Annotated in this window: 56 protein-coding genes and 1 tRNA gene (2 of these 57 cut by a window edge); 38 read left to right on the top strand and 19 right to left on the bottom strand. The window is 72.6% G+C overall.

The window, feature by feature from the left end; translation table 11 throughout:
• Nucleotides 1-2,016: the 3' portion of a phosphate acetyltransferase gene (gene pta, locus HGB54_RS10715; protein ID WP_168916413.1), read on the top strand. The gene continues 144 nt to the left of window position 1, outside the view; the window shows 2,016 of its 2,160 coding nt (coding positions 145-2,160); its start codon lies beyond the left edge, outside the window; its stop codon occupies nt 2,014-2,016.
• A complete protein-coding gene (locus HGB54_RS10710; RefSeq protein ID WP_168916412.1) occupies nt 2,013-3,155 on the top strand; it encodes an acetate/propionate family kinase in 1,143 nt (380 codons plus the stop codon). Before pta ends, HGB54_RS10710 begins: the two co-directional genes overlap by 4 nt.
• A 32-nt stretch (nt 3,156-3,187) precedes the next feature.
• Here the strand turns inward: HGB54_RS10710 and HGB54_RS10705 are convergent, their stop codons facing one another.
• Nucleotides 3,188-3,835: an SDR family oxidoreductase gene (locus HGB54_RS10705; protein WP_168916411.1), complete on the bottom strand. Its 648-nt coding sequence runs from the start codon at nt 3,833-3,835 to the stop codon at nt 3,188-3,190.
• Nucleotides 3,836-3,959: 124 nt separating this feature from the next.
• On the opposite strand from HGB54_RS10705, the gene HGB54_RS10700 reads away from it, so the two are divergent.
• From HGB54_RS10700 to HGB54_RS10675, 6 genes are all read left to right on the top strand, one after another.
• Nucleotides 3,960-6,053: a DNA polymerase III subunit gamma and tau gene (locus HGB54_RS10700; protein WP_168916410.1), complete on the top strand. Its 2,094-nt coding sequence runs from the start codon at nt 3,960-3,962 to the stop codon at nt 6,051-6,053.
• 3 nt (nt 6,054-6,056) lie between these two features.
• Complete coding sequence (gene recR, locus HGB54_RS10695; protein ID WP_168916409.1) at nt 6,057-6,656, top strand: recombination mediator RecR; 600 nt, start codon at nt 6,057-6,059, stop codon at nt 6,654-6,656.
• 197 nt (nt 6,657-6,853) lie between these two features.
• Complete coding sequence (locus HGB54_RS10690) at nt 6,854-8,119, top strand: aspartate kinase (protein WP_168916408.1); 1,266 nt, start codon at nt 6,854-6,856, stop codon at nt 8,117-8,119.
• Between the two features lie 2 nt (nt 8,120-8,121).
• Entirely contained in the window at nt 8,122-9,192 is a 1,071-nt protein-coding gene (locus HGB54_RS10685) for an aspartate-semialdehyde dehydrogenase (protein ID WP_168916407.1), read from the top strand.
• 35 nt (nt 9,193-9,227) lie between these two features.
• Nucleotides 9,228-9,929 carry an SGNH/GDSL hydrolase family protein gene (locus HGB54_RS10680; RefSeq protein WP_168916406.1) on the top strand — a complete coding sequence of 234 codons (702 nt, stop codon included), beginning with the start codon at nt 9,228-9,230 and terminating at the stop codon, nt 9,927-9,929.
• On the top strand, nt 9,926-10,735 hold the full coding sequence (locus tag HGB54_RS10675) for an SGNH/GDSL hydrolase family protein (protein WP_228545800.1): 810 nt from the start codon (nt 9,926-9,928) through the stop codon (nt 10,733-10,735). Before HGB54_RS10680 ends, HGB54_RS10675 begins: the two co-directional genes overlap by 4 nt.
• Here the strand turns inward: HGB54_RS10675 and HGB54_RS10670 are convergent.
• A complete protein-coding gene (locus tag HGB54_RS10670) occupies nt 10,719-11,540 on the bottom strand; it encodes a sulfite exporter TauE/SafE family protein (RefSeq protein ID WP_323740688.1) in 822 nt (273 codons plus the stop codon). The two genes, HGB54_RS10675 and HGB54_RS10670, sit on opposite strands and share 17 nt — an antisense overlap.
• 40 nt (nt 11,541-11,580) lie before the next feature.
• Here HGB54_RS10670 and HGB54_RS10665 point away from each other — a divergent pair, with 40 nt between their 5' ends.
• Together HGB54_RS10665 and HGB54_RS10660 are read left to right on the top strand one after the other, a co-directional pair.
• Nucleotides 11,581-13,056 carry a malate:quinone oxidoreductase gene (locus tag HGB54_RS10665; RefSeq protein ID WP_168916404.1) on the top strand — a complete coding sequence of 492 codons (1,476 nt, stop codon included), beginning with the start codon at nt 11,581-11,583 and terminating at the stop codon, nt 13,054-13,056.
• Nucleotides 13,057-13,088: 32 nt separating this feature from the next.
• Nucleotides 13,089-14,090, top strand: coding sequence for a hypothetical protein (locus HGB54_RS10660; RefSeq protein WP_168916403.1), 1,002 nt, complete (start codon nt 13,089-13,091; stop codon nt 14,088-14,090).
• Nucleotides 14,091-14,430: 340 nt separating this feature from the next.
• On the opposite strand, the gene HGB54_RS10655 is transcribed toward HGB54_RS10660, so the two are convergent.
• The 4 genes from HGB54_RS10655 to galT all read right to left on the bottom strand — a co-directional run bounded on the left by HGB54_RS10655 (nt 14,431) and on the right by galT (nt 18,133).
• Nucleotides 14,431-14,694, bottom strand: a complete 264-nt coding sequence (locus tag HGB54_RS10655; protein WP_168916402.1) for a hypothetical protein — start codon at nt 14,692-14,694, stop codon at nt 14,431-14,433.
• 143 nt (nt 14,695-14,837) lie between these two features.
• On the bottom strand, nt 14,838-15,803 hold the full coding sequence (galE, locus tag HGB54_RS10650; RefSeq protein WP_168916401.1) for a UDP-glucose 4-epimerase GalE: 966 nt from the start codon (nt 15,801-15,803) through the stop codon (nt 14,838-14,840).
• Nucleotides 15,804-15,848: 45 nt separating this feature from the next.
• Nucleotides 15,849-17,006: a galactokinase gene (galK, locus tag HGB54_RS10645; protein WP_168916953.1), complete on the bottom strand. Its 1,158-nt coding sequence runs from the start codon at nt 17,004-17,006 to the stop codon at nt 15,849-15,851.
• Entirely contained in the window at nt 17,006-18,133 is a 1,128-nt protein-coding gene (galT, locus tag HGB54_RS10640; protein ID WP_168916400.1) for a galactose-1-phosphate uridylyltransferase, read from the bottom strand. Before galT ends, galK begins: the two co-directional genes overlap by 1 nt.
• A gap of 143 nt (nt 18,134-18,276) precedes the next feature.
• Between galT and HGB54_RS10635 the strand changes: the two genes are divergently transcribed.
• Complete coding sequence (locus HGB54_RS10635) at nt 18,277-19,074, top strand: DeoR/GlpR family DNA-binding transcription regulator (RefSeq protein ID WP_168916399.1); 798 nt, start codon at nt 18,277-18,279, stop codon at nt 19,072-19,074.
• A 58-nt stretch (nt 19,075-19,132) separates the two neighbouring features.
• Nucleotides 19,133-20,065 (top strand): aldose 1-epimerase family protein, encoded by a 933-nt coding sequence (locus HGB54_RS10630; RefSeq protein WP_228545799.1) that lies wholly within the window; start codon nt 19,133-19,135, stop codon nt 20,063-20,065.
• Between the two features lie 659 nt (nt 20,066-20,724).
• Here the strand turns inward: HGB54_RS10630 and HGB54_RS10625 are convergent.
• Nucleotides 20,725-21,948, bottom strand: a complete 1,224-nt coding sequence (locus HGB54_RS10625; protein WP_166194845.1) for an IS256 family transposase — start codon at nt 21,946-21,948, stop codon at nt 20,725-20,727.
• Between the two features lie 381 nt (nt 21,949-22,329).
• Here HGB54_RS10625 and HGB54_RS10620 point away from each other — a divergent pair, with 381 nt between their 5' ends.
• From HGB54_RS10620 to HGB54_RS10600, 5 genes are all read left to right on the top strand, one after another.
• Nucleotides 22,330-23,163 (top strand): DeoR/GlpR family DNA-binding transcription regulator, encoded by an 834-nt coding sequence (locus tag HGB54_RS10620; RefSeq protein ID WP_168916951.1) that lies wholly within the window; start codon nt 22,330-22,332, stop codon nt 23,161-23,163.
• The gene (locus tag HGB54_RS10615; protein ID WP_168916398.1) at nt 23,160-24,140 is read left to right on the top strand and encodes a 1-phosphofructokinase family hexose kinase; all 981 of its coding nucleotides are present in this window, start codon (nt 23,160-23,162) and stop codon (nt 24,138-24,140) included. The genes HGB54_RS10620 and HGB54_RS10615 overlap by 4 nt, the downstream gene beginning before the upstream one ends.
• Before the next feature lie 120 nt (nt 24,141-24,260).
• Entirely contained in the window at nt 24,261-26,375 is a 2,115-nt protein-coding gene (locus tag HGB54_RS10610) for a PTS fructose transporter subunit IIABC (protein ID WP_168916397.1), read from the top strand.
• A 71-nt stretch (nt 26,376-26,446) separates the two neighbouring features.
• A complete protein-coding gene (locus tag HGB54_RS10605) occupies nt 26,447-26,716 on the top strand; it encodes an HPr family phosphocarrier protein (protein ID WP_168916396.1) in 270 nt (89 codons plus the stop codon).
• A gap of 200 nt (nt 26,717-26,916) precedes the next feature.
• On the top strand, nt 26,917-27,321 hold the full coding sequence (locus tag HGB54_RS10600; RefSeq protein WP_168916395.1) for a hypothetical protein: 405 nt from the start codon (nt 26,917-26,919) through the stop codon (nt 27,319-27,321).
• 44 nt (nt 27,322-27,365) lie between these two features.
• Here the strand turns inward: HGB54_RS10600 and HGB54_RS10595 are convergent.
• Nucleotides 27,366-27,438, bottom strand: a tRNA-Lys gene (locus HGB54_RS10595).
• A gap of 28 nt (nt 27,439-27,466) precedes the next feature.
• Between HGB54_RS10595 and HGB54_RS10590 the strand changes: the two genes are divergently transcribed.
• The 6 genes from HGB54_RS10590 (at nt 27,467) to HGB54_RS10565 (ending at nt 31,700) form a co-directional block, all read left to right on the top strand.
• Nucleotides 27,467-28,096: a DNA-directed RNA polymerase subunit beta gene (locus HGB54_RS10590; protein ID WP_168916394.1), complete on the top strand. Its 630-nt coding sequence runs from the start codon at nt 27,467-27,469 to the stop codon at nt 28,094-28,096.
• Nucleotides 28,097-28,377: 281 nt separating this feature from the next.
• Nucleotides 28,378-28,860 carry a cupredoxin domain-containing protein gene (locus tag HGB54_RS10585; RefSeq protein ID WP_168916393.1) on the top strand — a complete coding sequence of 161 codons (483 nt, stop codon included), beginning with the start codon at nt 28,378-28,380 and terminating at the stop codon, nt 28,858-28,860.
• 93 nt (nt 28,861-28,953) lie between these two features.
• Entirely contained in the window at nt 28,954-29,643 is a 690-nt protein-coding gene (locus HGB54_RS10580; RefSeq protein WP_168916392.1) for a hypothetical protein, read from the top strand.
• A 174-nt stretch (nt 29,644-29,817) separates the two neighbouring features.
• Nucleotides 29,818-30,243 (top strand): hypothetical protein, encoded by a 426-nt coding sequence (locus HGB54_RS10575; RefSeq protein WP_168916391.1) that lies wholly within the window; start codon nt 29,818-29,820, stop codon nt 30,241-30,243.
• 24 nt (nt 30,244-30,267) lie between these two features.
• Nucleotides 30,268-30,900: an ECF RNA polymerase sigma factor SigK gene (gene sigK / locus HGB54_RS10570; RefSeq protein ID WP_168916950.1), complete on the top strand. Its 633-nt coding sequence runs from the start codon at nt 30,268-30,270 to the stop codon at nt 30,898-30,900.
• Nucleotides 30,897-31,700 (top strand): anti-sigma factor, encoded by an 804-nt coding sequence (locus HGB54_RS10565; RefSeq protein WP_168916390.1) that lies wholly within the window; start codon nt 30,897-30,899, stop codon nt 31,698-31,700. Before sigK ends, HGB54_RS10565 begins: the two co-directional genes overlap by 4 nt.
• Nucleotides 31,701-31,806: 106 nt before the next feature.
• Here the strand turns inward: HGB54_RS10565 and pstB are convergent, their stop codons facing one another.
• The 7 genes from pstB to HGB54_RS10530 form a co-directional block, all read right to left on the bottom strand.
• On the bottom strand, nt 31,807-32,586 hold the full coding sequence (gene pstB, locus HGB54_RS10560; protein ID WP_168916389.1) for a phosphate ABC transporter ATP-binding protein PstB: 780 nt from the start codon (nt 32,584-32,586) through the stop codon (nt 31,807-31,809).
• 31 nt (nt 32,587-32,617) lie between these two features.
• On the bottom strand, nt 32,618-33,712 hold the full coding sequence (gene pstA, locus HGB54_RS10555) for a phosphate ABC transporter permease PstA (protein ID WP_168916388.1): 1,095 nt from the start codon (nt 33,710-33,712) through the stop codon (nt 32,618-32,620).
• Nucleotides 33,712-34,659, bottom strand: coding sequence for a phosphate ABC transporter permease subunit PstC (gene pstC / locus HGB54_RS10550; protein WP_168916387.1), 948 nt, complete (start codon nt 34,657-34,659; stop codon nt 33,712-33,714). The genes pstA and pstC overlap by 1 nt, the downstream gene beginning before the upstream one ends.
• Before the next feature lie 140 nt (nt 34,660-34,799).
• On the bottom strand, nt 34,800-35,900 hold the full coding sequence (locus tag HGB54_RS10545) for a phosphate ABC transporter substrate-binding protein PstS (RefSeq protein ID WP_407663481.1): 1,101 nt from the start codon (nt 35,898-35,900) through the stop codon (nt 34,800-34,802).
• A 164-nt stretch (nt 35,901-36,064) separates the two neighbouring features.
• The gene (locus HGB54_RS10540) at nt 36,065-37,003 is read right to left on the bottom strand and encodes an NUDIX hydrolase (protein ID WP_168916386.1); all 939 of its coding nucleotides are present in this window, start codon (nt 37,001-37,003) and stop codon (nt 36,065-36,067) included.
• The gene (locus HGB54_RS10535) at nt 37,000-39,195 is read right to left on the bottom strand and encodes an RNA degradosome polyphosphate kinase (protein WP_168916385.1); all 2,196 of its coding nucleotides are present in this window, start codon (nt 39,193-39,195) and stop codon (nt 37,000-37,002) included. Before HGB54_RS10535 ends, HGB54_RS10540 begins: the two co-directional genes overlap by 4 nt.
• A gap of 45 nt (nt 39,196-39,240) precedes the next feature.
• Nucleotides 39,241-39,990 carry an aquaporin gene (locus tag HGB54_RS10530; RefSeq protein WP_228545798.1) on the bottom strand — a complete coding sequence of 250 codons (750 nt, stop codon included), beginning with the start codon at nt 39,988-39,990 and terminating at the stop codon, nt 39,241-39,243.
• 36 nt (nt 39,991-40,026) lie between these two features.
• Here HGB54_RS10530 and HGB54_RS10525 point away from each other — a divergent pair, with 36 nt between their 5' ends.
• From HGB54_RS10525 to HGB54_RS10515, 3 genes are read left to right on the top strand one after another with little or no spacing between them, the layout of a single operon-like run.
• Entirely contained in the window at nt 40,027-40,935 is a 909-nt protein-coding gene (locus HGB54_RS10525) for a metalloregulator ArsR/SmtB family transcription factor (protein WP_168916384.1), read from the top strand.
• 28 nt (nt 40,936-40,963) lie between these two features.
• Nucleotides 40,964-41,377 carry an arsenate reductase ArsC gene (locus HGB54_RS10520; RefSeq protein WP_168916383.1) on the top strand — a complete coding sequence of 138 codons (414 nt, stop codon included), beginning with the start codon at nt 40,964-40,966 and terminating at the stop codon, nt 41,375-41,377.
• Nucleotides 41,374-42,021: an arsenate-mycothiol transferase ArsC gene (locus HGB54_RS10515; RefSeq protein WP_168916382.1), complete on the top strand. Its 648-nt coding sequence runs from the start codon at nt 41,374-41,376 to the stop codon at nt 42,019-42,021. Before HGB54_RS10520 ends, HGB54_RS10515 begins: the two co-directional genes overlap by 4 nt.
• 30 nt (nt 42,022-42,051) lie before the next feature.
• Here the strand turns inward: HGB54_RS10515 and HGB54_RS10510 are convergent, their stop codons facing one another.
• The gene (locus HGB54_RS10510; protein WP_168916381.1) at nt 42,052-42,741 is read right to left on the bottom strand and encodes a winged helix-turn-helix transcriptional regulator; all 690 of its coding nucleotides are present in this window, start codon (nt 42,739-42,741) and stop codon (nt 42,052-42,054) included.
• 50 nt (nt 42,742-42,791) lie between these two features.
• Between HGB54_RS10510 and HGB54_RS10505 the strand changes: the two genes are divergently transcribed.
• The 4 genes from HGB54_RS10505 (at nt 42,792) to HGB54_RS10490 (ending at nt 46,051) form a co-directional block, all read left to right on the top strand.
• Nucleotides 42,792-43,058: a hypothetical protein gene (locus tag HGB54_RS10505; protein WP_168916380.1), complete on the top strand. Its 267-nt coding sequence runs from the start codon at nt 42,792-42,794 to the stop codon at nt 43,056-43,058.
• Nucleotides 43,059-43,190: 132 nt separating this feature from the next.
• The gene (locus HGB54_RS10500) at nt 43,191-43,787 is read left to right on the top strand and encodes an FABP family protein (RefSeq protein ID WP_168916379.1); all 597 of its coding nucleotides are present in this window, start codon (nt 43,191-43,193) and stop codon (nt 43,785-43,787) included.
• Nucleotides 43,777-44,937, top strand: a complete 1,161-nt coding sequence (gene ygfZ, locus HGB54_RS10495) for a CAF17-like 4Fe-4S cluster assembly/insertion protein YgfZ (protein WP_228545797.1) — start codon at nt 43,777-43,779, stop codon at nt 44,935-44,937. The genes HGB54_RS10500 and ygfZ overlap by 11 nt, the downstream gene beginning before the upstream one ends.
• A gap of 13 nt (nt 44,938-44,950) precedes the next feature.
• The gene (locus HGB54_RS10490; protein WP_168916378.1) at nt 44,951-46,051 is read left to right on the top strand and encodes an FUSC family protein; all 1,101 of its coding nucleotides are present in this window, start codon (nt 44,951-44,953) and stop codon (nt 46,049-46,051) included.
• A 33-nt stretch (nt 46,052-46,084) separates the two neighbouring features.
• Here HGB54_RS10490 and HGB54_RS10485 read toward each other — a convergent pair whose 3' ends face one another.
• Nucleotides 46,085-46,924, bottom strand: coding sequence for a class I SAM-dependent methyltransferase (locus tag HGB54_RS10485; RefSeq protein WP_168916377.1), 840 nt, complete (start codon nt 46,922-46,924; stop codon nt 46,085-46,087).
• Nucleotides 46,925-47,007: 83 nt separating this feature from the next.
• Here HGB54_RS10485 and HGB54_RS10480 point away from each other — a divergent pair, with 83 nt between their 5' ends.
• Nucleotides 47,008-47,751 carry a phosphoglyceromutase gene (locus HGB54_RS10480; RefSeq protein ID WP_168916376.1) on the top strand — a complete coding sequence of 248 codons (744 nt, stop codon included), beginning with the start codon at nt 47,008-47,010 and terminating at the stop codon, nt 47,749-47,751.
• Between the two features lies 1 nt (nt 47,752).
• Nucleotides 47,753-48,223, top strand: a complete 471-nt coding sequence (locus HGB54_RS10475; RefSeq protein ID WP_168916375.1) for a hypothetical protein — start codon at nt 47,753-47,755, stop codon at nt 48,221-48,223.
• A gap of 30 nt (nt 48,224-48,253) precedes the next feature.
• Here HGB54_RS10475 and phoU read toward each other — a convergent pair whose 3' ends face one another.
• On the bottom strand, nt 48,254-48,907 hold the full coding sequence (gene phoU, locus HGB54_RS10470) for a phosphate signaling complex protein PhoU (RefSeq protein ID WP_168916374.1): 654 nt from the start codon (nt 48,905-48,907) through the stop codon (nt 48,254-48,256).
• Between the two features lie 162 nt (nt 48,908-49,069).
• Here phoU and HGB54_RS10465 point away from each other — a divergent pair, with 162 nt between their 5' ends.
• On the top strand, nt 49,070-50,233 hold the full coding sequence (locus HGB54_RS10465) for a sensor histidine kinase (RefSeq protein WP_168916373.1): 1,164 nt from the start codon (nt 49,070-49,072) through the stop codon (nt 50,231-50,233).
• Nucleotides 50,230-50,910: a response regulator transcription factor gene (locus tag HGB54_RS10460; protein WP_168916372.1), complete on the top strand. Its 681-nt coding sequence runs from the start codon at nt 50,230-50,232 to the stop codon at nt 50,908-50,910. Before HGB54_RS10465 ends, HGB54_RS10460 begins: the two co-directional genes overlap by 4 nt.
• A gap of 53 nt (nt 50,911-50,963) precedes the next feature.
• On the opposite strand, the gene HGB54_RS10455 is transcribed toward HGB54_RS10460, so the two are convergent.
• Nucleotides 50,964-51,437, bottom strand: a complete 474-nt coding sequence (locus HGB54_RS10455) for a hypothetical protein (protein ID WP_168916371.1) — start codon at nt 51,435-51,437, stop codon at nt 50,964-50,966.
• Nucleotides 51,438-51,658: 221 nt separating this feature from the next.
• Between HGB54_RS10455 and HGB54_RS10450 the strand changes: the two genes are divergently transcribed.
• The 4 genes in view from HGB54_RS10450 to rlmB are tightly spaced (at most 54 nt apart) and all read left to right on the top strand, a layout consistent with a single transcriptional unit that may run on beyond the window.
• On the top strand, nt 51,659-52,141 hold the full coding sequence (locus tag HGB54_RS10450; RefSeq protein WP_168916370.1) for a CarD family transcriptional regulator: 483 nt from the start codon (nt 51,659-51,661) through the stop codon (nt 52,139-52,141).
• Nucleotides 52,142-52,195: 54 nt separating this feature from the next.
• The gene (ispD, locus tag HGB54_RS10445; protein WP_168916369.1) at nt 52,196-53,362 is read left to right on the top strand and encodes a 2-C-methyl-D-erythritol 4-phosphate cytidylyltransferase; all 1,167 of its coding nucleotides are present in this window, start codon (nt 52,196-52,198) and stop codon (nt 53,360-53,362) included.
• Between the two features lie 22 nt (nt 53,363-53,384).
• Entirely contained in the window at nt 53,385-54,788 is a 1,404-nt protein-coding gene (cysS, locus tag HGB54_RS10440) for a cysteine--tRNA ligase (RefSeq protein ID WP_168916368.1), read from the top strand.
• Nucleotides 54,781-55,304, top strand: partial view of a 23S rRNA (guanosine(2251)-2'-O)-methyltransferase RlmB gene (gene rlmB, locus HGB54_RS10435; protein ID WP_168916367.1) — the 5' portion only. 484 nt of this gene lie beyond the right edge of the window; only the first 524 of its 1,008 coding nucleotides appear in the window; the start codon lies at nt 54,781-54,783; its stop codon lies off the right edge, out of view. Before cysS ends, rlmB begins: the two co-directional genes overlap by 8 nt.

The raw sequence follows: 55,304 nt of genomic DNA, 5'->3' as shown, positions 1-55,304 counted from the left end.
CGCGACTACGTGCTCGAGCTCATGCTCGCCCACGACGGCGTCGACCTCGCCTACGACGAGTGCATCGGCGTCGGCTACGACGAGGTGCACGCCGACCCCGAGGCCGCGCTCGCCACCATCGTCGAGCGTTTCAAGAACGTCGAGCGCCAGTGCGACGCCGTCGTCATCGTCGGCAGCGACTACACCGACGTCTCCGGCCCCACCGAGCTCAGCTTCAACGCGCGCATCGCCGCCAACCTCGGCGCCCCCGTGGTGCTCGTCCTCGGCGGGCGCCTCTCCGGCGGCGCCGGCGGCCGCGGACTCGCCGAGTCCGGCGCCCGCAGCCCCGACGACATGCGCCGCGTCGCCGAGGTCGCCGTCGCCGAGCTCGAGCACGCCCACGCGCAGCTGCTGGGCGTCATCGTCAACCGCGCCGACGCCGAGCGCCTCGACGAGATCACCGCCGCCGTGCAGAGCGTGGCTCCGGATGCTCTCGCGGCGAGCATCCCGGAAGACCGCTACCTCATCGCCCCCACCGTCACCAGCGTCATGCAGGCCTGCGACGCCCGCTTCGTGCGCGGCGACCAGCAGCTCATGGGCCGCGAGGTGCTCGGGGTCGTCGTCGCCGGCATGAGCATGGAAAACGTGCTGCCCCGGCTCACCGAGGGCGCCGTCGTGCTCATCCCCGGAGACCGCTCCGAGGTGCTGCTCGCCGTGCTGATGGCCCACGCGAGCGAGACCTTCCCGAGCGTGGCGGCGATCATCCTCTACGGCGGGTTCGAGACCCCCGAATCGGTGCAGTCGCTCGTCGAGGGCCTCGACCCGGCGCTGCCCATCCTGCGCACCGAGTACGGCACCTACGACACGGTGCTGCGCATCACCGAGACCCGCGCGCGCCTCGCCGCCGACTCGCAGCGCAAGTACGACACCGCGCTCGCCCTCTTCGAACGCCACGTCGACGCCCCCGCCCTGCTGCAGCGGCTCGACGTCACCCGCTCCGAGGCGATCACGCCCCTCATGTTCGAGTACGGGCTGCTCGAGCGGGCCCGCAGCGACCGCAAGCGCATCGTGCTGCCCGAGGGCGGCGACGACCGCATCCTGCGCGCCGCGAGCACGCTTCTGCAGCGCGGCGTCTGCGACCTCACCATCCTCGGCGACGAGGCCGAGGTGCGCGCCCGCGCCGCTGAGCTCGGGCTCGACCTCACGGATGCGCAGATCCTCAGCACGCGCGATGAAGAGCTGCGGCAGCGCTTCGCCGAGGAGTACGCCCGCCTGCGCGCCCACAAGGGCGCCACCGTCGAGATCGCGCGCGACGTCGTCACCGACGTCAGCTACTTCGGCACGATGATGGTGCACCTCGGTCTCGCCGACGGCATGGTCTCCGGCGCCGCCCACACCACGGCGCACACCATCCGGCCCAGCTTCGAGATCATCAAGACCGACCCGGGCGTCGGTGTCGTCTCCAGCGTGTTCCTCATGGCGCTCGCCGACCGCGTGCTCGTCTACGGCGACTGCGCCGTCATCCCCGACCCGACCAGCGAGCAGCTCGCCGACATCGCCATCAGCTCGGCGGCGACGGCGCAGCAGTTCGCCATCGAGCCGCGCATCGCGATGCTGTCGTACTCGACGGGGGAGTCGGGCTCGGGCGACGACGTCGAGAAGGTGCGCGCCGCGACCCACCTCGTGCGCGAGCGCCGCCCCGACCTGCTCGTCGAGGGCCCGATCCAGTACGACGCGGCCGCCGACCCCGGCGTCGCGAAGACGAAGATGCCCGACTCGCCGGTCGCGGGCCGGGCGACGGTCTTCGTGTTCCCCGACCTCAACACGGGCAACAACACCTACAAGGCGGTGCAGCGCTCCGCCGGCGCCGTCGCGATCGGCCCGGTGCTGCAGGGTCTGCGCAAGCCGGTCAACGACCTCAGCCGCGGAGCCCTCGTCAGCGACATCGTCAACACGGTCGCCATCACGGCCATCCAGGCGCAGCGCACCCCGCCCCCGCCGACGACCCCGATCTCGACGATCGGCGGCACGGCATGAGCGCCCCCGGCACGCGGGTCTTCGTCGTCAACTCCGGGTCGAGCTCGATCAAGTACCAGCTCGTCGACGTCGCGACGGAGGAGGCGATCCTCTCCGGCCTGGTCGAGCGCATCGGCGAGCCGGGCGGCGACGCGGCCGATCACGTCGACGGGATGCGCCGGGTGCTCGCCGAGCTGGGCGACGCGGCGACCGGCCTCGTCGCGGTCGGCCACCGCGTGGTGCACGGCGGCGAGGCCTTCACCGCCCCGACCGTGGTGACCGACGCGGTGATCGAGCAGATCGAGCAGGTGTCGATGCTCGCCCCGCTGCACAACCCGGCGAACCTGGCGGGAATCCGCGCGGCGATGGCCGTGCTGCCCGACGTGCCGCACGTCGCCGTCTTCGACACGGCCTTCCACCAGACGATGGCGCCCGCCGCCTACACCTACGCGATCGACCGCGAGGTCGCCCGCGAGCACGGGGTGCGCCGCTACGGGTTCCACGGCACGAGCCACGCCTTCGTCGCCGGGCGCGCCGCGGAGCACCTGGGGGTGCCGCTGGAGCAGCTCAAGCTGATCGTGCTGCACCTCGGCAACGGAGCATCCATCACCGCCATCGACGGCGGCCGCTCGATCGACACGTCGATGGGCCTCACCCCGCTGCAGGGCCTCGTCATGGGCACGCGCTCGGGCGACCTCGACCCGGCGGTGCTGCTGCACCTGCACCGGCAGGCGGGCATGAGCGTCGACGAGCTCGACGCCCTGCTCAACAAGCGCAGCGGCCTGCTGGGCCTCAGCGGCAGCGCCGACATGCGCGACGTCACGAAGGCCGCCGATGAGGGCGATCGGGATGCTGCGCTCGCGCTCGACGTCTGGGCCCACCGCATCCGCCACTACGTCGGGGCGTACCTCGCGCAGCTGGGCGGCCTCGACGCGGTGGTGTTCACGGCCGGCGTCGGAGAGAACAGTCCCCAGTTGCGCGCGCTCGCCCTTGCGGGGCTCGAGTTCCTCGGCCTCGAGGTCGACCCCGAGGTCAATGCAGCACGAAGCCGCGCGGCGCGCACCATCTCGCCCGAGGGTGCGGGCGTCGCCGTGCTCGTGGTGCCCACGAACGAGGAGCTCTCGATCGCGCGTCAGGCGGCGGCGCTCGCCGGGGCCTGACGCCCGCTAACGGTTAGCGGGCCCGCGCTCGGCTAGAGCGCCGAGACCGCGTCGCTCACCGGCGTCGACCCGCCGACGACTTCGATCGTGCGGCGCACACCGGCGCCGGTCTCGAGCAGCGCGTGCAGCACATGGGCGATGTCGGCGCGCGGCACCGACCCGGCCTCGACCGACTCGGCGATCTCGACCGCGTCGGCGGCCTCGTCGTCGGTGAGCGATCCGGGGCGCACGATGGTCCAGTCGAGGTCGCGCTCGCGCACGGCGGAGTCGCCCTCGCTCTTGGCGCGCAGATAGACCTGGAAGGTGTCGGAGCTGTCGGCGTCGAAGTCGTCGGCGCCCATGGAGGAGACGACCAGCAGGCGGCGCACGCCCGCGGCGACCATGCCGTCGGCGACGAGGATGAGCCCGTCGCGGTCGAGGCTCTTCTTGCGCTCTGGCCCGCTGTCGGGGCCGGCTCCGGCGGCGAAGACGACGGCGTCGGCGCCGTGCACGATCTCCTCGACGCGGTGCACGTCGCCGCGCTCGAGGTCGAGCACGACGGGCTCGGCGCCGTCGGCGCGCACGTCGCCGCAGTGGTCGGGATTGCGCAGCAGCGCGATCGGCTCGTGTCCGGCGGCAGAGAGGCGGCGGCTGAGCTGACGGGCGATCTGGCCGTGGCCTCCGACGATGACGATACGCATCCGACCAGTTGAGCAGACGAAGCTCCGCGCCCCGTGTGCGCGGCGCGTGCGGCGGCGCTCGGAACCCGGTATACGCCGCACCGGGCCGGGGACGGGCGTCGGGGGTGACGACTACGCTGAGCGGGTGGTCACCGCTCTGTATCGTCGCTATCGCCCGGAGACCTTCGCCGAGCTGATCGGCCAGTCGCACGTGACCGATCCGCTGCGCGCGGCTCTGCGCAGCGACCGGGTGAATCACGCCTATCTCTTCAGCGGTCCTCGCGGCTGCGGCAAGACCACCTCGGCCCGCATCCTGGCTCGCTGCCTCAACTGCGCCGAGGGTCCCACCGACACCCCGTGCGGCGTCTGCCCGAGCTGCGTCGAGCTCTCGCGCGAGGGCGGCGGCTCGCTCGACGTCGTCGAGATCGACGCGGCGAGTCACGGTGGCGTCGACGACGCCCGCGACCTGCGCGAGCGGGCGATCTTCGCCCCCGCCCGCGATCGCTACAAGATCTTCATCATCGACGAGGCCCACATGGTCACCTCGGGCGGCTTCAACGCCCTGCTGAAGATCGTGGAGGAGCCGCCGGAGCACGTGAAGTTCATCTTCGCGACGACCGAGCCCGAGAAGGTCATCGGCACGATCCGCTCGCGCACGCATCACTACCCCTTCCGGCTCGTGCCGCCGGCGCAACTGCTGCAGTACGTGCACGAGCTCGCCGACAGCGAGGGCGTGCAGATCGCTCAGGGCGTGCTGCCGCTCGTCGTCCGCGCCGGCGGCGGCTCGGTGCGCGACAGCCTCTCCCTGCTCGACCAGCTCATCGCCGGCAGCGACGCCGACACCGTCACCTACGAGCGGGCCGTCGCGCTGCTGGGCTACACGCACGCCGCCCTGCTCGACGACGTCGTCGATGCGATCGCGGCCGCCGATCCGGCCGCCGCCTTCGGCGCGATCGACCGGGTGGTGCAGACGGGGCAGGATCCCCGCCGCTTCGTCGACGACCTGCTGGAGCGCCTGCGCGACCTCATCGTCGTGCAGGCCACCGGAGCGCAGGCGGCGAGCGTCCTGCGCGGCGTGCCGGACGACGACCTCGCCCGCATGCGCGACCAGTCCTCCCGATTCGCCCCGGCCGACCTCTCCACCGCGGCCGACGTCGTGAACCGCGCGCTCACCGAGATGACGGGCGCCACCTCGCCGCGACTGCACCTCGAGCTCATGATGGCGCGCGTCCTGGTCACCGCTGCTCCGGGTGTCGCCGCGGCCCGACCCGCCGGCGCGGCGACGGCTCGCAGCGCCGCACCGGGCGGGAGCGCTCCGTCGTCCGCCTCCCCGGCTTCCGGCGGCCCCCCGAGCGATCCCCCGCCCTCGGCCTCGACGGATGCCCCCGCCACAGCCGAGTCCGCCGTCGACGTCGCGCCCCCCGCCGCCGAGGCGCAGGCCGTGCCGAGCGGGCCGCTCACCCTCGAGTCGCTCCGCGCCCACTGGCCCGAGGTCCTCGAGCGCATCCAGTCCGTGAAGATGAGCGCCTGGACGGTCATGTACCTGGCCCAGCCCGCTGCGCTCGACGATGGCGACGTGCTGACCATCGCCTTCACCTCCGCCGGCGACGCGAACCGCTTCAAGGAGCGCACCAATCCGACGGAGAGCGTGAGCGAGCAGGTGCGCAACGCCATCCAGCACGTGCTCGGACACCGGGTGAAGTTCAAGGTGCGCGTCGACGAGGGGCAGCCCGCCGCTGCACCCTCGGCCAGCATCGACGAGGCGCCGCCGGCCGACCCCGACCCGGCGCCGGAGCCGGAGCCGGAGCCGGTGGCCGCGACGCCGGCGCAGCCTGCACCGGCGCCCGTCGAGCGAACCCCGCGTCCGCGCAACCCCGCGCCCGTGCCGCAGTCGAGCGCGCCGGTCACCGGATGGGACGTCGTGGCGATCCCGGGCAGTGCCGCGGCGGCGTCAGCCGATCCCCGCCCGCTCGACGCCGAAGACCTCCCACCGCTCGACGATGCCGACGCCCCCGACGACGAGTCAGCCCCGGCGACCGAGGACGGGTCGGCGCCGCCCGAGCCCGTGATCGAGCGCCGCGTACCCTCCGCTCCGGTCGCGATCCACCCCGCCGATGCCGCGGGCCGCCAGCGCTACGGCGAGGCCGTCGTCCGCGAGGTCCTCGGCGCACGGTTCCTCGCGGAAGAGGCCGTCGAATCCGCCGTCAGCCTCACCAGCGAACCCCCCAGAGACGAGTAGCCCGTGTACGACGGCATCATCCAGGATCTCATCGACGAGTTCGGCCGCCTGCCCGGCATCGGCCCCAAGTCGGCGCAGCGCATCGCCTTCCACATCCTGCAGACCGAGTCATTCGACGTCGCGCGCATGGCCCAGCTGCTCATCGACGTGCGCGAGAAGGTGCGCTTCTGCGAGATCTGCGGCAACGTCGCCGAGGAGGCGACCTGCTCGATCTGCCGCGACCCGCGCCGCTCCGCCGTGAGCATCTGCGTGGTCGAGGAGGCGAAGGACGTGGTCGCGATCGAGCGTACGCGCGAGTTCCGCGGGCTGTACCACGTGCTCGGCGGCGCCATCAGCCCCATCGACGGCATCGGCCCGGACGACCTGCGCATCGCGCAGCTGCTGGGCCGACTCAACGACGGCACGGTGACCGAGGTCATCATCGCGACCGACCCCAACCTCGAGGGAGAGGCGACGGCCACCTACCTCACCCGGCTGCTCGTGCAGCCCGGGCTCACCGTCTCGCGGCTCGCGAGCGGCCTGCCCGTGGGCGGCGACCTCGAGTACGCCGACGAGGTCACCCTGGGGCGCGCATTCGAGGGACGCCGCAACGTCCAACGCTGAGCATCCCGCGGCGAGCCGTGCCGCCGCCGTGCGCGGGGGAGCGGCTAGCCGAGCGAGCTCGAGCGCGCAGGGGGCGGGCAGGGCATCCCGCTAGAATCGGGGGTCGAGGCCGTCGCCACCACCCTTCGTCGCATCCCCTCGCCCGGCCACCCGCCTGACCACAGCGCCCTCCCGCATCCCAGCATCAGGAGCACCACGTGAGCCTCATCGTGCAGAAGTTCGGCGGATCCTCCGTCGCCGACGCCGAGAGCATCAAGCGCGTCGCCAAGCGCATCGTCGCCACGCGCACCGCCGGCCACGAGGTCGTCGTCGCCGTCAGCGCCATGGGCGACACCACCGACGAGCTCATCGACCTCGCGCACGAAGTCACGCCGATTCCTGACGCGCGCGAGATGGACATGCTGCTCACCACCGGCGAGCGCATCTCGATGGCGCTGCTGGCGATGGCCATCAAGAGCCTCGGTCACGAGGCGCGCAGCTACACCGGCAGCCAGGCCGGCATGATCACGGATGCCCAGCACGGCTCCGCCCGCATCGTCGACGTCACCCCCACCCGCGTGCGCGAAGCGCTCGACGACGGTGCGATCGCCATCGTCGCCGGGTTCCAGGGCTTCAACCGCGACAGCCGAGACATCACCACGCTCGGCCGCGGCGGCAGCGACACCACCGCCGTCGCCCTCGCCGCGGCGCTCGACGCCGACGTCTGCGAGATCTACACCGACGTCGACGGCGTCTTCACCGCCGACCCCCGCGTCGTGCCGCTCGCCCGCAAGATCGACCGCGTCTCGGCGGAGGAGATGCTCGAGCTCGCCGCCAGCGGCGCCAAAGTCCTGCACATCCGCGCCGTCGAGTTCGCGCGCCGCCACGGCGTCACCCTGCACGTGCGCTCATCGTTCACGCCCGCCGAGGGCACCTGGGTGCGCAACCCGATCGAGGGAGAGACCATGGAAGAACCGATCATCACGGGCGTCGCCGGAGACCTCTCCGAGGCGAAGATCACCGTCGTCGGCGTGCCCGACACCCCCGGCAAGGCGGCCGACATCTTCACCATGGTCGCCAAGACAGGCGCCAACATCGACATGATCGTGCAGAACGTCAGCGCCGCCACGACCGGTCGCACCGACATCTCGTTCACCCTGCCGAAGAGCGACGGCGAGAAGGTTCTGACCTCGCTGCGCGCCGAGCAGGACGGCGTCGGCTTCCTCTCCCTGCAGTACGACGACCAGATCGGCAAGCTCTCCGTCGTCGGCGGCGGCATGCGCACCAACGCGGGCGTCAGCGCCCAGCTCTTCACCGCCCTGAAGGATGCCGGCATCAACATCGAGATGATCTCAACCAGCGAGATCCGGATCTCGGTCGTCACCCGGGCCGACATCCTCAACGACGCCGTGCGCATCGTGCACGCCGCATTCGGGCTCGACGGGGAGACCGAGGCCGCGGTCTACGCGGGGACGGGGCGATGAGCATGAGCGCAGCATCCATCGCCCCCGTCAGCATCGGCGTCGTCGGCGCCACCGGCCAGGTCGGCGCCGTCGTGCGCCAGCTGCTGCTCGACCGGGCCTTCCCGGCGTCGAGCGTGCGCTTCTTCGCGAGCGCCCGCAGCGCCGGCACCGTGCTGCCCTTCGGCGACCAGCAGATCGTCGTCGAGGACGCGGCGACGGCCGACCCCACCGGGCTCGACATCGCGATCTTCAGCGCCGGCGCGACCACGAGCAAGGCGCAGGCGCCGCGCTTCGCCGCCGCGGGCGTCACGGTCATCGACAACTCCTCCGGCTGGCGGATGGACCCGGAGGTGCCCCTCGTCGTGAGCGAGGTCAACCCCCACGCCATCGACCAGGCCGTCAAGGGCATCATCGCCAACCCCAACTGCACCACCATGGCCGCGATGCCCGTGCTGAAGGTGCTCGACGCCGAGGCCGGCCTCGAGCGCCTCATCGTCAGCACGTACCAGGCCGTCTCGGGCGCCGGCCTCGCCGGCGGCGAGGAGCTGCTCGAGCAGGCGACCGCGGTCGTCGGCCAGAACGCCATCGACCTCGTGCACGACGGCGCGGCGGTCGAGTTCCCCGCGCCCTCGACGTTCCCCGCGCGGATCGCCTTCAACGTCATCCCGCAGGCCGGCAGCTTCGTCGACGACGGACTCGGCGAGACCGACGAGGAGAAGAAGCTGCGCAACGAGTCGCGCAAGATCCTCGAACTGCCCGAGCTGCGCGTCAGCGGCCTCTGCGTGCGCGTGCCCGTCTTCACCGGTCACAGCCTGGCCGTCAACGCCGAGTTCGCCCGAGCGATCAGCCCGGAGCGGGCGCGCGAGCTGCTGGCCGACGCCCCCGGCGTGCAGCTGGTGGATGTTCCCACCCCGCTCGCGGCGGCCGGCGCCGATCCGAGCCTCGTCGGGCGCATCCGCACCGACGAGGGCGTGCCCGGCGGCCGTGGCCTCGCGCTCTTCATCAGCAACGACAACCTGCGCAAGGGCGCGGCGCTCAACGCGGTGCAGATCGCCGAACTCGTCGCGGCGAAGAAGGCCGGAGCGGCGGTCTGACCGAACCCTTGCCGCGGTAGCGTCGAACCGTGCTCATGACCGCTCGTTCCGACCTCCGCCGCAGCGCGCGCCGCGCATCCCGCCCCGCCCTGCTCGGCCTGCTCGCCATCGTCGCCTCCGTCGGGCTCGTCGCCTGCGCGGCGCCCGCCGCCGCCCTCGCGCCGCCCGAGGGCGACGGCCCCGTCGTGGCCTTCTACGGCGACTCGTACACGCTCGGAACCGGCGCGAGCGACCCCGCGCTGCGGTGGTCGACCGTCATCAGCGAGGAGCGCGGCTGGCGCGAGTACAACCCCAGCGTCAACGGGCTCGGCTACATCAACAACCGATCCACCTTCGGCGACGGCGACCTGCCCGACCTCATCATCGAGCAGCAGCCCGACATCGTCTTCGTCACGATGGGCCTCAACGACAACTTCTCGTACGACCGGGTCGGCGAGCGCATCCAGGAGCAGATGAACGACGACATCGACATCCTCGTCGAGGCGCTGCCCGAGGCGCGCTTCATCGTCGTCGAGCCGTTCTGGTACACCGACGAGCGGCCCGAGTCGGTCGAGGTCATCATCCGCTGGCAGCGCGAGATGGCCGAGCGCATCGACGCCGACTACATCGAAGGCGCCTCGCGCTGGATCGAGGGCCGCCCCGAGCTCATGGCCTCCGACGGGCTGCACCCCGACGACGACGGCTACGCGGTCATGACCGAGCGCATGCGTGCCGAGCTCGAGGCGCTGGGCCTGTGAGCGCCGACGAGGCCCGCGCGGCGTCCGACGCCGCTGGCGCACCCGTGGCGAGCTACGCCGCCATCGGCGACAGCTTCACCGAGGGCATGGGCGACGAGCTGCCCGACGGCACGCCCCGCGGCTGGGCCGACCTCGTCGCCCTCGGCCTCGCCCACGCCGCGCAGCAGCCGCTCGGCTACGCCAACCTCGCCATCCGCGGCCGGCTGCTCGGCCCCATCCTCGACGACCAGCTGCCCGTCGCCCTCGCGCTGCGCCCCGAGCTGCTGACCATCAACGGCGGCGGCAATGACATCATGCGCCCGCGCGTCTCGGTCGCCGGGGTCGCCGACCGGCTCGTCGACGCGGCCGAGCGGGCGACGGCGCAGGGAATCCGGGTCGTGCTCGTGAGCGGGGCCGACCCCGGCGATCACATCCCCCTCGGCGGCCTGCTGCGGGCGCGCGGCGACGAGCTGGCGCGCGAGGTGCGGCAGCGCATCCATGGCTCCGGGATGCTCTTCGTCGACAACTGGGGCGACGAGGGCCTGCGCGCCCTGCGCTACTGGTCGATCGACCGCCTGCACCTCAACGCGCTCGGCCATGCCCGCGTGGCCGCGAACGTGCTGGCCGCGCTCGACGTGCCCGTGGCGCCCGGAGGGCGGTCAGAGGTCGAGCGTCTGCACGAGCTCGAGGCGGCGCGCCCGCGCACCGCCGCCTACTGGCGCGAGTACGTGCTGCCGTGGATCGGCCGTCGCCTGACGGGCCGGTCGAGCGGCGACGGGCGCGCGCCGAAGCGGGCGACGCTCGAGCCGATCAGTCCTTCGGCGTAGCGTCGTCGGCCGCGGCCGCGGCCGCCTTCGCGGCCCGCTGCGCCCGGATCGCCCGCACGCTGAGCTGCACGACCACGGCGAGCAGCAGGATGCCGAACAGCACGCCGGCGACCTGCGGCGGCACGAGGAACGCGAGCGCCACGCCGCCGAGCGAGGCGACGGCTGCCGCGATGCCGACGATGAGGCCCTGCCGAACATCCACCATGCCGGCGCGCACGTTCGCGACCGTGCCCGACAGCGCCGTCGGGATCATCGCCAGCAGCGACGTGCCCTTCGCGACGAGGTCGCCGAGCCCGAACAGCGCGATGAGCACGGGAACCGCGATGACGCCGCCGCCGATGCCGAACATGCCGCTCGCGATGCCCATGAGGAACCCCAGCAGCACGAGGCCGAGCAGCGGCAGCACCTCGACGTCGAGGCTGCCGCCGCGCTCGGGCGCGACGAGGATGAGGCGCACCGCGATGATGAGCAGCCCGCCGATGAACAGCCAGCGCAGCCAGCCGAGCGGCAGCGTGCGCAGCAGCCACGAGCCGATCGGGGCGCCCACCACGGCGCCGAGGGCGATGAGCCCCGCGGCGAGGTAGTCGATCTCGCCATTGATGCCGTAGCCGATGCTGCCGACGATCGCGCTCGGCACGATCGCGACGAGGCTGGTGGTGGATGCTCGGCGCTGGTCCATGCGGGCCCACCACATGAGCATGGGCACCATGACGATGCCGCCGCCGACGCCGAACATCCCGGAGAGGAGCCCGCCGACGAGGCCGGTGGCAAGAAGGGGCAGAATCACTCGCGCAACCCTACCGATGCGCGGCCGGCGGTCAGCGCGCCGAGAGTAAACTCACCGCGTGAGTGAACGCATCGACGTAGCGCTGATCGGCGCCGGAATCATGAGCGCGACCCTGGCGACCATGCTCCAGCAGCTCGAGCCCGAGTGGGACATCCGCATCTACGAGCGCCTGAGCGACGTCGCTCTCGAGAGCTCGAACCCGTGGAACAACGCGGGCACCGGCCACGCGGCCCTGTGCGAGCTCAACTACACGCCCGAGAAGGCCGACGGCACGATCGACATCACCAACGCGGTGAAGGTCAACGAGCAGTTCCAGGTCTCGCGGCAGTTCTGGGCGTACCTCGTGAACGAGGGCACCCTGCCCGACCCGAAGGCGTTCCTCAACTCGACCCCGCACATGAGCTTCGTCTGGGGCGAGGCCAACGTCGCCTACCTGCGCAAGCGCTTCGACGCGCTGAAGGACCACCCGCTGTTCGCCGGCATGGAGTACAGCGAGGATGCCGCGCAGATCCGCCGCTGGGCGCCCCTGCTCCTCCCGGGCCGTGCGAAGAGCCAGCCCATCGCGGCGACGTACATGGCCGCGGGCACGGACGTCGACTTCGGAGCGCTCACGAGCCTGCTCGTCGAGGGCTTCATCGAGAACGGCGGCCGGCTCGAGGTCGAGCACACGGTGCGCGGGCTCAAGAGGCTCAAGGCGGACGGCGCCTGGCGACTGAAGCTGCGCCACGAGATCGGCGAGACGCCGCTCGAGATCGAGGCGCGCTTCGTCTTCGTCGGTGCCGGCGGCCACGCGCTGCCCTTGCTGCAGAAGAGCGGCATCCCCGAGATCAAGGGCTTCGGCGGGTTCCCCATCAGCGGCGAGTGGCTGCGCAGCGACAACCCCGAGGTCGTCGCCAAGCACCTCGCGAAGGTCTACGGCAAGGCGAGCGTCGGCGCCCCGCCGATGTCGGTGCCCCACCTCGACACCCGCGTCGTCGACGGCCAGGCATCCCTGCTGTTCGGCCCGTACGCCGGCTTCAGCCCCAAGTTCCTCAAGACCGGCTCGTGGTTCGACCTGTTCGGCTCGATCCGCCTGCACAACATCGTGCCGATGCTGCAGGTGGGGCTGCGCAACTTCGACCTGGTCAAGTACCTCGTCGGCGAGCTGCTCGCGAACCGCGACGACCGCCTGGATGCTCTGCGCGAGTTCTACCCGAACGCGAACGGCGACGACTGGTACAAGATGGTCGCCGGCCAGCGGGTGCAGGTCATCAAGAACGACCCCGAGAAGGGCGGCGTGCTGCAGTTCGGCACCGAGGTCGTCGCGGCGGCCGACGGCTCGATCGCGGGCCTGCTGGGCGCCTCACCCGGAGCCTCGACGGCCGCGCCGATCATGCTCGAGCTGCTGCAGCGCTGCTTCCCCGACCGCATCGCGGGCTGGACCCCGCAGCTGACGCGCATGGTGCCGACCTACGGCGGCACCGTCAGCGAGTCGCCCGAGACGGCGGATCGCGTGCTCGGCGAGACCGCCGCGGCGCTCGCCATCGCCCGGTAGGCGGCGACAGGCCCGGGCGATACGCTCGGGCGATGCCCTCCCGTGCCCGCGCCGATCGTTCGCGCCGCACGCGGGAGGCGCTGAGTCGCCGCGCCGTGGCCATCGCCGTCGTCGCGCTGCTGCTCATCGTCGACGCCGTGCTCATCGGGCTGGCCCTCAGCGGTCGCGACCCCGAGCCGAGCGGCGCGACCCCGCAGGTCGAGGTCGTCGACGACGTCGCGGCGGAACCGTCCGCGTCGCCCTCGGCGGAGCCGTCGGCCGAGCCGACCGCACCGCCGCAGCCGCCGGCGACGGGCGCCGCTCAGCGGGTCATGACAGCCATCGACGGCAGTACCGCCTGGCGTGTGCCGACGGGCCCGTGTCCCGAGGCGCAGGTGCTTCCCGAGGTCACGCGCGATGCCGGCGCCGCTTGGCAGCCGTTCGACCCCTCTGCCGAGACGGACCTGCGCTCGGTGCAGCGGCTCATCGTCTCCTCCGCCGAGTCGATCGCGATCGTCGGCCTCGCCGCCGACGACTGCAGCCCTTCGCTCGTGCGCACCTACGTCGGCGGCATCGACTGGGCCTCGTACCCGGAGGAGGTCGGCAGCGCCTGGTACATCGCTGACGGCGGCGCGGGCGTGCACGCGCCCGGCGGCTCGGTGCAGCCCGCCTGCCCGGCCGGCGCCGTCGCGATCTCGGTCTCGCGCACCGACTCGGCGGCCGCCCTCTGCGCCGACGGCTCCGTCGCGGCCACCGTCGACGCCGGACGCACCTGGGGCGCTCCCGCGGCCCTCCCCGGCGTGCAGGCGCTCGCCCTGCGCAGCGACGGCTACCTCGCGGCCGTCCTCGGCGGCGAGGGATGCGCGGGCGTCGCCATCGTCGCCCTCGACCGCTCCGGCGCCGCGCCGACCCCGGTGGGCTGCCGTGCCGCCTCGGGCGATGCGGCGTCGCTCGCCGGCCTCATCGCGCTCAGCGAGAGCAGCGACGGCACGCTGTGGCTCTGGGCCGGAGACGAGGTCGCCCGCTCGGAGGACCGCGGCGCGACCTGGCTCTGAGCCATCCCGGCGGACCAGCGCTCAGCGCCTCAGAGTGACCGCGCGTACCTCGTCGCGTTGACGACTCAGCCCCTTCCGCAATCACGGAACGGGTGAATCCGATTCGCTCGTTCCGCAGTTGTGGAAGGCGCGCGAATCCATCTCCGCCACCGACGGAGAAGAGGGGCTGAGGAGCTATTCGGACAGCAGGGCGCTCATGTCGATCGCCTGCGTGGGGGCGAGCTCGACCATGACCGAGTCGTCGGTCGGGGCGGCCACGTTGCTGGAGTTCGTGCTCATGCTGTCCTCGTTCGGGTGCGGTGCTGTCGGGTGGAGCGACGTACGAAGTGCGGGGGCGGGCTCAGGCGCTGAGGCGCTGATCGCGGCGGCGCAGGCGGCTGGTGCGCAGCGCGCGCTGGGCGGCGACCCGCGTGACGAAACGCCCGAGGTGGCGGCCGACGCCGTCGACGGCCACGAAGCCGGTGCCGACGAGCTCGACGTACCCGGCGTGCGCGGTGCCCTCGCTGGTCCGCTCCGACGCGACCCAGAGGCCCTTCTGCGCGCTCAGCCACTGCAGCTGCCGCGCGGGGGCGGGAAGGCCGGGGAGGGAGCGGAGCGAGCTCATGGTGCGGGGGTCCTCATCACTCGAGCGGGTGTATGCGTTCGAATGTATTAGACGCGCGGCCAGCGTGGTGACCGGCGCTCAGCGAGCATCCAGGAAGCGGACGCGGACGCGCCCCCTCAGCGCTCGCGCGACCGATGACCGGCTCAGTCAGCGGCCGGCCGGGCGTCCCATGCCGATCGGAGCATGTCATCGAGTCCGAGCCGAGCGTGCCAGCCCAGCTCGCGCGCGATGAGGCTCACGTCGCCGACCACCGCGGGCGGATCGCCCGCGCGGCGCGGCGCATGGAGAGGCTCGATCGGCAGGCCGGTGATCGCCGCCGCGCGCTCGATGACCTCGCGCACGCTGCTGCCCGACCCGGTGCCGACGTTGAAGACGGGGCTGATCTCGCGGCCCGACTCGAGGGCGTCGAGCACGGCGACGTGCGCCTCGGCGAGGTCGGCCACATGCACGTAGTCGCGCACGCAGGTGCCGTCGGGCGTGGGGTAGTCGTCGCCGAACACGGTCGGCCGCTCCCCGCGGGCGATGGCGCCGAGCGCCAGCGGGATGAGGTTCGCCGTGCCGGTGTCGACCAGGTCGGCGCTCGCGGTGCCCGCGACGTTGAAGTAGCGCAGGCTCGCCGCGCGCAGTGCGCCCGAGGCGACCGCCCAGCGCACGAGTCGCTCGCCGACGAGCTTCGAATCGCCGTACGGGTTCACGGGCTCGGCCGGGGCGTCCTCGGTGATCGGCTCGAGCGGCGCCTCGCCGTAGACGGCGGCGGAGGAGGAGAACACGAGCGTCGGCACCGCCGCGCGCTCCATGGCGAGCAGCAGCGTCGACAGGCCGCCGACGTTCTGCTGGAAGTACCAGGCCGGTCGCGCGACCGACTCGGCGACGCTCTTGCGCGCGGCGAGGTGCACGACGCTCGTGACGCCCCGCTCGCGCATGAGCAGCTCGAGCGCCTCGGCGGCGTCGGTCGACGCGAGGTCGATGCGGTTCGCGGGCCCGGCGGGGGAGTGCGCGCGATCCGCCGACAGGTCGTCGACGATGACCGTCTCACGGCCGACCGCCTCGAGGGCGCGCACGACGTGGGCGCCGATGTAGCCGGCTCCGCCGGTGACGAGGGTGGTCATGAGCTCTCCCTGGGGTGGTGACGGGCGGATGGTCGTGCGGGGCGATCAGTTGCGCGCGGCGCCCTCCGAGGCGGTCACGACGAAGGTGTCGGGCTGGCCGAAGGCGTGCTCGCCGAACGCGTTGTCGACGGCGACCTGGATGCGCGAGAGGTCGTCGATGCGGACGAGGGCGATGGCGGCCCCGCCGAAACCGCCGCCGGTCATCCGGGCCCCGATCGCGCCGGCCTGGACGGCCGTCTCGACGGCGAGGTCGAGCTCGGGCACCGAGATCTCGAAGTCGTCGCGCATGCTGCGGTGCGAGGCGTCGAGCAGCTCGCCGATCGCCTCGGCGCCGTCGGCCCGCAGCACGGCGACGGTGTCGAGCACGCGCTGGTTCTCGGTGACGACGTGGCGCACGCGGCGGAAGGTGACGTCGTCGAGCAGATCGCCCGCGCGGGCGAGGTCGTCGACGCCGAGGTCGCGCAGCGAGGAGACGCCCATGACGGCGGCGCCGCGCTCGCAGGCCTCCCGGCGCTCGCCGTAGCCGCCGGTGGCGTGCGAGTGCTTCACCCCGGTGTCGATGACGAGCAGGGCGAGGCCCGCCTCGGCGAGGCCGAGCGGCACGAGCTCGGTCTCGAGCGTGCGGCAGTCGAGGAACACCGCGTGGTCGACGCTGCCGAGCAGCGAGGCCGACTGGTCCATGATGCCCGTGGGGGCGCCGACGGCGACGTTCTCGGCGCGCTGGCCGACGCGGGCGAGCGTGCGGCGGTCGAGACCCAGCCGCCAGACGTCGTTGAGGCCGAGCGCGACGGCGCTCTCGATCGCGGCCGAGCTCGACAGCCCCGCCCCGACGGGCACGTCGCTGACGATGAAGAGGTCGAGGCCCGGCACGGCCGAGAGGTCGGCGCCGAACTCGGTGAGGGCCCAGGCCACGCCGAGCGGGTAGGCCGGCCAGCCGGTCAGCACCTCGGGGCTGAGCGCGTCGAGATCGATCTCGACGACCTCGTCGGCGAAGTCGCTCGCGACCCGGATGACGCGATCCTCGCGCAGCCCGATGGCGACGACGGTGCGGCGGTCGATCGCGAGCGGCAGCACGAAGCCCTCGTTGTAGTCGGTGTGCTCGCCGATGAGGTTGACGCGGCCCGGAGCCGACCAGAGGCCGTCGGGCTCGCCGCCGAAGGCCGAGGTGAAGCCGGTGCGGGCGTCGTCGCGGATGTCGCTGATCACTGCTGGTCTGCCTTCTCGGCCGTGTCGGCCTTCTCGATGCCGGAGCGGATGAACGCGGCCTGGGTCTCGGGCGCGACGTCGCCGATGAAGGCGCCCATGGCGGCCTCCGACCCGGCGAGGTACTTCAGTTTGTCAGCCGCGCGCCGCGGACTCGTCACCTGCAGCATCAGGCGCACCGCATCCCGCCCCGCGTGCACCGGTGCCTGGTGCCAGGCGGCGATGTAGGGCGTGGGGGTGTCGTACAGGGCGTCGAGTCCGCGCAGCAGGCGGCGGTAGAGCGGGGCGAGCTCGTCCTTCTCCTCGTCGGTGAGGCCGGCGAGGTCGGGCACGTGGCGGTGCGGCAGCAGGTGGATCTCGAGGGGCCAGCGCGCGGCGAACGGCACGAAGGCGGTGAAGTGCTCGCCCTGGATGAGCACGCGCTCGCTCGCCTGCTCGCTCGCGAGGATGCGCGCGAACAGGTCGTCTCCGACCGCCTCGACCGAGCGCAGCAGGGCGCTCGTGCGCGGCGTGATGAAGGGGTACGCGTAGATCTGGCCGTGGGGGTGGCCGAGGGTGACGCCGATCTCCTGGCCGCGGTTCTCGAAGACGAACACCTGCTGGATGCCCGGCATCGCGCTCAGCGCGGCGGTGCGCTGGCTCCACGCCTCGATGACGGTGCGCGCGCGGCTCACCGTCTGCGAGCCGAACGAGCCCTCGTGCTCGGGCGAGAAGCACACGACCTCGCAGCGCCCGACGCTCGTGCGGGTGCGCTCGAGGCCGATCTCGGCGAGGTCGGAGAGGTCGGCCGGGGCGTGCTCGTGCTCGAGCGCGGGGCCGAAGCTGGGGGAGCGGTTCTCGAAGACGGCGACGTCGTACCGGCTCGGGATCTCGCTCGGGTTCGCCGCGGTCTGGGGCGCCAGCGGGTCCTGGTCGGCCGGCGGCAGGAACACGCGGTTCTGCCGGTTGCTCGCGATCGACACCCAGTCGCCGGTGAGCACGTCCTGCCGCATGCTCGCGGTCGTCGGGCGCGGGTCGAGCACGCGGGCGTCGACGCCGCGCTCGGGGCCGAGGGTCGTGTCGGCGTCGTCGAAGTAGAGCAGCTCGCGGCCGTCGGCGAGCACGTCGGTGCGCAGGGTGATGGGCATGGCTCCAGGCTAGGGCCGGCCGCTTGCGGATTCGCAAGCGGCGTGCTTTCGTTTTCGACGAGTTCCGAAAGCGGGGTGGATGCGCGTCCCGCCCGCTCCCCGCCCGCCCCGCCTGCTCGCCGCCCACCACCGAGAGGTTCCCCATGGCCGACACCGCCCCCCGCCGCCGCGAGCGCCTCGCCGGCGCCGTCGCCCGGCGCGGCTTCGCCCGCGTCGCCGACCTGGCCCGCGAGCTCGGCGTCAGCGAGGTCACGGTGCGCACCGACCTGGCGGCGCTCGAGGCCGACGGGCGCCTCACCCGCGTGCACGGCGGCGCGATGCCGCGCGGACTCGTCGCCGAGCGCGAGTCGAGCCTCGAGCAGTCGCGCGCCCGGCTCGCCCGCGCCAAGTCGGCGATCGCCGAGGCCGCGGCGGCCCGCGTGCAGTCGGGGCAGAGCGTGCTGCTCGATGTCGGATCCACGACGCTGGCGGTGGCGCACGCGCTCGTCGCCCGCGTGGAGCTGCAGGAGGTCGTGGTGGTGACGAACGGGCTCGCCATCGCGCTGGCGCTCGAGCCGGGCATCCCGCGTCTGACGGTCGTCGTGACGGGAGGCACAGTGCGCTCGCTGCAGCACTCGCTGGTGAACCCGCTGGCGACGACGCTGCTCGAGGGGGTGCGGGCCGATCTGGCGATCCTGGGGGCGACGGGCGTGCACCTCGAGCACGGGGTGACGAACGTGAACCTGCCCGAGGCGGAGGTGAAGCGGCGCATGGTCGACAGCGCCGCCGAGCGCATCCTCGTCGCCGACTCGTCGAAGGTCGGGCAGGCGCACCTGGGCCGGGTGGCGGCGCTCGCCGAGATCGACGAGCTGATCACCGACACCGGCATCGATGGGGGGGATGCGGCGGCGCTGCGCGACGCCGGGCTGCGCGTGCGCGAGGTGGCGCCGCACCGTCGGTAGGCCGCGCGCGTCGTCGGGCCGCGCCGTCGGTAGGCCGCGCCGTCGGTAGTCTGGCGCGGTGACTCAGACCTCCGCGCCCACCGGCGAGCAGTACTCCCTCCGTCTCGACGGCCCGAACGGCCCGGTCGAGGCGGTCGTCACCGAGGTCGCGGCGGCGCTGCGGATGCTCACGGTCGACGGCCACGACCTGACGCAGTCGTACCCGGAGGGCTCGACGCCCCCCTTCGGCGACGGCATCGTGCTCGTGCCGTGGCCGAACCGCGTGCGCGACGGCGTCTGGACCCTCGACGGCGAGGCCCAGCAGCTCGACATCACCGAGGTCGCGAAGAACAACGCCATCCACGGTCTGCTGCGCTACGGCGCGTACCGCCTGGTCGACCGCACGGACTCGTCGGTGACGCTGGGCGCCGCGGTGGTGCCGCAGCACGGCTACCCCTTCCACCTGTGGACCACGGTCTCGTACGAGCTCGTCGACGACGGCGTGCGGGTGACGCACGCGGTGACGAACCTCGGCTCGTCGGCCGCCCCGTACGCGGTGGGCACGCACCCGTTCCTGCGGGTGGGGTCGCACTCGGTGGAGTCGCTGACGATCACGGCCCGCACGGCCGAGCACGTAATGGTGGATGCTCGCCTCAACCCCGAGGGTCTGGAACCGGTCGCCGGTACCCGCTACGACCTGACGCAGCCGACCCGCATCGAGGGTCTCGAGTTCGACGACGCCTGGCGCGTCGAGCCGGATGACGACGGCGTCATCCGCACCACCGTCGCGGCGCCCGACGGCGCGAGCACGACGCTGTGGCAGCAGGGCGACTGGCAGTGGTTGCAGGTGTTCATCACCCGCATCTTCCCGACGCCGGAGGGTCTGACGACGGCGATCGCGGTCGAGCCGATGACGGCCCCGGCCGACGCCCTCAACTCGGGCCTCGGCCTGCGCTGGATCGAGCCGGGCGCCTCCTGGTCGGGCAGCTGGGGCATCACCCGCCAGTCCTGAGCCGGGCATCCCGCCCGCCGGACCGCCCCGCCCTGCCCGCCCCATTCGCCGCACAGGGGCCCGACCGCGCCGATCGCCGCACCCTTCTTGCCTCGCCCCGCCCTACCCGCACCTCCCAGGCCGCGCCGCCGTGCACAAATGCAGGACTGCGTCGGCGCGTCGTGCTCCTCCGGGCTGCAACACGCCGGTCGCGAGACCTCGAGTCCTGCATTTGTGCCAGCGGTGACGCGCACAGCGGGTCCGGCGCCAGCTCCGGCGCCGAGATGACGTCTTCTGCCCAGACGGCGGTGCAGAAGCGTCGTCTCGACACGAACCGCTGTTTCGGCGTTTCGAGTCGCGACGACAGTCCCCGTCCCGCGGGCGCACACCTCGGCCGACGGGTCCGCCATCCCCCTCGAGCTCCTTCCACTCCGCGGGAAATATGCGAGAGATGATCGGATACTTCCTGCAGAGTGGAAGGCGCGCACGAGAGAAAGCCGCGCCCCGCGTGGCGGTCATCGCGCCCCCGCCCCGCCGCGGTCCGCGCCCCGCGCGTCGCGCGCTGCACCCGGCCGGGCGCACCCGCTCTCCGCCGGCCCCGGCCTCCGCCGGCCCCCGCTCTCGGTGACGTCCCGCTGAGTGGTGGAGTTTCTCAACACCGTGCGGGTCAGCTGTTGTGATTATGCCGCAGCGAGTTCCGGGATCGCGACCTCCTCTTCGGTGACGTTCAGGAGCTTCATGGAGTGCTCGCTGAAGTAGCGGCGGTCAGCGCCGTCCCATTCGTCGTGTTGCTCGATCAGGACGTGTCCGGCCAGGCGCAGCAACGCGGCGGGGTTGGGGAATGTGCCGACGACGTCGGTGCGGCGTTTGATCTCCTTGTTGACCCGCTCGAGCGGGTTCGTGGACCAGATCTGCCGCCAGTGTGTGGCGGGAAACTGACAGAACGCGAGGATGTCGTTCTGCGCGTCCTCGAGCATGCCGGCGATCTTCGGGTGCGACCTCGAGAGCATGCGGACGACTTCGTGGAATTGGGTGAACACGTGCTCGGTGTCTGGCTGGGCGAAGATCGTGCGGATGATCGACGCGACCATCGGCCCAGCGGTCTTGGGGACGTTGGCAAGCACGTTGCGCATGAAGTGGACCCGACACCGCTGCCATGACGAGCCTTGGAAGACGGTGTCGATCGCCGCGATCAGCCCGGTGTGCGCGTCGGAGATCACCAGCTTCACTCCGCCCAGCCCGCGGGCCTTCAGCGAGCGAAGGAACGCGGTCCAGAACGGTTGCGATTCGGTGTCCCCGACCTCGAAGCCGAGGACTTCCCTGCGCCCGTCGGCGGCGACACCGACCGCGACGACGACGGCTTGGGAGACGACCCGCCGGCCGACGCGGGCTTTGCAGTAGGTCGCGTCGAGGAACACGTACGGGTACGTGCTGTCCGCGAGCGGCCGATCGCGGAACGCCGCGACGTCCTCGTCGAGGTTGCTGCAGATCCGCGACACCTCCGACTTGCTGATCCCGGTGTCGGCACCGAGCGCCTTCACCAGGTCGTCGACCTTGCGGGTGGAGACGCCGTGGACGTACGCCTCCATCACGACCGCGAACAGGGCCTGATCGACCCGGCGGCGGCGTTCCAGCAGCGACGGGAAAAACGATCCCTGCCGCAGCTTCGGGATCCGCAACTCCAGCTCCCCCGCGGTGGTGGTGAGGGTCCGCAGCCGGGTCCCGTTGCGCTGCGTCGTACGGTCCGGGGAGCGTTCGAACGGGGCAGCGCCGATGAACGCAGCTGCTTCCGCGTCGATCAGCTCCTGGTAGAGCGTCTCGGTCGCGACCCGGATCCGGTCGTTCACATCGGTGAGTTTCAGTTCCCCGAGTAGCTCGAGGAGGGCAGACTGGTCAAGAGCCATCGTGCGTTTGTGTCCTTCCGTGAGATTCCTAGACAGTTCTCACTGACCATCGCACGATGGCTCACCACGTCCACGACGTGACACCCGAGCCGGGAAACTACACCAACCCAGGGGACGCCACCCCGCTCTCCGCCCGCCCCCGCTCTCCGCCGGCCCCGGCCTCCGCCCGCCCCCGCTCTCCGCCGGCCCCCGCTCGCCGCCGGCCCCGGCCTCCGCCCGCCCCCGCTCTCCGCCCGCCCCCGCTCTCCCGCCGGCCCCGGCCCCCGCCCCCACCCGCCCCCGCCCATCGCACCGGAGGCCCGCCGCGCGACCACAAACCCAGATCTTGTTTTATGTGGGAATGAGTTGTAACGTGTGGGAAATCCAACGGAGGGCATCACGGTGTACGCAACGGAGCGGCAGCAACTCGTCGAACGGCTTCTCGCCGACGACGGCAGGGTCAGCGTCGTCGACCTCGCCCGCCGCTTCGACGTCACCACCGAGACCGTGCGCCGCGACCTCGACCAGCTCGAGACCGCCGGGCTGCTTCGCCGGGTCCACGGCGGCGCCGTCGCCGCCGACCGCGCCAGCACCATCGAGCCCTCGCTGAGCGACCGCGTGCAGCAGCACGGCCCCGCGAAGACCGCCATCGCCCGCCGCGCGCTCGACGCCCTCGGCGCCGGCTTCCGCGGCTCCCTCTTCCTCGACGCCGGCACGACCACCGCCGCCGTCGCCGCGCAGCTCGCCGAGCGCCTCGCCGAGCGCACCACCACGGGCACCCTCGCGGCCGACCGCCTCGACCCCGCCGGCATCGGGCTCGTCACCCACGCCGTCGTCATCGCCGCGCAGCTCGCGCCCGCGCTCGCCGACGCCCCCGGGCTCGCCCTCACCGTGCTCGGCGGCCGAGTGCGCGGCCTCACCGGCGCCGCCGTCGGCGCCGACACCGTGCGCGCCATCGAGCAGCTGCGCCCCGACGTCGCCGTGATCGGCACCAACGGCGTCGCCGCCGGCTTCGGGCTCAGCACCCCCGACCCCGACGAGGCCGCCGTCAAGACCGCCATCGTGCGCAGCGCCCGCCGCATCGTCGTCGTCGCCGACGCCGACAAGCTCGGCCGCGAGCTGCTCGTCGGCTTCGCCCGCCTCGACGAGATCGACGTGCTCGTGACGGACGGGCATCCCGATGCCGCCCTCGCCGCCGCCCTCGCCGACGCCGACGTGGAGGTATGGCGCGCATGATCGTGACCCTCACCGCCAACCCCGCGCTCGACCGCACCATCACCCTGCTCGCCCCGCTGCGGCCCGGCGAGGTGCAGGCGGCCGGCTCCGTGCGGGAGGACGCCGGCGGCAAGGGCGTCAACGTCGCCCGCGCCGTCGCCGCCGCCGGGCAGCCGACCCTCGCGGTGCTGCCGCTCGCCGAGCACGACGCCTACGCCGTGCCGCTGCAGGCCTCCGGGGTCGCCGCGCGCCGGGTACCCGTGCACGGCGCCGTGCGCGCCAACCTCACGATCGTCGACCCCGCGGGCGAGACGACGAAGCTCAACCTCAGCGGCTCGCCGCTCACCGATCAGGATGCTCGCGCCCTCGTCTCCGCCGTCGTCGACGCCTGCGCCGGCGCGCGCTGGCTGGTGCTCGCGGGCTCGTTGCCTCCCGGAGCCGCCGACGACTTCTACGTCCGCGTCGTCGAGTCGGTGCGGGCCGCCCACGGAGGGGCGGCACCCCGGGTCGCCGTCGACACCTCCGGCCCCGCACTGCGCGCCGTCATCGACGCCGGCCTCGCCGACCTGATCAAGCCGAACGACGAGGAGCTCGCCGAGCTCGCCGGCGTCGCCCTGCCCGAGCCCGCCGAGGGCGCCCCTACCGACGCGGAGGCGCACGCCGCCGCCGACGCCGCCGTGCTCGCCGTCGCCCGCGCGCTCGTGCCCGCCCGCGCCCGCGCCGCCCTCGTCACCCTCGGATCCCGCGGCGCCCTCCTCGTCACCGCCGACGGCGCCTGGGCCGCGCGCGCCCCGCGTATCCGCCTCGCCTCGACGGTCGGCGCCGGCGACAGCTCGCTCGCCGGCTACCTGCTCGCCGAGAGCGCCGGCGGCGACGAGCCCGAGCGGCTGCGCACCGCCATCCGCTACGGCGCGGCCGCCGCGAGCCTGCCCGGCACGCAGCCCCCCGCACCGCACGACCTGCCCGCCGACGAGCTCGAGGTGCTCCGGCTCGAATGAGCCGGCGCCCGCGAGGCACCGCGGCAGCAGCATCCCGCATCACGGCACCACCCCACCGACCGCACCACCCCACCGCACCACCCACCGACCGCATCACCCCACCGACCGCAGGAGGTCAGCATGTCCCCGATGATCACGCGAGAGCTGGTGAGCCTCGACGTCGCCCTCGGCGACGACAAGGCCGCCGTCATCCGCTCCCTCGCCGAGCGGGTGGTCGCGCAGGGTCGCGCGACCGACGCCGGCGCCCTGTTCGACGACGCCTGGGCCCGCGAGCAGCAGGATGCCACCGGCCTGCCCGGCGGCATCGCCATCCCGCACGCCAAGAGCCCCGCCGTCACCGAGCCCGCGCTCGTTTTCGCCCGGCTCGCCCCCGCCGTCGACTTCGGAGCGGCCGACGGCCCCTCCGACCTCGTGTTCCTCATCGCGGCCCCGGCGGATGCCCCGCAGGCGCACCTCGCCGTGCTCTCGAAGCTCGCACGCAGCCTCATGCAGGACGACTTCACCGCGAGCCTGCGCGCCGCGACCGACGACGAGGCTGTCGTCGCGATCGTCGCCGAGGCGATCGGCGAGGGTCCGACGGCAGCGGAGGGCGCGACGGCCGCGGCGCCCGCCGCGGCCCCCGCTACCGCCCCGGCCGCCGCCGCGGCCCCCACGGCGACGGCCAGCGCCGACGCAACCCGCCACGTCGACGGCCGCCCCGCCCGCATCGTCGCGGTCACCGCCTGCGCCACCGGCATCGCGCACACCTTCATGGCCGCCGACGCGCTCACCGCCGCCGGCACCCGCGAGGGCGTCGAGCTCGTCGTCGAGCCGCAGGGCTCGAGCGGCTACCAGGCCCTGCCGCGCGAGGTCATCGAGGCGGCCGACGCCGTCATCTTCGCCACCGACGTCGACGTGCGCGAGCCGCAGCGGTTCGCGGGCAAGCCCGTCGTGCGATCCGGCGTCAAGCGCGGCATCGAGCAGCCCGTGCAGCTCATCGACGAGGCGCTCGCCGCCGCGCGCGACCCCCGCGGGGAGCGCGTGGCCGGCACGGCCGATGCCGGGGCCTCGACGCAGGCCGCCGCGACCGAGTCGTTCGGCCGGCGCATCCAGCGCATCCTGCTCACCGGCATCAGCTACATGATCCCCTTCGTCGCCGGCGGCGGGCTGCTCATCGCCCTCGGCTTCGCGCTCGCCGGGTACACCGTCACCGAGAACGCGGCGACGATCATCATCGACAACTCGCTCTGGAACCTGCCGACCCCCACCGACGGCCTCGCCCTCGGCCCGGTAGGCCTGTACCTCGGCTCGGTCTTCTTCATGATCGGCGCCACGTCGATGGGCTTCCTCGTCTCGGCGCTCGCGGGCTACATCGCCTTCGCGATCGCCGACCGGCCGGGCATCGCCCCGGGCTTCGTCGCCGGCGCCGTCGCCGTGCTCATGAACGCGGGCTTCATCGGCGGCATCATCGGCGGACTGCTCGCCGGCATGGTGGCGCTCTGGCTCACCCGACTGCCGGCGCCGCGCTGGCTGCGCGGCCTCATGCCCGTCGTGATCATCCCGCTCGTCGCCTCGATCGCGGCCTCGGGCCTCATGGTGCTCGTGCTCGGCCGCCCCATCGCGGCGCTCATGACCGGCCTCACCGAGTGGCTCAACGGCCTCGCCGGAACCTCGGGCATCGTGCTCGTCGGCGTCATCCTCGGCCTGATGATGTGCTTCGACCTCGGCGGCCCCGTCAACAAGGTGGCCTACGCCTTCGCCACCGCGGGCCTCGCGGCGGCCTCGACCGACTCGACGACGCCGTACCTGATCATGGGCGCCGTCATGGCCGCCGGCATGGTGCCGCCGCTCGCCATGGCGCTCGCCTCCACGGTGCTCTCGCGCTCCTCCTTCACCCCGGTGGAGCGGGAGAACGGCAAGGCCGCCTGGCTGCTCGGCGCGGCGTTCATCAGCGAGGGGGCGATCCCCTTCGCCGCGGCCGACCCGCTGCGCGTCATCGCCGCCTCGATGGCCGGAGGCGCCGTCACGGGCGCGCTCTCGATGGCGCTCGGCGTGCAGTCGCTCGCCCCGCACGGCGGCGTCTTCGTCTTCTTCGCGATCACGCCGTTCCTCGGCTTCCTCGTGTCGATCATCGCCGGCACGGTCGTCACCGCGCTCATCGTCGTCGCGCTCAAGCGCTTCACGCGCCGCCCCGTCGCCGAGGTCGCGAGCCCGGCTCCGGCGACGGCGGGCGCGACCGCCGGCGCGACCGCCTGAGCGAGCGCGGCACGCGCTCCCGCTCGACCCGACACACTGTCCGATACCCCCGCACGATCCCAGGAGGACCCATGGTTCAGAAGCAGGCCACCATCGCCAGCAGCGCCGGGCTGCACGCCCGCCCCGCGAAGCTCTTCGTCGAGAAGGTGCAGCAGACGGGCATCCCCATCACGATCGCCCGCGAGGGCGGCGCCGCGCTCAACGCGGGCAGCATCCTCTCGCTCATGGGGCTCGGGGCCGAGAAGGGCACGGTCGTGTCGCTCGAGGCCGAGGGTGAGGGCGCCGAGGCGGTGCTCGACGAGCTCGTCGCGTTCCTCGAGACGGATCACGACGCCGCCTAGCCCACGACGCCGTCGCGCCGCCATGACGGCCCCGCCGCCCCGCTGATCGAGCGAGGCGACGGGGCCGTCAGCGTCGGCGCCCATCCCTCGGGGCGTCCTGCCCGCGAACGGGGGGATTCGCCGCGAGCGGCAGACTGATTGGATGGCGAGCGGACGGAGTGCCGCGGGGGCCTCGAGCACGTCCTGCCGATCGGAGCATCATGCCCAAGAAGACGCTCATCGCGCTGGGCGCCGGATTCGCGGTGATCCTGGTCGCGATCGTGGGTCTCGTCATCGCGGCGCCCACGATCGGCGACTCGTTCTCGGCCCGGGTCGTCGGCTCGAGCCTGCCGAACGACGACGTCGTCGAGTTCGAGACCAACGCCGCGGGCGAGACCTACGGCAGCGCCGGCGTGCGCGGCACCGTGCCCGACCTGCTCGCGGCGAAGGCCGACGACGGCCGCCTCGGCTTCGTGCGCGTCAGCGAGCTCGAGCTCGCGCTCAACGTGGCCACCTCGACGAAGAAGACCCGCGAGGTCGAGGTCTACGAGTCGGACGGCATCACGGTCGTCGGCGCCCTCACGGTCGACGAGACGATGACGAGCCCGCGCGACGGCCTGAACTGATCGGCGCGCCCGCGATGCGCGGGCGATCGGAGACAGGGAACCGGTGGGCCCCGTGGGGCTCGAACCCACGACCCGCGGATTAAAAGTCCGCTGCTCTACCGACTGAGCTAGAGGCCCGCAACGGCACCAGCGTACCCTTGATGCAATGGCCGCCGAGTTCTCCAAACCCACCCTCTACTGGGGCGACAAGTTCGACTCCTTCGAGGGCGGCGTCGACCCGGCCAGCGTCCTGCGCACCGCCCGCAAGACGGCGCACGCCCTGCTCGAGCGCGGTCGTGCGAGCGACGACCCCGCCGTGGTCGAGCGACTCGTCACCTACACCGACGAGCACGGCATCGACGCGATCGCCGAGCTCTGGGCTCGGTCGAGCGCGCGCAGCCTGCCCGGCGCGCTCTGGCGCATCTACCTGCTGCGCCTCGTCATCCGGCAGGACGGAGAGGGAACCGCCTTCCTCTTCCAGCGCGGCGCGGAGCAGCTCGCCTCGATCGACACGGTCATCGCCGGGGCCCCGACCCCGACCGGCCCCGACGAGATCATCGAGCTCGCCGACCGCATTCTCCGCGGCGCCTTCACCGGCGACTTCGCGATCGCCCTCGACCGCGCGGCCTCCTTCGCCCGCATCCTGGCGGCGGGATGCACGAGCCTCGCCGACGATGCCGACCCGGTCGATGCGGCCCGCGCCAGCGAGCTCACCCTCCGCGCGTCGCGCTACGCCCTCACGGCCGACGAGCTCACCGCCTGCGCGCGCATCTACCGCGCCGGCAACCTCGACTGAGCGTCGGACCCGCACCGCAGACCCGTCCCCGGCCCGCACCCGAGCCCCGTCGCCCTGAGCGAACGCTCCATGCGCGCCGCATCCCGCTCGGTAGACTCGTGATCGCCGGGCCGCAGTAACCCCGGGCTCCACAATTAGCCGCTTCGAGCGGCCTCGCGCCGAGAGGCGTTCTGCGGCCCGGTTCTTCTCTGCCCGCTCCCGCCGGGCCCCGCGAACCTGAGAGTCGCCTGACCGATGCTCGTGCGGCCAAACCGACCCGGGTGCGGTGCCGAACCGAGTGCATGACCACAACAGACCGAGTCCGGCAGAGCCGACTCCTCGCCATCATCGCGATCCCGGCTGCGCTCATCGTGCTCGCCGGTTGCGCCGGAGGACCGACCGCGTCCCCCGAGCCGACCGAGAGCTCGTCGAGCCAGCCCGGAGCCGGTGGAGGCTCGGAGGCAGCCGAGCCGGGTGAGAACGAGGTTCTCACCATCGGGTTGGAGTTCAAGCCGGAGAACATCACGGTCCCGGTCGGAACGACTGTCACCTGGACCAACGGGGAGACGATCGGTCACACGGTCACGTCAGGCGCATGGGGCGAGGTCAACGAGAGCACCGGTCTTCGGGGGAGCCAGACTCCCGACGGGCTCTACGACCACGCGCTATCTGCCAAGGGCAGTGAGGGCGACAGCTTCTCGTTCACCTTCGACGAGCCGGGCGAGTACCCGTACTACTGCCAGCCGCACCTGACCATGAACGCCATGGTCATCGTGGAGGGCTAGGGGGCACTCGCTGCAGCACCCGCACCACCGCAGACCATCTGCACGCACCGCACCATAACCGCACCGCATCACTCTCATCCAAGGAGAAACACCATGCGCAAGATCACCGCTTTCGCCGGCCTCGGCCTCGCCGCCGCCCTCGTCCTCACCGGCTGCTCGGCTCCCGCCGACGAGCCCGCCGAGGACACCAGCTCCGAGATGGAGATGGACGACACCGAGGCGACGCCCACGGACACCGTCAACAGCGACGGCGCCGGCCTGCGCGCCACCCTCACCGGCCTGCTCTACGACCACGTCTACCTCGCGGGTGCCGCGATCGACCAGGCCCTCGCCGATGGCGGAGACCTGACCACCGAAGACGTTCAGGCCGCTGTCGCCACGCTCGACGCTAACTCCGTGGAGGTCGCCGCCGCCGTCGGCAGCGTGTACCCCGACGCCGAGCAGCCCTTCCTCGACTCGTGGCGCTCGCACATCCCGTTCTTCGTCAACTACGCGGTGGCCAAGGCGACCGGTGACCAGGCCGGCGTCGACCAGGCCGTCAGCGACCTCGGCGGCTACGCCGTGGCCTTCGGCGAGCTGATCAACTCCGTCGTCCCCGAGCTGCCCGCTGAGGCCGTTCAGGAGCAGCTCGAGACGCACGCCACGTCGCTCCTCGCGGCGATCGACGCCAACATCGCGGGTGACCCGGCCTACTTCGACCTGCTCAAGCAGGCCGCCGGCCACATGTCGATGACCGCGACCGCTCTTTCCGGTGGCATCGCCGCCAACGCGGGCATCGAGTAACGATCCATCGGCTTCCGCGTCTGACGTGGAACTGACCGGATGAGCGCCGGGCGGGGGAGACCCCGCCCGGCGTTCGCCGTTTCCGGGATGCTCGAGCCGAGCATCCCGCCCCGCATCACCGCCTCGCCTCCGGCCGGGTCCCCGCACCACCGATCGCGCTCGAAAGGCCCGACCATGTCCGCAGCACGCTGGATCCTCATCGCCCTCACCTCCGCGGCGCTCGTCGTCAACTCAGGTCTCCACCTGCAGCTCGCGGGCCCCTTCGACGCCATCACCGGCACGCTCATCGGCCAGGGCTGGCTGTTCCGCATCCAGGCGATCGTGAACATCGCCGTCGCCGTGCTCCTGCTGGTCGTGCGGCGCCCCTGGGTGGCCGCGGCGGCCGCGGTCGCCGCCGCCGGCGGTCTCGCCCTCATCCTCATCACCGTCGCCGTGCCGCTCGACCTCACCGCGCTCGGGCTGCCGGTGCTCTTCGAGCCCCTCTGGTACGCGCAGAAGACCATCGCCGCGATCGTGCAGGGCCTCGCCGTGCTGACCGGCGCCGTCCTCATCGGGGCGCTGCGCCGCACCGCCGCGCCGGAGGCTCGGCGGAAGTTGTGATCCGCACCTGGGATAGTGGGGCGGGTGAGCCTTGAACATGGAGCGGACGCCGTCGATGCCGACGGCACGGCCCCGGCGGCCGTCCCCGCCGCGCCTCCCCCTGCCGACCTCGATCGTCGGGCGCGTGAGCTGCTCGAACGGGTCGCGCAGGGCGACCAGGCGGCGTTCAGCGGCCTCTACGACCTCATCGCCCCGCGCATGCTGGGGCTCGTGCGCCACGTGCTGCGCGACCACTCCCAGTCGGAGGAGGTCACTCAGGAAGTTCTCCTGGAGATATGGCAAACCGCGACCCGGTTCGATCCGAACAAGGGTAAGGCGGTGACGTGGATGCTCACGATGGCCCATCGTCGTGCGATCGACCGCGTGCGCAGCTCGCAGTCGTCGCGCGACCGTGACACCCGCATCGGGATCCGTGATCTCGATCGGGAGTTCGATTCGGTCAGCGAGAACGTCGAGATCCGCCTGGAGCACGAGATGGTCGCGAAAGCCATGACCCGGCTGACCGACCTGCAACGACAGGCTGTGGAGCTCGCCTACTACGGCGGGTACTCGCACAGTGAGGTAGCAGCGATGCTCAGCGTGCCGATCGGCACGGTCAAGACGAGATTGCGCGACGGGATGATCCGGTTGCGCGAGGAGATGGGGGTGACGACGTGAGCAGACCCGACCCGAGCTCCGCCGCCCACGAGAGCGGCGCACCCGGTGCCGCCGACCACGATTCCACGATGCCCGAGTTCGAGCGTCTGTCGTACGACGACGAGTTCAGCGATACCGCCGCGGCTCTGGGCCTCGCCCTGCCGCCGGTGCAGCCGCGCCCCGACATGAAGGCGCAGCTGATGGCCCGCATCGCGGTCACGCCGCAGCTGCCGTCCGATGCGCCCGTCGCCGCCCCGGTGATGGATGCCCCGGCCGCCGCCGCGCCCGCGCCCGCCCCGATCGCTCCCGCGTCGACGAGCCCGGCTCCCGCGGGCCGCGCCGAGCGCGCCGCCCAGGCGCGCTGGTTCCAGCGCCCTGCCGCGATCATCACCGCGGCGGCCGCCGCCGTCGTGCTCTTCGCCGCGGGCGTCGTGGCCGGAGGAGCGCTCGGGCCCGCACCCGCCGACGAGCAGCAGCTCGCCGCGATCGTCGCCGCGCCCGACGTCAGCACCACCCCGGCCGAAGTGACCGGCGGCGGGTCCACGACGCTCGTCAGCTCGGCGAGCCTCGGCGTCTCGGCGATGGTGTTCGAGCAGCTGCCCGAGCTCTCGGCCGATGAGGCCTACGCGCTCTGGTACATCGACGAGACGGGGACGGCCGATGCGGCCGGCCTGTTCACCGCCGATGCCGACGGCACGGTCGTCGCCGTGCTCGAGGGCGCGTTCGAGCCCGGCACGGTCGTCGGCGTCACCGTCGAGCCCGCGGGCGGCAGCCCCGCCCCGACGACGCAGCCGATCGTCGTCATCGCCACCGAGGCCTGACCAGCCCCACCGACCCCGCACGTCAGAACCCCGGCACCGTGAGGTGGCCGGGGTTCTGGCGTTCTCCCGTCGCCGCTCGGACGACGACGGGGCTTCAGGCGTGGGATCAGCCGAACTTGCCGGAGACGTAGTCCTCGGTGGCCTGCACGCTCGGGTTGGAGAAGATCGTGGCGGTGTCGTCGTACTCGATGAGCTTGCCGGGCTTGCCGGTGCCGGCGATGTTGAAGAAGGCGGTGCGGTCGCTCACGCGCGAGGCCTGCTGCATGTTGTGGGTCACGATGACGATCGTGTAGTCCTTCTTCAGATCCTCGATGAGGTCCTCGATGGCGAGCGTCGAGATGGGGTCGAGGGCCGAGCACGGCTCGTCCATGAGGATGACCTCGGGCTCCACGGCGATGGCGCGGGCGATGCAGAGGCGCTGCTGCTGGCCGCCCGAGAGCCCGGATCCGGGGCGGTCGAGGCGGTCCTTGACCTCGTTCCAGAGGTTGGCGCCCTGCAGCGACTTCTCGACGAGCTCGTCGGCCGCCGACTTGCTGATGCGCGCGTTGTTGAGCTTGACGCCCGCGAGCACGTTGTCGCGGATCGACATCGTCGGGAACGGGTTCGGGCGCTGGAACACCATGCCGACCTGCCGGCGCACGAGCACGGGGTCGACGCCGGGGCCGTAGAGGTCGCTGCCGTCGACGAGCACCTCGCCCTCGACGTACGCGCCGGGGATGACCTCGTGCATGCGGTTGAGCGTGCGGATGAACGTCGACTTGCCGCAGCCGGAGGGGCCGATGAACGCGGTGACGCTGCGGGGCTCGATGACCATCGAGATGTCCTCCACGGCCTTGAACTTGCCGTAGTAGACGTTGAGGTCGTTGACTTCGATGCGCTTGGACACGGGTGTGGGTTTTCCTATCCGGTTGTTCGGCTCAACGGCCGAGCTTCGGGGCGAACTGACGGGCGATGAAGCGTGCGAGCAGGTTGAGGATCATCACGATGAGGATGAGGGTGAGTGCGCCTGCCCAAGCCCGATCGAGGTAGGCCTGGGCGTCGGTGCCCTGGGAGATGTACGAGGTGTAGACGAAGACCGGCAGGGACTGCATCCGCCCCTCGGTGAGGTCGTAGTTGAGGTTGTTCGTGAAGCCGGCGGCGATGAGCAGCGGCGCCGTCTCGCCGATCACGCGGGCGATCGACAGCATGATGCCCGTGGTGATGCCGGCGATCGACGTGGGCAGGACGACTTTGAGGATCATGAGCCACTTCGGAACCCCGAGCGCGAACGCGGCCTCCCGCAGTTCGTTCGGCACGAGACGGAGCATCTCCTCGGAGGATCGCACGACCACCGGGATCATGAGCACCGCCAGCGCCATCGCTCCGGCGAGTCCCAGACGCTCTCCGGGCCCGAGCAGGGCGCTGAAGACCGCGTAGGCGAACAGGCCTGCCACGATCGACGGGATGCCCGTCATGACGTCGACGAAGAAGGTGATCGCCCGTGCCAGACGACCGCGGCCGTACTCGACGAGGTAGATCGAGGTCATGAGCCCGATCGGGATGGAGATGAGGGCCGCAGTTCCGGTCATGAGGAGCGTGCCGACGATCGCGTGCACGGCGCCGCCGCCTTCGCCGACGATGTTGCGCATCGAGAAGGTGAAGAACTCGAGGTCGAAGCGCGGGAGCCCGTTAGTGACCACGGTGAAGACCAGGGAGATGAGCGGGAGGAGAGCGATGACGAAGGCGAGCACGACGAGGCTCGTGACGAGTCGGTCGACCGACTGCCGACTGCCCTCGACCATGCGCGAGACCAGGACGAGCACGGCGGTGGAGAGCACGAATCCGAAGAAGACCGTGCCGACGATGCTGAAGTCGCTGCCGTCGGAGGCGGCGACGAGCGCGAAGATCGCGGCGAAGGTGGCGATGCTCGCCAGCAGGATGACCCACGGCGACCAGTTGGGCAGTCGGCCGGAGGAGTAGACGTTGAGAGGGTCGCCCTGGGTGCTGGGGCGGCGATCGAGCGTGGTGGTCATCAGTTGGCTCCCGAGAAGTCCTTGCGGCGATTGACCACGATGCGGGCGATCGCGTTGACGACGAGCGTGATGGCGAAGAGCACGAGCCCCGTGGCGATGAGCACCGAGACGTTGTCGCCGTAGGCCTCGGGGAACGAGAGCGCGATGTTCGCGGCGATGGTGGAGGGGTTGATCGAGCTGATGACGTTGAAGGTGATGACGCCCGTAGCCGACAGCACCATCGCGACCGCCATCGTCTCGCCGAGCGCGCGGCCGAGGCCGAGCATGACGGCCGAGATGATGCCCGCGCGACCGAAGGGCAGCACGGCGATGCGGATCATCTCCCAGCGGGTGGCGCCGAGAGCGAGAGCCGCCTCCTCGTGCAGCACCGGGGTCTGCAGGAAGACCTCGCGGCACAGGGCCGTGATGATGGGGAGCACCATGACCGCGAGGACGATGCCCGCCGTCAGGATGGTGCGGCCGGTGCCCGAGGGAGGACCGGCGAAGAGCGGGATGAACGAGAGGTTCTCCCAGAGCCAGGTGTACGCGGGCTGGATGGCCGGGGCGAGGACGTTTCCGCCCCACAGGCCGAAGACGACCGAGGGGACCGCGGCCAGCAGGTCGATGACGTAGCCGAGCGACTGCGCCAGGCGGCGGGGCGCGTAGTGCGAGATGAAGAGGGCGATGCCGACGGCGACGGGGACGGCGAGCACGAGCGCGATGACGGCGGCCCAGACGGTTCCGAAGACGAGGGGGACGACGTACTCGACGAAGGAGGCGCCGCCGAGGATCCCGAGCTCGTCGGCCGGAACGGTCACGGCGGGGACGCTCTGGATGACGAGGAACGCGGCGACGAGGGCCAGCGTGGCGAGGATGAGAGAACCGGCGATGAGGGCGGCGCCGGAGAAGATCCTGTCGCCGGGGCGCTGCTTCGCTGCGATTCTGGGCGGGGTTCCCAGTGCGGTCATCAGTTCGGGTCCTCGCTCGATTCGGTTCGGAGTGCGGGGGTGTTGTGATCGGCCGGGGGGATCCCCCGGACAGTCTGCCGGGCGCGATTGCCTCGCACAATGCGAGAGGCGCCCGCGCCCGGCAGGGCGTGCTGTTCTGCTTAGCTGATCAGCTCGACGGCGGCCGTGGCCCGCTCGCGCAGCTGGTCGGAGATCGGCGCGGAGCCGGCGGCCTCGGCGGCGGCCTGCTGGCCCTCCTCCGAGATGATGTACTCGAAGTACGCCTTCACCAGCTCGGCGTCGGCGGCCTCCTGGTACTCGACGCAGGCGATGAGGTAGCTCACGAGCACGACGGGGTAGACGCCGGACTCGTCGGTCGCGCGGTCGAGCTCGATCGCCAGGTCGCCCTCTCCGCGGCCCTCGACGAACGCCGAGGCGTCGACGACGGCGGCGGCGGCCTCGGGCGAGAACGGAACGTACTCCTCGCCGACCTGCACGGCGACGGTTCCGAGGTCACCGGCGCGCGAGGCGTCGGCGTATCCGATGGTGCCGGTGCCGTTGGTCACGGCGTCGACGACGCCGGAGGTGCCCTGAGCGGCCTCGCCGGTCTCGAAGGGCCAGACGCCGTCGGGCTCCTCGGTCCAGACCTCGCCAGCCGCCTCGGAGAGGTAGGCCGTGAAGTTCTCGGTGGTGCCCGAGTCGTCCGCGCGGTGCACGGCGGTGATCGCCAGGTCGGGGAGCTCGACGCCCTCGTTCTGCGAGACGATCGCCTCGTCGTTCCAGTTGGTGATCGTGCCGGCGAAGATGCCGGCGATCGTCGCCGCGTCGAGGTTGAGCGTGTCGACGCCCTCGAGGTTGAAGATGACGGCGATCGGCGAGACGTAGGCCGGGATCTCGACGATGCCCGCCTCGGGGACGCAGGCGCCGAACTCGCCGGCGGCGATCTCCTCGTCGTTGAACGCGCGGTCGGAGCCCGCGAACGCGGAACCGCCGGCGATGAAGGTGTCGCGACCCGGGCCCGAGCCCGAGGGGTCGTACTCGATGGTCACCTCGGGGTTGACGCCCTGGAACGCGGCGACCCAGGCCTCCTGTGCCGACTGCTGCGAGGACGCGCCGGCGCCCACGAGGGTGCCGGTGAGGCTGCTGGCCTCGTCGGTGGTGCCGGGCTCTGCCGGGGCGGGCTCGTTCGCGGCGCAGCCGCCGAGCAGGAGGGCCGAGGCGGCGAAGATGGCAGCGACGCTGCCCGCACGCTTGTTGATCACTGTGTGGTCCCTTCGGGGATCGGAATCATGATGTGCGCGACGCAAGGGGTGCCGCACGAGATGCGACGCTACGAGCGGGTAGTGACCAACGTCGTCCCAGAGGGTGAACGGGAGGTTAACGGGACCCCAATGGCGGGCGCGGCACCCTGATGTTCCGGGCGTCCTCAGGCGAGGGCCGGCGCGTGCGTCTCGACGGCCACGAGCCGCGGGCCGACGGCATCCTCGGTGAAGTGCATGACGGTGAACTCGCCCGTCGCGAGGGCCGCGCTGCGCCGCAGGGCCCCATCGACCGTCGCGCGCCCGAGGGATGCCGCCGCGCCGATGATCTGGGGGATCACCGGGCCGTGCGAGCACAGCACGGAGCTGCGGCCCTTGGCGAGGCGCTTGGTCACCACGGCCTCGACGCGCGCGGCGTCGGAGGCGTAGGAGTCCTGGCTGATGCTCTCGGAGGCCTTGATGTCGAGGCCGGTGAGCGCCGCGGTCGGCCCGATCGTCGACAGGCAGCGCACGGCGGGGGAGGAGAGCAGCTTCTCGGGGCCGTAGGCGGCGATGCCGCCGGCGACCGAGACCGACTGCTCGAGCCCGTGGTGCAGCAGCGGCCGGGTGCTGTCGGGGCCGTCCCACTGCTCGTGCGGCATCGCCTTGCCGTGCCGCAGCACGATGAGCGAGAAGGTGCGGGCGGCGCCGGCCTCGACCTGCGCGGCGAAGCGCTCGAGCACCTCGGCGTCGTGCGGGTAGGTGAGGTGCTTGGCGGCCTTCGACAGCGGCAGCCACTCGAGCGCGAAGATCTCGCCGTTGGCTTCGTAGCTGTGCCGCTCGGCCGCGCCCGGGTCGACCTCGGCCGACCAGTAGTGCACGATCTTCTGCCGCCCGTTCGGCAGCCGGTACTCGACGGTGCCGAGCGGCGCGCCGAGCTCGACGTCGAAGCCGGTCTCCTCCGCGATCTCGCGCACCGCGGTGTGCGGCAGCGTCTCGCCGGGGTCGACCTTCCCCTTGGGGATGGTGACGTCCTCGTGCTGCGTGCGGTGCACGAGCAGCACGCGCACCTTGCCGTCGACGAGCTTCCAGACGACGGCGCCGGCCGCGACGACGGCGGGGCTCATCGCGTCGTCCTCGGCCGTCGGCGCGCGGTGATGCCGTTCATGACGACGTTCTGCAGGTCGGCGAGGTGGCGGCCGCGCGAATCGCGGTAGTGGCGCATCCATTCGCCGTCGGGCTGCAGCTGCCACGACGCGGTCGTCGTGCTCATCGAGGTGGTGAAGAGCTCGTCGATCTGGGCGAGGTGCGCGGGCTCCTGCAGGCGCACGAGCGCCTCGACCCGGCGGTCGAGGTTGCGGTGCATCATGTCGGCGCTGCCGATGTAGACCTGCGGGTCGCCGTCGTTCTCGAAGGCGAAGATGCGCGAGTGCTCGAGGTAGCGGCCGAGCACGCTGCGCACGCGGATGTTCTCGCTCAGCCCCTCGCGCCCGGGGGTCAGCGCGCAGATGCCGCGCACGACGATGTCGACGCTGGCCCCGGCGGCGCTCGCGCGGTAGAGCGCGTCGATGATCGCCTCGTCGACGAGCGAGTTCACCTTGATGCGGATTCCCGCGGGCTTGCCCTCGAGCGCGTTCTGGGTCTCGGTGCGGATGCTCTTCAGCAGCCCGCGGCGCAGATAGCGCGGAGCCACGAGCAGGCGCTTGTACTTCTTCTCGATGGCGTAGCCGGAGAGCTCGTTGAACAGGCGCGTGAGGTCCTTGCCGACGATCGGGTCGGCGGTGAAGAGGCCGAAGTCCTCGTAGATGCGGCTCGTCTTCGGGTTGTAGTTGCCCGTGCCGATGTGCGAGTAGTAGCGCAGGTCGCCGTTCTTCTCCTGCCGGACGACGAGCGCGAGCTTGCAGTGGGTCTTGAGACCGACGAGGCCGTAGACGACGTGCACGCCGGCCTTCTCGAGCTTGCGCGCCCACTCGATGTTGTTCTGCTCGTCGAAGCGCGCCTTGATCTCGACGAGCGCGAGCACGGCCTTGCCGGCCTCGGCGGCGTCGATGAGCGCCTCGACGATGGGGCTGTCGCCGCTCGTGCGGTACAGGGTCTGCTTGATGGCGAGCACGTTGGGGTCGCGCGCCGCCTGCTCGAGGAACGCCTGCACGCTCGTCGCGAAGGACTCGTACGGGTGGTGCACGAGCACCTCGCCGCGCTGCAGGGCGCGGAACACGTCGGGCTTCGCGTTCGGCTCGCTGGGCTGCAGCTCGAGGGGCGTCACGGGCACGTGCTTGGGGAACTTCAGGTGCGGCCGGTCGAGCTTCGAGATCTCGAAGAGCCCGCCGAGGTCGAGCGGCGCGGGCAGGCGGTACACCTCCTGCTCGGTGATGCCGAGCTCGCGCACGAGCAGGCCGAGCGTCACGTCGTCCATGTCGTCGGTGATCTCGAGGCGGATGGGCGGCCCGAAGCGCCGCCGCAGCAGCTCGCGCTCGAGGGCCTGGATGAGGTTCTCGCTCTCGTCCTCCTCGATCTCGACGTCCTCGTTGCGGGTGACGCGGAACTCGTGGTGCTCGAGGATCTCCATGCCCGGGAACAGCTGGTCGAGGTGGTTCGAGATGAGGTCCTCGAGGGTGAGGAACCGCACGCGCCCCGAGCCGTCGTCGGGCAGCTGCACGAACCGCGGCAGCACCTGGGGCACCTTGAGGCGCGCGAACTCGACCTTCTCGGTCTTCGGGTTGCGCACCCGCACCGAGAGGTTGAGCGAGAGGCCCGAGATGTAGGGGAACGGGTGCGCCGGGTCGACCGCGAGCGGCATGAGCACCGGGAAGATCTTCTGCGAGAAGATGCGGTCGATCTGCTGGCGGTCGTCCTCGTCGAGGTCGGCCCAGTTCTCGATGTGGATGCCCGCATCGTCCAGCTCGGGCTTGACGAGGTCGTGCAGCACGGCGATGTGGCGGTGCTGCAGCTCGAGCGCGATGCGGTTGATGTCGGCCAGCACGTCCTGCGGGGCGCGCCCGACGTTCGTCGGCACGGCGAGGCCGGTGACGATGCGGCGCTTGAGGCCGGCGACGCGCACCATGAAGAACTCGTCGAGGTTCGAGGCGAAGATCGCGAGGAAGTTCACCCGCTCGAGCAGCGGCACCGCCGGGTCCTCGGCGAGCTCGAGCACGCGCTGGTTGAAGCGCAGCCAGCTCAGCTCGCGGTCGAGGTAGCGGTCGGCGGGCAGCGTCTCATCGGCGACGTCGTACTCGTAGTCGTCGTCGAGGAAGTCGCCGCCGACACCGCCGTCGACCTGGTAATCGGAATCGGTGCGGGGGGTGTCCTCGTCCTGCATCCGCACAGTCTTGCACCCTGCGGGAAACCCCAGGGGTCGGGCGGGTTACGGCGCGGGCGCCGCCGCGGGGCGGGGGCCGACGAGCAGGCGCACGGCGAGCATCCCGAGCAGGGCCCCGACCAGCTGGGCGGCGATGAATCCGAGGCCGTCGAGCGGGGCGATGCCGGCGTAGGTGTCGCTCGCCATCCGGCCGATCGTGATGGCCGGGTTGGCGAAGCTCGTCGAGCTCGTGACGAAGTAGGCGGCGCCGATGTAGGCGCCGACGGCGGGGGCGATGGCGAGCGTGCGCCCGGCGGCGACGAGCAGCAGGATGACCGCCACGAGCCCGGCGGTGGCGAGCACCTCGGCGAGCAGCGCCGGCGCCGAGAGCCGCGCGGTGGTCGACACCTGCCCGGCCGGCAGCCCGAACTGGAGGTGCGCGACGACCGCCCCGCTCACGCAGCCGAGCACCTGGGCGCCCGCGTAGGCGGCGGCGTCGCGCGCCGCGAGCTCGCCGCGCAGCGCCATGACGAGGCTCACGGCGGGGTTGACGTGCGCCCCGCCGATGGGCGCGAGGCAGGCGATGAGCACGGCGAGCCCCATGGCGGTGACGAGCGCGTTGATGAGCAGCTGCAGGCCGGGCTCGTCGGTGAGCCGGGTGGCCATGATGCCCGAGCCGATGACGGTCATGGCGAGGCCGGCGCTGCCGAGCAGCTCGGCGAGCAGGCGGCGGCGCAGCGGCGGGGCGGGCGGCGCGAGCGGCGCGGGGTCGGCGGTCGGGCGCGGGGAGGAGGGGGTGGGCGTCAGCTCGGGCACGGCGCCAGCATAAGCGAATCGGATAGACTGCTGTCTATGCGAGAGTCGGTGGAGGGGGAGGAGCTGCGGCTCGTCGCCGACCCGACGCGCTCCGCCCTCCTGCGTCTGCTGCTCGCCGCCCCCGAGGGTCGCGAGACCGTGGGGCGCCTCGCCGAGCTGCTGCAGCTGCGCCAGCCCACCGTCTCGCACCACCTGCGCCTGCTGCACGACGCGGCGCTGGTCGAGCGCACCCCCGAGGGCCGACGCGCCTTCTACGCGGTGGTGGATGCCCGGCGCGAGCAGCTCGCCGCGCTCATCGCCCCGGCGGCCCCCACCCGCGTCAGCGGGCAGCTGCTGCAGCGCATGATCGGCGATCTCGCCGACCGCTTCGCCGGATCCTTCTCGCGCGAGACGATCGAGCGCTACGTGCTCGAGAGCTACGACCTGCTCGCCGAGCGCGCCCGCATCACCCGCTACCTGCCCTCGCTCACCGCGCGCTTCGCCGCGGACCGGCTGAGCGCTCTCGTCCGCGCGACGGAGCCTCGGCCCGACGGCGCTCCGCCCGAGGTGCTCTTCGTCTGCGTGCAGAACGCGGGGCGCTCGCAGCTCGCCTCGGCGATCCTGCGGCACCTCGCGGGCGACCGCGTGCGGGTGCGCACGGCGGGCAGCGCGCCGGCCGAGGCCGTGCGCGGCTCGGTCGTCATGGCGCTCGACGAGATCGGGGTGCCGCTCGGCGGCGAGTTCCCGAAGCCGCTCACCGACGAGGTGGTGCGCGCGGCCGACGTGGTCGTCACGATGGGCTGCGGCGACGCCTGCCCCGTGTACCCCGGCCGTCGCTACCTCGACTGGGCGGTGGAGGACCCGGTGGGCCGCAGCGCGACCGAAGTCGCGGCGATCCGCGACGACATCGACGGCCGCGTGCGAGCGCTGCTCGCCGAGCTGCTGCCCGCGACCGCGCTTCCCTAAGCATAGATGCTGGTCTATGCTTCAGAGCATGACCGACACCGCCACCCCCACCGTCCTCTTCGTCTGCGTGCACAATGCGGGCCGCTCCCAGATGGCCGCCGGCTACCTGCAGCACCTCGCGGGCGACCGCGTGCAGGTGCTCTCCGCCGGTTCCGCCCCCAAGGATCAGATCAACCCGGTCGCGATCGAGGCCATGGCCGAGGAGGGCATCGACATCGCGCACAACGTGCCGAAGGTGCTCACCGTCGAGGCCGTGAAGGAGAGCGACGTCGTCATCACGATGGGCTGCGGCGACGCCTGCCCGATCTTCCCCGGCAAGCGCTACGAGGACTGGGAGCTCGACGACCCGGCCGGCCAGGGCATCGAGTCGGTGCGTCCCATCCGCGACGACATCAAGGGCCGCATCCAGACCCTCCTCGCCGAGATACTGCCCGCCTCATGAGCATCGAGCCCGTCGAGGTGCCCGACGTCGTGCGCCGCATCGCCGATCGGCTCTCTCGCCGGTACCGCGGCGTCGTCGGGCCCGAGACCGTGCAGGCGGTCGTCGACGACAGCTTCCGGCTGCTCGCCCGCAGCGCGAGGGTCACCCGCTTCCTCCCCTCGCTCACCGCGCACTTCGCCGCCGACCGGCTCGCCGCCATCGTGCGGGCCGAGGCGGCCGAGCGCGACGGCACCCCCTCGGTGCTGTTCGTCTGCGTCGAGAACTCCGGCCGCTCGCAGCTCGCGGCCGCCGTGCTGCGCGCGCTCGCCGGCGACGAGGTCGTCGTCATGAGCGCCGGCTCCGACCCCGCCGGCCGCATCATCCCCGCCGTCGCCGAGGTGCTCGACGAGATCGGCATCCCCGTCGTCGACGAGTACCCGAAGCCGCTCACCGACGACCTCGTCCGCGGTGCCGACTACGTCATCACGATGGGCTGCGGCGACGCGTGCCCCGTGCTGCCCGGTCGTCGCTACGAGGACTGGGAGGTCGCGGATCCGGCCGGCTCGGGCCGCGCCGGGCTGCGCGCGATCCGGGACGAGATCGTCGAGCGGGTCGAGGGGCTCGTGGCGGGCATCCGCGAACCGGCACCGGCGGCGCGCCGCTGACGCGGGCCGATCGCAGGAGTGCGGGGCGGGCTACGCCTGCAGCCGCGAGACCTCGGGCTCGTCCTCGTGCAGGGTGAAGCGGTAGCCGACGTTGCGCACCGTGCCGATGAGCGACTCCATGTCGCCGAGCTTCGCGCGCAGGCGCCGCACGTGCACGTCGACCGTGCGGGTGCCGCCGAAGTAGTCGTAGCCCCAGACCTCGCTCAACAGCTGCTCGCGCGTGAAGACGCGGCTCGGGTGCGCGGCGAGGAACCGCAGCAGCTCGAACTCCTTGAACGTGAGGTCGAGCGTGCGGCCGTGCACCTTCGCCGAGTAGCTCGCCTCATCGATGACGACGCCCGAGGCGCGGATGGTGCTCGACCCGGCGGCATCGCGGGTCTGGCGGCCGATCGCGAGCCTCAGTCGAGCATCCACCTCGGCGGGCCCCGCCGTGTCGAGCACGACGTCGTCGACGCCCCACTCGGCGTTGACCGCGGTGAGGCCGCCCTCGGTGAGCACGACGATGATGGGGGAGCCCGCACCGGTGGCGGTGAGGATCTTGCAGAGGCCCTTGGCGCCGGCGAGGTCGAGGCGCGCATCGACGAGGATGGCGTCGGCGGGCGGCGCGCCGACGAGCGCGGCCGGTTCGGCGGCAATCGCTCGAACGCGGTGGCTGAGCAGACCGAGCGCGGGGAGAACGTCGGCGTTCCCCTGCGAGGTCAGGATCAGAAGCTGGGCCACTCGTCCTCCAGGGTTCTCGGCTCAGTGTAGCCGCGGCCTAGCATGGGGTCATGTCGCGCACCCTGGCCACCGCACTGCCGGTGTGGATCGCCGTCGTCGCCGGGCTGGTGGCGCTGCTCGTGCTCGTCGAGGCCGACGACCGGGCGGGCTCCCTCGCGGTCATCGCCGCGGGCGCCGTGCTGCTCACCTTCCTCATCCAGGTCAGCCTGCAGACGAAGGAAGGGCTGGTGCACCGGATGCTCGTCACGGTGACCGGCATCATCCTCCTGATGGCGCTCGCCTCGGGGCTGATCCTCATCCTCGCGGGCGTAGGATGAGCGCATGCTGCTCGCGCTAGAAATCTTCTTCCTCGGACTCCTGGGGCTCGCGTCGCTCGCCATCGGCGGGGTCTCGCTCGTGGTGCTGCGCAACCTCTACCGCGGCCAGCGCTGAGCCGCGCCTCTTCTTCCGTGTTCTCCCTCGACACGACCCTGCCCGCCGAGCTCGTCCCGCTCTCCTGGCTCATCGGAGTCTGGGAGGGCACGGGCGTCGTCCACTACGACGACGCCGGCACCGTGCGCGAGCACGAGTTCGGCCAGCGCGTGAGCTTCAGCCACGACGGCCAGCACTACCTCAACTACTCCTCCGCTACCTGGCTGCTCGACGAGCGGCAGAGCCCCCTCAACGCCGAGGCCGGCTACTGGCGACTGCACCGCCCCGCGCAGCCCGGCGACCCCGGCCCCGGCATGCTGCCGGGCGTGGGCCCCGCGCCCTACCCCGACGCCGAGTCGGTCGAGACGCTGCGCCGCCCCGACGGCGCCTTCGAGGTCGAGGTGGCGGTCATCCACCCCGGCGGCGTCAGCGAGCTGTACCTCGGCACCGTCGGCGGTGCGCGCATCGACCTGCAGACCGACGCCGTCATGCGCTCGGCGAGCGCCAAGGAGTACGCCGCCGCGACCCGCCTCTACGGCCTCGTCGACAGCCGACTGCTCTGGGCGTGGGACATCGCCGCGCTCGGCAACGACCTGCGCACGCACGCCTCGGGAACGCTCAACCGTGTCGAGTGAGACGCCGGCCGCGGCCTCCCCGCTGCTGACCCTGCCGGGCGCCGTCGCGGGCCCCGCGGGCACCGCCGATCACTACGGCGAGCCGGTCGCCGAGCAGCGGATGCTCGAGCAGGGCCGCGCGATCGTCGACCTCTCCGACCGCGGCGTCGTCACCGTCACCGGCCCCGACCGCCTCACCTGGATCGACTCGCTCACCTCGCAGGCGGTCACGACGCTCGAGGCCGGAGGCAGCGCCGAGACCCTCCTCCTCGACCCGCAGGGCCGGCTCGAGCACAGCATCCGCCTCATCGACGACGGCGTCACCACCTGGATGCTCGTCGACGCCGCGCAGGCCGCGCCGCTCGCCGCCTGGTTCGACCGCATGCGCTTCATGATGCGCGTCGAGGTCGCCGACGTGAGCGCCGAGTGGGCCACGATCGGGCAGCTGCTGCCCGAGGGGGCGGCCCTGCTCGTCGAGCCCGCCGCTCCGAACGCGCAGCCGCTGCTGTGGCGCGACCCCTGGGTCGCGGTGCGCGACGGCGGCTGGCAGTACGCGCTCGACGAGCGGCACCCGGGCGCCGACTACCCGGCCGTCGAGGTGCTGGTGCCGCGATCCAAGCTGCCGGCGCTCGCCGAGCGGGTGCGCGGCGGCGAGGTCGCCGCGGCCGGCGCGCTCGCGCTCGAGGCGCTGCGCGTGGCCGCCTGGCGGCCGCGCCTCATCGACGCCGATGAGCGCAGCATCCCGCACGAACTGGACTGGCTGCGCTCGGCCGTGCACCTGACGAAGGGCTGCTACCGCGGGCAGGAGACCGTGGCGAAGGTGCACAACCTCGGCCACCCGCCCCGCCGGCTCGTCATGCTGCACCTCGACGGCTCGGCCTCGGTGCTGCCCGAGCCGGGCTCGCCCGTGCTGCTCTACGGCGCCGACGTCGGCCGCCTCACCGCGAGCGCCCGCCACCACGAGCTCGGCCCGATCGGCCTCGCCGTCGTCAAGCGCTCCCTCGACGAGGCCGCGGCGCTCACCGTGCCGGCCGTCGTGCGCGACGCCGACGGCGCGCCCACCGATGAGGTCGTGCCCGTCGCGGCGGCGCAGCAGACCATCGTGCCGCCGAGCGCCGGGGCGACCGCCGGGGTGCCGCGCATCCCCCGCCTCGGCGCCGTGCGGCGCTAGCGCCGTGCCCGCCATGGGCGATCCGATGCGGCGGCTCGAGCGGCGCATCCGACTGCGCATGGATGCCCGCGCCGCCGCGCAGCGGGTGCTGCGCTCGCTGCCCGCCATCCTCCAGATCGTCGTGGCCGCCGTCGCCGCGTACGCCATCGCGCACTTCGGCCTGGGGCACGAGGTGCCCCTCGTCGCCGTGACGGTCGTCATCAGCGCGCTCGGCCTCGCCCGCGACGCCCGGCCGCGGCGGGTGCTCGAGACCGTGGTCGGGATCGTGGTCGGCATCGTCGTCGCCGCCCTCCTCGTGACGGTGCTCGGCCGCGGGGTGTGGCAGATCGCCGTCATCCTCGCCCTCGCCCTGCTCGTCGCGCGCGCCGTCTCGCCCTCGGCGGGCTTCGCGATCGCCGCCGCGGTGCAGTCGATGCTCGTCGCCGTGCTGCCCGATCCGCCGGGCGGCGTGTTCGAGCGCGCGCTCGACGGCGCCGTCGGCGCGGTCGTCGCGCTGCTCGTCACGGCGCTCATCCCGCGCCTCGACGTGCTCGCGACCAAGGGGGAGTCCCGCGCGCTGTTCTCGCTGCTCGACCAGTCGATCACCGGGCTCGCCGCCGCCCTGCGCACGGGCGACGAGGCCGCGGCCGACCTCGCCCTCTCGCGCAGCCGCCGCACCCAGCCGCTCATCGACGGCTGGACCCAGTCGCTCGACTCCGCCCGCGCCGTCGCGAGCTACTCGCCGTGGCTGCGCGGCGGCCGCGCCCGGCTCGCCGCCGAGGCCGCCCAGCTCGCCGCGGCCGACCTCGTCACCCGGCACGTGCGCTCGATCGCCCGGCGCATCGACGTGCTCGTGCGCGACGGCGTCGAGCGGCCCGGCCTCGCCGCGCTGCTCGACGAGACGGCCGTGATCGTGCGCGCGCTCGGGCGCAGCGTCGAGGATCCGGCCGAGCGCGACCGCGCGCGCATCCTCGGGCTCGCGCTCGCCGGGGTCTGCAGCCCCGACGCCGTGCCCGGCGCCGTCACCGTGCCCGACCAGGTCGTCGTCGTGCTGCTGCGCGGGCTCGTCTTCGACGTGCTCGTCGTCTCGGGGCTCGAGCCGCACGAGGCGCGGCAGGCGCTGCCGCCGATCTAGCGCCGCGGACGACCCGGCGCGAGCACCGGCCGCTCAGTCGCCCGGCGCCACGGCCGCCCACGGCAGCGTCAGCTCGCCGAGCCGCCACCGGGCGACCCCGTCGCGCACGGGCCAGCCGACCGCGCGCAGCCCCTGCACCGCGGCGATCCAGCGCTGCCGGGCCGAGAAGGTCGCGAGCGGCGCGTGCGTCGCCCACTGCGCATCGAGCTCGCGCAGCAGCGCGTGGATGCGCTCGCCGGGCACGTTGCGGTGGATGAGCGCCTTCGGCAGCCGCTCGGCGACGACGCTCGGGCCCTCGGGAGACTCCGGCCCGCCGAGGGAGTCGAGGTGCAGCGCGATCGTGAGGGTCTCGGGGCCGGGCGGCACCGCGGCCCGGCCGGCGGCCGCGGGCGCCGCCGCGCGCAGGCCCACCCAGCTCGCCACCCGGCCGACCTCGTTGCACGTGCCCTCGAGCAGCATCCCGCCCGGCTGCAGGCGCGCGAGCATGGTCGCCCAGGCGGCGGCGACCTCGGCCTCGTCGTACTGCCGCAGCACGTTGGCGGCGCGGATGACCGCGGGGCGGGCATCCCCCGGCACCTCGAAGCCGCCCTGCCGAAAGTCGAGGCCCTCCCGCGCGAAGGGCAGCGCCGCGGCCACCCGGTCGGGGTCGATCTCGATGCCGACGACCCGCACGTCGTCGCGCACCCGGCGCAGGCGCTCGAGCAGCTCGAGCGGCGTGCGGTGCGAGGCGCCGTAGCCGAGGTCGACGACGAGCGGGTCGACGGCCGTGCGCAGTGCGGGGTGCGCGGCGATCCAGCGGTCCATGCGGCGCAGGCGGTTCACGCCGGTCGTGCCGCGGGTGATCCGCCCCTGCGCTCTGCTCGGCCGGGCCATGCCGCCATTCTCCCGCGATCGACCGCCCCCGCGCGCCCGATCCGACGGCGACGGGATGCTCGGCGCTCGTTAGGCTGGAGCACATGACTCACACGCTCATCCTGCTGCGCCACGGCCACTCCGTCTGGAACGAGAAGAACATCTTCACCGGATGGGTGGACGTCGAGCTGACCGAGAAGGGCCGCGAGGAGGGGCGCCGCGCCGGCGAGCTCATCAAGGCCTCCGGTCTCGAGCCTCGCGTGTCGTACACGAGCCTCCTCAAGCGCGCCATCCAGACGGCGAACATCGCCCTCGACGCCGCCGACCTCGACTGGCTGCCGGTCAAGCGCAGCTGGCGCCTCAACGAGCGCCACTACGGTGCGCTGCAGGGCCTCAACAAGGCCGAGACCCTCGAGAAGCACGGCGAGGAGCTCTTCATGACCTGGCGCCGCAGCTTCGACACCCCGCCGCCGCCCCTCGACGATGACGCCGAGTTCAGCCAGGTGCACGACCCCCGCTACGTCGGCATCGACGGCGAGGTGCCCCGCACCGAGAGCCTCAAGCTCGTCATCGACCGCATGCTGCCCTACTGGGAGAGCGACATCACGAAGGATCTCGCCGCCGGCGCCCCCGTGCTCGTCACCGCGCACGGCAACTCGCTGCGCGCGCTCGTGAAGCACCTCGACGGCATCGCCGACGAGGACATCGCCGCGCTCAACATCCCCACGGGCATCCCGCTCGTCTACGAGCTCGACGACGCCTTCCGACCGGTGAAGCCGGCCGAGTACCTCGACCCCGAGGCCGCCGCCGCCGGCGCCGCGGCGGTCGCCTCGCAGGGCAAGAAGTAGGGTGCTGCGCTTCGCGGTCGTCTCCTTCCTCGAGCCGGTCGCGCTCGACAGCGAGTACGACGCCGAGGCGCTGCCGCTGCACGTGACGCTGCTCTCGGCCGCGTCGACCGACGCCGATCTCGGGCAGGTCGCGGAGGCCGTCGAGCAGGCGGTCGCGGCCTTCCCCGGCTTCGTCGCGCGCGGCGGGGACGACGACGAGCACGACGACGGCACCGAGGTGACGCTGCTCGACGAGGCCTCCGAGATCGTGGATGCCCACCGCGCGCTCATCGCGGAGCTGCGCGATCTCGGGGTGCGGGTCGACGACCCGGGCCGCGTGGGGCGCGGGTTCCGCCCCGCCGTGTCGATCACCGCGGAGGAGCGCATCGAGCGCGGCGAGCGCGTCGAGCTGCGCGCCGTCGCGATCCTCGACTGCGCGCCGGAGGGCGACGACGCGCGCCGCCTCGTGATCGACCAGATGCCGCTGCTCTAGCGCCGCGGCGCACTCGCGCGGCGCTCGCGCCTACGCGTCGACCGGCACCCAGTCGCCCGTCGCCAGGTACTGCACCTTCTTGGCGATCGAGACGGCGTGGTCGGCGAAGCGCTCGTGGTAGCGCGAGGCGAGCGTGGCGTCGACCGTGTCGACGGCCTGGCCCTTCCAGGTCTCGCCGAGCACCTTGTCGAAGACGCTGAGGTGCAGGTCGTCCATCCGGTCGTCCTCGTTGCGGATCTGCTCCGCGATCGCGACGTCCTCGGTCTTCAGCAGCTCGACCAGCTTGCGGGCCATCTGCACGTCGAGCTGGCCCATCTCGGTGAAGATCGGCCGCAGGCTCTTCGGCACGACCTTGTCGGGGAACCGGTAGCGGGCGAGCTGCGCGATGTGCTCGGCCATGTCGCCCATGCGCTCGAGCGAGGCGCTGATGCGCAGCGCGCTGACGACGATGCGCAGGTCGCGCGCGACGGGCTGCTGGCGGGCGAGGATGTTGATGGCGAGCTCGTCGAGCTCGGCGGCCGCGATGTCGATCTTGTCGTCGTCGGCGATGACGGTCTCGGCGAGCGACACGTCGGAGGTGCTGAAGGCGCGCGTCGCGTTGTCGATCGACACCGCGACGAGGTCGGCGATCTCGACGAGGCGCTCCTGCACCTCGCGCAGCTCCTGCTGGAAGACTTCGCGCATGATCCGTAACGTCCTTACATCTGTCGGGGCGGGGCACAGTCAGGGCAAGACTGGTGCGGCGAGGTGAACGACCATCGACCCGATGGTGAACAATCGGCCAACCGACTCCTGCGGGCCGGATGACGATCTCCGGGTGCCGCGCCGGTGTCTAATCTAGTCCTCATGGACGCGGCCCTGCTGGTGCCCCTCGCTCTCGTGCTCGGCGCGGTGATCGGGGGCGGAGCCGTCTCCGCCGTCGTCATCGCGGTGCGGCGCGGGCGCACGGCCGCCGAGGTCATCTCCACCGCGGTGCCCGACGGCGTCGAGCAGGTGCTCGACGCGCTCGAGTCCGCGGGCGCCGTCCTCGACCCGAGCAACAACGTCGTCAAGGCCTCGCCGGGGGCCGTCGCCCTCGGGCTCGTCTGGCAGCGAAGCCTCGTGCACCCGAGCCTGCTGGCCCTCGTCGACGCGGTGCGTCGGTCGGGCGAGCCGATGACGGAGGAGGTGGATCTCGCGCGCGGTCCGCTGGGCGATGCGAGCATCCATCTGACGGTGCGCGTCGCCCGCCTCGGCACGCGCTTCGTGCTGCTGCTCGCCGAGGACAGGACGGAGTCGGTGCGGCTCGACGCCGTGCGCCGCGATTTCGTCGCCAACATCAGCCACGAGCTCAAGACCCCGATCGGCGCGGTCGGCCTGCTGGCCGAGGCGCTCGAGCACGCGGCCGACGACCCGGCGCAGGTGCAGCGCTTCGCCAAGCGCCTCAGCAAGGAGTCGAAGCGCCTCGCCGGCATGACGCAGGAGATCATCGAGCTCTCGCGGCTGCAGGCGGCCGACGCGCTCGCCGACCCGCAGGAGGTCGACATCGACCGGGTCATCACCGCCGCGATCGATCAGAACCGGGTGACGGCGGATGCCCAGCGCATCCAGCTCGTCAGCGGCGGCGATCGGCGCACCCGCGTCTGGGGCGACGAGGCGATGCTCGTCTCGGCGGTGCACAACCTCATCGCCAACGCCATCCAGTACTCCGTGGCCCCGGCCCGCGTCGGCGTCGGCGTCTCGGAGCGCGACGACGTCGTCGAGATCGCCGTGACCGACCAGGGCATCGGCATCCCCGAGGAGGAGCTCGACCGCGTCTTCGAGCGCTTCTTCCGCGTCGATCAGGCGCGCGCCCGCGCGACCGGCGGCACCGGTCTCGGCTTGAGCATCGTCAAGCACGTCGCCCAGAACCACGGCGGCGACGTGCGGGTCTGGTCCCAACCCGGCCGCGGCTCGACGTTCACCATCCGCATCCCCCGCGTCGTCGACGAGCCGTCGGCGGCACCCCAACCCGTGAAGGCCCGCGCATGATCCGCATCCTCATCGTCGACGACGAGCCCTCGCTCAGCGAGCCGCTCGCCTACCTGCTCTCCCGCGAGGGCTACGAGACCGTCGTGGCCGACGACGGCAATGCGGCGCTCGCCGAGTTCGACCGCGGCGGCGCCGATCTCGTGCTGCTCGACCTCATGCTGCCGGGCCTGCCGGGCACCGAGGTCTGCCGCGAGCTGCGCCAGCGCTCCTCCGTGCCGATCATCATGCTGACGGCGAAGGACAGCGAGGTCGACATCGTCGTGGGGCTCGAGCTCGGCGCGGACGACTACGTCACCAAGCCGTACTCGACGCGCGAGCTGCTCGCCCGGATCCGCGCGGTGCTGCGCCGGCGCGTCGACGAGGAGGACGTCGACCCCGGCGTGCTCGAGTCGGGCGGCGTGCGCATGGACATCGACCGCCACCAGGTGAGCGTCGACGGCGCGACCGTGGCGATGCCGCTCAAGGAGTTCGAGCTGCTCGAGCTGCTGCTGCGCAACGCCGGCCGCGTGCTCACGCGCGGCCAGCTCATCGACCGCGTCTGGGGCGCCGACTACTTCGGCGACACCAAGACCCTCGACGTGCACGTCAAGCGCATCCGCTCGAAGATCGAGAAGGACCCGTCGAACCCGCAGCTGCTGCTGACCGTGCGCGGGCTCGGCTACCGCTTCGAGGCGTAGCGGGCCGCTCGCCCTTCGGGGCGTCGGCGCGTCCGCTCGGCGGGCGCCGAGCGCTACTCGCCGGTGCTCGGGACGAAGAGCTCGTACTCGGGCAGGGCGCCGTCGAGCACGGGCACGAGCAGCTCGGTGCCGGGCTCGTCGCCGTACTGGAAGAAGACGGGCACGAGCGAGCCGATGGTGGCGTCGGTGCCCGTGACGAGCACCTCCTCGTCGGCCCCGATGGAGATGAGCTCGCCCGCGGGCACGAAGAACTCGGCGCTCTCGCGGCCGCCCTCGCCCTCCCACTGCACGGTGAGGCTGCGCGTGGAGTCGGAGGAGTTGGCGACGCTCACGACGAGGTTGAGCACGTCGCCGTCCTCGCCGATGAGCAGGGCGTTGCGCAGCTGCAGGTCGCCGACGGTGCCGCCGACGCCGTCGCTCGGCTCGTACTCGATGTTGGTGGCGATCTCGGCACCGAAGGTGCAGCCCGTGGTTCCGAGCAGGAGCGCCGCGGACAGGGCGACGGCAGCGGCGGTACGGGATTTCACGGGAGAGCCTCCAGAGCACGGTCGATCGGCGGCGTCCGCGTGCGCCGGGGCGCGCCCAGGCATGCAGAACCGCTCCCCAGTCTAGACGGGCCGGGAGCCCCGGCGGGCACGTGGGGCTCCTGCGGCGCGCTGCCGGCGGTCGTCCGATCGCCCGAGGCCCCGCGGGGAAGGCTGAGAAACAGCTGTGGTAGACTGGCAGTTCTGCGGAAGGACCATCATCCATGCTTTTTCAGGTCGGCGAGACGGTCGTTTACCCCCACCACGGTGCGGCAACCATCATTGAGGTCAAGAACCGGACGATCCGGGGTGAAGAGAAGCTGTACCTGAAGCTCAACGTCACCCAGGGCGACCTGACCATCGAGGTCCCCGCCGACAACGTCGACCTCGTCGGCGTGCGCGACGTCATCGGCCAGGACGGCCTGGACAAGGTGTTCGAGGTGCTGCGCGCGCCGTTCACCGAGGAGCCGACCAACTGGTCGCGCCGGTACAAGGCCAACCTCGAGAAGCTCGCCTCGGGCGACGTCATCAAGGTCTCCGAGGTCGTGCGCGACCTGTGGCGCCGCGATCAGGACCGCGGCCTCAGCGCCGGCGAGAAGCGCATGCTCGCCAAGGCCCGGCAGATCCTGATCTCCGAGCTCGCTCTCGCCGAGAAGACCGACGAGGAGAAGGCCTCGACCGTCCTCGACGAGGTCCTGGCCTCCTAAGCCCTCGCCGCGCCCGCCGACCGACTCGCCTCCGCGATCCCGACGACGACGCACGTGACCGCCACCGCGCCGACGCTCGGCATCGTGATCGTCGCGGCGGGCAGCGGAACCCGGCTCGGGCATCCCGAACCGAAGGCCTTCGTCGCCCTCGCGGGGCGGTCGCTGCTCGAGCGCTCGCTCGCGACCGTGCTCTCGCTCGCCGAGCCCGCGGCCGTCGTCGTCGTCGCCCCCGCGAGCCACCGGCAGCAGGCGCACGACATCGCCCAGCGCATCGGCGGGGCCGCGCGCGACCACATCGCGGTCGTCGACGGCGGCTCCAGCCGGCAGGCCTCGGTCGCCCGCGGCATCGCCGCGCTGCCGGAGGGGCTCGAGGTCGTGCTCGTGCACGATGCGGCGCGCGCCCTGCAGCCCGTCGCCGTCGCCGAGCGGGTCGTCGCCCGCGTGCGCGAGACCGGCTCGGGCGTCATCCCCGTCATGCCCGTCATCGACACCATCGCCCGGCGCGACGCCGAGGGCCGCGTCGTCGGGCAGGTCGACCGCAGCGAGCTCGCCGCCGTGCAGACCCCGCAGGGGTTCCCGGCCGCGGCCTACCGCGCCGCGCTCGAGGGCGCGACGGCCGAGCACACCGATGACGCCGGGGTCTTCGCCGCGGCCGGGGGCGAGATCGTCGCCGTCGACGGCGACGCGCACGGCTTCAAGGTGACCACCCCGTGGGATCTGCGCCGGGCCGAGCTGCTGCTCGAATCCGAGCGCCCGCGCCTGCGCACCGGCATCGGCATCGACGTGCACGCCTACGACGAGGCGGCGCCGATGTGGCTCGGCGGCCTCTACTGGCCCGACGAGCCAGGCCTCGCCGGCCACAGCGACGGCGACGCGATCAGCCACGCGGTCTGCGACGCCCTCCTCTCGGCCGCCGGGCTCGGCGACATCGGATCGCGCTTCGGCGTCGACGACCCGCGGTTCGCCGACGCGCGCGGGGCCGTCTTCCTCAGCGCCACCGTCGAGCTCGTGCGCGCCGCCGGCTTCGAGATCGTCAACGTCGCCGTGCAGGTCGTCGCCCGCCGCCCGCGCTTCTCGCCCCGCCGGCACGAGGTCGAGGCGCTGCTCACCGGCGTGCTCGGCGCCCCCGTCAGCGTCGCCGCCACCACGAGCGACGGGCTCGGCTTCACCGGCCGCGGCGAGGGCGTCACGGCCGTCGCGACGGCCCTCCTCTCGGCGTAGACGCGGCCGGTAGGCTGGGCGGATGAGCGTCCGCCTGCACGACAGCCTCCGGCAGGCCGTCGTCGACCTCGCTCCGCGCGAGCCCGGGCGCATCGGCATGTACGTCTGCGGGCCGACGGTGCAGTCGGCGCCGCACATCGGGCACCTGCGCAGCGCGCTCGTCTACGACCTGTGGCGGCGCTGGCTGACGCACCGCGGCTACGCCGTGACCTTCATCCGCAACGTCACCGACATCGACGACAAGATCCTGCAGAACGCGAGCGACGACGAGCCGTGGTTCGCCCTCGCGTACCGGGTCGAGATCGAGTTCACCGCCGCGTACCGTGCGCTGGGCATCCTGCCGCCGACCTACGAGCCCCGCGCGACCGCCAGCATCGACCGCATGCAGCGCCTCACCGCGCGGCTCATCGAGCGCGGCCACGCCTACGCGGCCGAGGACGGCAGCGGCGACGTCTACTTCGACGTGCGCTCCTGGCCCGCCTACGGCGAGCTCACCCGGCAGAGCCCCGATGACATGGATGCCGCGGACGACGCCCCCGCCCGGGCGAAGCGGGACGCGCGCGACTTCGCCCTGTGGAAGGGCGCCAAGAGCGGCGAGCCCTCGACCGCGCAGTGGGACTCGCCCTGGGGCCCCGGCCGCCCGGGCTGGCACATCGAGTGCTCGGCGATGGCGCAGCGCTACCTCGGGCACGCCTTCGACATCCACGGCGGAGGGCTCGACCTGCGGTTCCCGCACCACGAGAACGAGCTCGCGCAGTCGCAGGCTGCGGGGGACGAGTTCGCCGCGCACTGGGTGCACAACGGCCTCGTCACCGTCGGCGGGCAGAAGATGTCGAAGTCGCTCGGCAACTCCGTCTTCGCCGCCGAGCTGCTCGCCTCGGCCCGGCCGGTGGTGCTGCGCTTCTGGCTGAGCTCGGCGCACTACCGCTCGACCATCGACTACACCGCGGGCTCGCTCGCCGAGGCCGAGGCCGCGTTCGCGCGCATCGAGACCTTCCTCGCCCGAGCCGCGAAGCGCGCGCCCGTCACCGCGGGCGAGGTGCCCGAGGCCTTCGCCGCGGCGATGGATGACGACCTCGCCGTGCCGCAGGCCCTCGCCGCGCTGCACGAGGCCGTGCGCGCGGGCAACGCCGCCCTCGACGCCGACGATGCCGAGACCGCCGCCCGGAGCGCCGCCGAGGTCGCCGCCATGCTCGCCGTGCTCGGCCTCGACCTCGAGGGCCTCGGCGGCGCGGGCGCGGGCGGCCGCTCCGAGGGCGAGCACGCCGCCCTCGATGCGCTCGTGCAGCGCCTCATCGACGAGCGGCGCGCCGCCCGCGCGGCGCGAGACTGGACCACCGCGGACCGCGTCCGCGACGACTTGGCCGGGGCGGGCATCCAGCTCGACGACACCCCGGATGGAACCGACTGGAGACTCGATGGCTAAGCAGGGGCGCCCCGGCGCACGCAGGACGAAGAAGGGCCCCACCGTCGGATCGGGCGGGCAGGGCCGCCAGGCCCTCGAGGGCCGCGGCCCCACTCCGAAGGCGGAGGACCGCACCTGGCACCCGGCGGGCAAGCGGAAGATCGCGCAGGACCGCCTCGAGGAGGCGCGCTCGCGCGGCGGCCGCGCCCCCGACCGCAAGCCGAACGCCACGACGTCGACGAGCGGCGGGCCGCGCTCGGCGAAGCGCGCCGGCGACCACGAGGTGCTGAGCGGCCGCAACTCGGTCGTCGAGGCGCTGCGCGCGAAGATCCCCGCGACGGCGCTCTACATCGCCGCCCGCGTCGAGATGGACGACCGCGTCAAGGAGGCCCTCGGCCTCGCGACGAAGCGCGGCGTTCCCGTGCTCGAGATCATGCGGCCCGAGCTCGAGCGCCTCACCGGCCCCGACTCGGTGCACCAGGGCATCGCCCTCACCGTGCCGGCGTACCAGTACGCGCACCCGCTCGACCTCGTCGA

Origin of the sequence: Microcella flavibacter, from assembly GCF_012530535.1 — a bacterium.
Lineage (GTDB): Bacteria > Actinomycetota > Actinomycetes > Actinomycetales > Microbacteriaceae > Microcella > Microcella flavibacter.
The sequence above is the reverse complement of the archived record's forward strand: the minus strand, read 5'-3'. Positions and strand labels throughout refer to the sequence as shown.

What these genes read in the sequence shown, in the direction of transcription:
- HGB54_RS10705 (WP_168916411.1), bottom strand. Translation starts at nt 3,835, where the DNA reads ATGCGTATCGTCATCGTCGGAGGCCACGGCCAGATCGCCCGTCAGCTC.
- HGB54_RS10480 (WP_168916376.1), top strand. Translation starts at nt 47,008, where the DNA reads ATGACTCACACGCTCATCCTGCTGCGCCACGGCCACTCCGTCTGGAAC.
- HGB54_RS10680 (WP_168916406.1), top strand. Translation starts at nt 9,228, where the DNA reads ATGACCGCTCGTTCCGACCTCCGCCGCAGCGCGCGCCGCGCATCCCGC.
- HGB54_RS10655 (WP_168916402.1), bottom strand. Translation starts at nt 14,694, where the DNA reads ATGAGCTCGCTCCGCTCCCTCCCCGGCCTTCCCGCCCCCGCGCGGCAG.
- HGB54_RS10525 (WP_168916384.1), top strand. Translation starts at nt 40,027, where the DNA reads ATGCGAGAGTCGGTGGAGGGGGAGGAGCTGCGGCTCGTCGCCGACCCG.
- HGB54_RS10635 (WP_168916399.1), top strand. Translation starts at nt 18,277, where the DNA reads ATGGCCGACACCGCCCCCCGCCGCCGCGAGCGCCTCGCCGGCGCCGTC.
- HGB54_RS10585 (WP_168916393.1), top strand. Translation starts at nt 28,378, where the DNA reads ATGACCACAACAGACCGAGTCCGGCAGAGCCGACTCCTCGCCATCATC.
- HGB54_RS10590 (WP_168916394.1), top strand. Translation starts at nt 27,467, where the DNA reads ATGGCCGCCGAGTTCTCCAAACCCACCCTCTACTGGGGCGACAAGTTC.
- HGB54_RS10535 (WP_168916385.1), bottom strand. Translation starts at nt 39,195, where the DNA reads ATGCAGGACGAGGACACCCCCCGCACCGATTCCGATTACCAGGTCGAC.
- HGB54_RS10450 (WP_168916370.1), top strand. Translation starts at nt 51,659, where the DNA reads ATGCTTTTTCAGGTCGGCGAGACGGTCGTTTACCCCCACCACGGTGCG.
- HGB54_RS10520 (WP_168916383.1), top strand. Translation starts at nt 40,964, where the DNA reads ATGACCGACACCGCCACCCCCACCGTCCTCTTCGTCTGCGTGCACAAT.
- HGB54_RS10505 (WP_168916380.1), top strand. Translation starts at nt 42,792, where the DNA reads ATGTCGCGCACCCTGGCCACCGCACTGCCGGTGTGGATCGCCGTCGTC.
- pstA (WP_168916388.1), bottom strand. Translation starts at nt 33,712, where the DNA reads ATGACCACCACGCTCGATCGCCGCCCCAGCACCCAGGGCGACCCTCTC.
- cysS (WP_168916368.1), top strand. Translation starts at nt 53,385, where the DNA reads ATGAGCGTCCGCCTGCACGACAGCCTCCGGCAGGCCGTCGTCGACCTC.
- HGB54_RS10465 (WP_168916373.1), top strand. Translation starts at nt 49,070, where the DNA reads ATGGACGCGGCCCTGCTGGTGCCCCTCGCTCTCGTGCTCGGCGCGGTG.
- HGB54_RS10580 (WP_168916392.1), top strand. Translation starts at nt 28,954, where the DNA reads ATGCGCAAGATCACCGCTTTCGCCGGCCTCGGCCTCGCCGCCGCCCTC.
- HGB54_RS10710 (WP_168916412.1), top strand. Translation starts at nt 2,013, where the DNA reads ATGAGCGCCCCCGGCACGCGGGTCTTCGTCGTCAACTCCGGGTCGAGC.
- HGB54_RS10540 (WP_168916386.1), bottom strand. Translation starts at nt 37,003, where the DNA reads ATGAGCCCCGCCGTCGTCGCGGCCGGCGCCGTCGTCTGGAAGCTCGTC.
- HGB54_RS10660 (WP_168916403.1), top strand. Translation starts at nt 13,089, where the DNA reads ATGCCCTCCCGTGCCCGCGCCGATCGTTCGCGCCGCACGCGGGAGGCG.
- HGB54_RS10600 (WP_168916395.1), top strand. Translation starts at nt 26,917, where the DNA reads ATGCCCAAGAAGACGCTCATCGCGCTGGGCGCCGGATTCGCGGTGATC.
- galE (WP_168916401.1), bottom strand. Translation starts at nt 15,803, where the DNA reads ATGACCACCCTCGTCACCGGCGGAGCCGGCTACATCGGCGCCCACGTC.
- HGB54_RS10575 (WP_168916391.1), top strand. Translation starts at nt 29,818, where the DNA reads ATGTCCGCAGCACGCTGGATCCTCATCGCCCTCACCTCCGCGGCGCTC.
- HGB54_RS10605 (WP_168916396.1), top strand. Translation starts at nt 26,447, where the DNA reads ATGGTTCAGAAGCAGGCCACCATCGCCAGCAGCGCCGGGCTGCACGCC.
- HGB54_RS10625 (WP_166194845.1), bottom strand. Translation starts at nt 21,948, where the DNA reads ATGGCTCTTGACCAGTCTGCCCTCCTCGAGCTACTCGGGGAACTGAAA.
- HGB54_RS10515 (WP_168916382.1), top strand. Translation starts at nt 41,374, where the DNA reads ATGAGCATCGAGCCCGTCGAGGTGCCCGACGTCGTGCGCCGCATCGCC.
- pstC (WP_168916387.1), bottom strand. Translation starts at nt 34,659, where the DNA reads ATGACCGCACTGGGAACCCCGCCCAGAATCGCAGCGAAGCAGCGCCCC.
- HGB54_RS10485 (WP_168916377.1), bottom strand. Translation starts at nt 46,924, where the DNA reads ATGGCCCGGCCGAGCAGAGCGCAGGGGCGGATCACCCGCGGCACGACC.
- HGB54_RS10685 (WP_168916407.1), top strand. Translation starts at nt 8,122, where the DNA reads ATGAGCGCAGCATCCATCGCCCCCGTCAGCATCGGCGTCGTCGGCGCC.
- phoU (WP_168916374.1), bottom strand. Translation starts at nt 48,907, where the DNA reads ATGCGCGAAGTCTTCCAGCAGGAGCTGCGCGAGGTGCAGGAGCGCCTC.
- galT (WP_168916400.1), bottom strand. Translation starts at nt 18,133, where the DNA reads ATGCCCATCACCCTGCGCACCGACGTGCTCGCCGACGGCCGCGAGCTG.
- HGB54_RS10610 (WP_168916397.1), top strand. Translation starts at nt 24,261, where the DNA reads ATGTCCCCGATGATCACGCGAGAGCTGGTGAGCCTCGACGTCGCCCTC.
- HGB54_RS10615 (WP_168916398.1), top strand. Translation starts at nt 23,160, where the DNA reads ATGATCGTGACCCTCACCGCCAACCCCGCGCTCGACCGCACCATCACC.
- HGB54_RS10460 (WP_168916372.1), top strand. Translation starts at nt 50,230, where the DNA reads ATGATCCGCATCCTCATCGTCGACGACGAGCCCTCGCTCAGCGAGCCG.
- HGB54_RS10490 (WP_168916378.1), top strand. Translation starts at nt 44,951, where the DNA reads ATGGGCGATCCGATGCGGCGGCTCGAGCGGCGCATCCGACTGCGCATG.